A 57,671-nucleotide genomic window follows, 5' to 3' on the forward strand; every position below is an offset into this window, starting at 1 on the left:
GTAAGTTATTCATTCATTTAATTCCTCCTTTATCTTCCTTACATTTAATATAAGGACAAAAGATTTTCGTTTTGGGACAAGCATGGTAAAATATTCTTGTATAAATTTTATAAGGCGGCCTAACTATGCAGGAAATCTCTTTGGGTCGCTGCTGCCTCGGAGATATTCTCGATGATATTGAGTGGTCACAGCAACAGTTAGCGGACAACTCAGGCATTGATAAGTCGACAATCTCACGGTTTCTTTCGGAAGACCCGAAGATTAAGCGTAAGATATCTTTGCTGCACGGTATTATAATTACCGATGCCATTTACGCGAAAACGGGACGTTACTACCACCCGCGAGAACTTTACGAAGGAACTAAGAAGTCTCCTCTGGGGCACGGCGCGGACAAATCTTGATGGTTTGTTCGCTTCTAAAAGTTGACATGTGTCAACCGAATGAGCCTATTATACGACAAACAAATTAGGCTGTCACGCTAAATATTGGTAAATAGTCCTTAACTTGCGCAAATCTCCTATGCCGATGTGCCTAGCCTCGTTCACGTCCTTGTAACCACGAGGAACTAACGCAAGGCTCACGTCAATCTTGCCGCTAAATGCCTCGTAAACTTGGTTGCGCCATGCCCGGCCAGCCGCATCGCTATCCCTCACGATGATCAACTCTTCGATGGGCGACCGCAGTATCAAGTCGCGCTTCTTAGCATTGAACGCAGCCCCACCGGTTGCAATTGCCGGAATGCCTAGCGACCAAAGCGTTAAGGCATCAACTTCGGCCTCTACGATCGCCACTCGCTTGAGATTCCGTTGATATACGACATTTATCCCGTAAATAAGGTCGCGTATAGGATGCCCGCCCTTTGCGTACCAGAAGCGCTTGTCCCAAGTCGATCGATACTTTACGTTAAGCAATCGTTTTCCGTCCGATGACCACCACGGCAGGATGACCGCTTTGCTCCGCGGGTCGTTGCCTGTCCGGAACAGCGTTTGGACCTCCGCAGATATTCCGCGGCCCAGCAGATATTCGGAAACTTGCGGCTCGATCGTTATGTCTAATGGTTTGCGTACCCTAGCGTTGTTGTTCGTCGGTAGTTTAATCGTTATGTATTCGCCAGGACCAGCGCGGCTGCCTTCGTATAAGAGTTCCGCCGCTTCCTCCTCCGTTATGTTGCGCAGGAAGGCAATGAGCTTTTCGGGTGGGCCAGCGCGCCACCGTTTCTCTTTCGCGCCCCAATCGTTCCACCATCCGTACTTGTCCGATGAAGGGTCGAGGTTGATTGAGAATGACGGCGAATCGTCTCCCTCGCGAAACGGCGAGCTGGCTTCGAGCTTTAATGGGTGCCAGCGTGGATTGCACCACGGGTGGTTATTTACTACATCTATTAACTTCATGCCGTCATCGACCCTTTCACTGTGTGTACTTGTTCACCCTCTGATATTGTTCAGTCCTTCCGCGCACTTATTCAAAGTTATTAACGCACTTTCCAGTTCTGAAATTAACCTCACCTCTTTTGAACTTACCTGTTTGTGGCAGCTTAGAATATAATCAATGTCCGTTAGGATATGCATCTTTTCTATTTTAGTTTTTATCTCATTGATGTTAGGTATAACCACATCATACAGTTTCCCCCTTACCATCAGCCGTTCAATGTCATCGTAAACTTCTTCAAGCATAACTTCTTGCTCTTCGTCTGGTTCTTCGCCTTCTTCCGGGACATACCCCGCAGCTATTAATGTCTCGCCCACCGCCAAGCCCAAACCCTCTGCAAATTGAACGACAGTACTATATCTTGGTCTTGCTTCCCCTCGTTCAAATTTTGCGATCTGCGAAAAACTGATGCCGGTTAATGAAGAGATGTCTCGAAGAGATAAGCCTCGCGTTGTTCTAATTAGTCTAATATAGTCACCAAATCTAGTGTTGATCATTGTATGGTTGCGCTCCTTTCTAGTATAACTGGATAATACAACCATCTGTGTTTTTTGTCAACACATACATGAAATTGTGTGTTTTTTAGAGATGAGTATTAAAATCCACTTACGAACTGACCGCCGCCATCCCCTCTTGTAACCTCCCGCACGATCCCGAAATTCGGCAGGTAAACGATCTCCACGCGCGCATCCTCGCCACCATTCCGCCCTTTGCCCAGCTCGATAATCCCACGCCCTTCATGCGCAAGTGTATCGATACCAAACGTATTGGCAGCGTCTTCAAGGACCGCTTTCGTCTTCTTGATCTCCGCACGCTTCGGCGGTTTCATCTCGCGGACACCGTCGTCACCTTTTTCGCTCGGATTCTCGTCAGCCTGCGTGATTACATGTAGCACCGTTTTAGTCCGACCGGCCAACAAGCGTAGCTTCTTAGACGTAGCCGCTGCGTCTCCTCCCGTTGTTTTCGACGTGTTCGCCTCGTAGTCCATATAATAGATCGGATCGACTACGACCACATCCGCCTCATATTCCGCTATGTCCGCTTCAAGCTGCCGGATGGACCGATCGCTGAAGTTCTCGTCATCGACCGCACGAAGGATAATACGGCCGGCGATAGTTTCGTTGAGCGTGCGCAGGAACTCCGCTAAGCCTTGTTCGTACTCCTCGGGTAGGCGCCCCATGAGCATCGCCTTATTATCGAAGCCTGCTTCGTAATCAACACCGTCAATTTGCGCAGTGACTACGCCCGCCTTTGCGCTTAGGTACGAGTAAGCCCTCGCCATCCATTCGAACGTAGACATTTCGAGCGCCCATACGAGAACGGTTGCGCCCTGGATTGCGGCCTCAAGCGCTTCTACCATGACTACGACGGACTTGCCGCGGCCTGATCGTGCGTACCACGTGTACATATTCGATGAGAGATAGCCGCCGATCTGCTCGTTGATGTATCCGAAGGCCGAGCGCCAAATCTTGAACGACTGGCCGAACTTGCGCGCTCGATATTCGTCCATGAACTTATCGAAGTCTGTTTTAACGTCCGTTGCCTTTTGGCAATTGCGAACACTTGATCTCATCTTAATCCCACTAGCCAGATTTTTCAAGTACTCGGAGAACTCTTCCGCAGACATTTTTTGATACGCTTCAGCAAACTCCGACGGAATGTGCTTTCCGGATTCTTCGTCGATGTAACCGTTAACAACCTGCGCGGTCATACGCTTGGCCGCTGCATCTTTTAGCCCACGCGCCAGGTATTCGTATGAATCCGTTACGCCTGGCAGATACGTCAGATCCGGAAACTCCGCTGTTAAAGACGCATAGCTCGGCGCTCGGCCTCCGTTTTCCTGCGCATATCGAACGATAAAGTCGTATGCCTGCCGTTCGCTGGCCGTCGGGAAGTCGTCGCGTGTTATTCCGTATTTGAATATAGCGGAGATATTGCCGTCATCTACGATCTTTGAAATTACTTGTTCGCCATATATCGCCAATCTGTTTGCACCTCCAATAATAAGAATTCTAGTATTTTTAAGCAAAGGTCATAATTCGCGATAAAAATTTTTACACTCAATATACATTTGTATCCAAAATGACTACTTTTGGGGACATTTGAGACACTTTTGTACCCAAAAAGAATACTATTGTACCCATTTTCCTACTCTGCTGAATTGCTTACTCAGTTGCTCGATCTTTAATATACTTCCTCTTACTCGCATATTCTAATGATTTCATTTTCTTATCCCTCGCTTACTTCCGCCTTTGAACTCGACCACGCCACACATATCCCGCACGCGATCCGCCAGCCGCTTATCGAACACCTGCGCAAGCTCTCCGATCGCCACGTTCGAGGTATAAACCGTTGGCAGCCCGTTCGTCACGCGGTAGTTGATCACGCTATGCAGATCGCCCCGGAAGCCATCCGTTGCTGCCCGCACACCAATATCGTCAAGCACCGCGAAAGGCGCCAACCTTGCGTGCTGCATCTGACGATAATATTCGCGTGATGCCGGTCCCGCGATATCCTCCGGAACATGCGGTCGCGTAAACTCCGTATACAACTCCTGCCACGCGTTAACGTCGAGGAAGTAGCCCGGTCGGTCCAGCGCTTGCCTGTTACGTTGGACACTGCCGATAAAGTGGCGGACGATGTATTCATTTAAAATTGCGGCGGCCGATGTTGTTTTACCGGTGCCGGGCGACTCCGAATATAGATATAACGATTTGATGCGCTCGGATTCTTCACTAAATTGCCGCTGGAACGTATTAACGTACGCGTCGATGACTTTGTAAGCCGCCGCCTGATCTCCGCGTGCCGGCGAGTTCTGCAGCGTTGCCTTTTGGTAGTCTGCCGGAATGCTTGCGGCGGCTATCCGTCCTCCTGCGCCGTTATAACCGTGTACGGCGATATAGGACGAGCAGAGTGCGTTACACTTGTCCGAACCGGCAAGCGAGCAATGCTGCGCTAATATGCAGTTGTCAGCGTGTGACATTGCGTTCCTCCTTTGTTTCAATAATAATCTATTTCGCTCGCTAGCCCGCACTTCTCGAAATCCTTCGTATTTCCTCATTTTAGTGGAAATCTAAATTAATCTGTGATATACTACGCGCGCGAGGGACCTTTGATTTTCTTAGTTTTACTCGTTTTCTCTCCTTTTTATAAATTTCACAACCACCCGGCAACTTCATCCGCACTCATTCCGCCGTTAACCGGATTTTCCGCCGCCTCTTCCCTCCGTTTCTGCTCCGCCAACACCTGCGGCATTATCCGCGGCAGCATGTACGATATCAGAAAGCCTGCGGTCAATTGCGGATACTGCGGAGTCGGCCGATATTCCACGAACGCCCTCTCGATCGTCTCACGTAATGCCTCCGCCCCGTACTCGGTGAGCGCCCGTTTAATCGCGCCCTGTTCGAAGCCGTATCCGCGTAATGGTACGTATTTCTCGACGCCGAATTTCTCCGCGTTCAGATCGATGACCATTGCGTGAATAGTCGCGACGTTCCAGTATTCGAGCGGAAGGTTGCGCCAGTCTTTGCGCTGATCGGCGGTGATTTTAGGACGCGTCATTAGCGGGCACCTCCGAGGCTATATCGTCCATGATATTACTGATGATGTCGTATTCGTTTATGTCTTCGCCTTGTCCGCCAGTTGCGTTGGTATAGACAATCGCTCTAAGCCGCGTCCATTTCTCTTCCGCGATCATTGCCCGCCGAATTGCGTGCGGCCAACCTTCCCGGGCTTCAGCGATAAATACCGCGTTACTAATCTCGTTAGCGGTGGCGATTGTTTTACCGGTTCTGACACCATCACTTACAAACACTTCGGTCAACCCTGCATACCACGAACCTTCCGTCGCAACTTCACAGCGAGCTAAGTCTGCCGCCAAGTCACGTTTAGTTTCCGTTGTCATCCGTTTGACACCTCTTTCGTTTGCTTTTTGATTATATTCCGCGAGTTGCGGATTGGTAAAACGCCATATTCGGCGATTTCGAGTAAGGTTACGGCCAAGCTTCGCTTATACTGTGCGGTCCTGTCCGGTCCTACCCAGTACTTTCAAATACTTAACCGACCTACTAAGTCCTCGCTTGTATACGTACAAAAACGTTGTAAACCGCGCATGATTTATAGAGAAAGTTGTCCGATCTCGCTAATTCTCGTAATCTCTCAGTTTTTCGCATCTACGCGTTAACACCTGCGATTTTGATGCCGAGAGTGTCCAGTGTAAATACGATTCCGTCTTCGTATCCTTGCGCGTATTCGCCGTCAGCCGGCTCTTCGTAAACAGCGCGGATTTTATCTTCTGGTGTCTTCTCCCGTTCATACCCGTTAACCAACGCGGCCAGCAGCGTGTCAAACAGAATCGTGCGGAGTGTTATGGGATCGCTGTGGAGACCGCCACCGGTCCGTGATTCTAACGCCACTATACCGCTATTGTCGTACCCCTCGGCGCGTAACCGTTCGATAACGTCCGCAACCTCCGCCGGAATAACCGGTACCGTGGGCGTTAGCCCTTTCTTTACGTCACTCATTTTCGCTCACCCTTTCCGTAATATTCGATGATATCGTCGACTGATTCGAATGTGCTTGCGATGCTTGCGTTCAACTTGCGTCAATCCTTTCGTTACTGAATATACCTCATCCTGCCAAACTATGTTGTAGTAGAGAGGCCCCGTTTTCGGTACTTTTCGGGTCTCAGGTATTAAATATCCTTGGCTGCAAAGGCTTTAAGCGGTACCCGCCGGCGCCGAATTTGCCACCGCGATTTAAGCGCATAGAGCCTTCACCTCGCGCCCTTACGTTCACCCTCCCGCAAGCCCTACTCGCCTAATTTGCCGGTCAGATTCGGCGTCAGGCGCTCGTCAACCGTTGGGGTATCCTGCATATTTCGTTCGTAATGTGCACTAAAGCTTGATTAACTTGCCCCAGTGTTTTACGCGCTCCAGAGCTTTCACGTTATCAGGTCCGTATGCGATCAAGACTGAAGGTGCTCCGGCGTTTGCGCTTGCCCTGCTGCCGTCAACGTGATGAAAGTACAATCGTCCTTTGAAAAATAGCAGCGCGTCAGCCTTTGTCCAAACATGGTCAAAAAACATTTCTGTTTCGGTTCTCGCAAATATGAGTGCAATTCCGTTGCCGTGGATCCAGAGCCGTTGCAACCATTCTGACGCCTCTCTGCCATATGGTGGATTAAGCCATATGCGCCCCAACCATTCTTGTTCCAACCCGTTATCCAGAACCGAGTAATGCTGTTTTGCGGTATCCCACGGACGATTAACCGGAGAACATGGATCAAGATCAAACGGGCCAAGATCATGGACAATTTCGGGTGGCGTCAACCATTCGTCCTTAAGCATTCGCGCTGATTGATGCCCTCCCATACCGACCACTCTGGTACTCATGACTTCCTCCCAACTGTGCTTTTTATGTCTACTGCGCACATACTTTGGGCGTCAGGCACCCGTCAATCACCCGCGTCATCTCATCGACCGCCTCCGCATAAATCCGTAGTGCTTCCGCCAATGTCTCGGCGCGGTTAACGTCAGTATCACGCATGATCGCCGCCTTGGTTGCCGCAGTCAGCCCGACATCATTTAGCGGGTAGTAGCCGACGTCCTTCCACGTTTCGCGGATTGGCGGTGGCGCTGCGTGTTCCTCCGCTTTGTAGGCGGGTGATTTCGTAGGGTCGACGAGGTGGCGGCGCTGTAATACGAGCTGCTTGTTGGCCGGCGACCGGTCCGTTTCGTCCGTGGTCAGGCGGTAATTAGGCGTTATGGATACGTTTAACATTGCGATTCCTCCTTCGTAATTAGGCGGCCAATTCAGCCGCTTGATCTTGCGTGTACGCCGCGCGGATTTGACTGATACTCTTCGTTACCAGTTGTCGCGAGACTCCGAGGACTTCGGCAATCTGCGCTTGCGTACGCCCTTCCATTAGTAAGCGGACTATGCGAACATTACGCGGACTCAGGCTCGCAAGGAAAGACTCAACGTGGATTCCGGTAAAGTCCGAAGTTGACGAATAGCGAACGGAACTGCCCGGGTCTTCTTCCGCATCGATATATGACTCGTTCCTTAAACGCAGGCCTTCGAGCGCACTCGCGGCCATCTTTACGGTGATGCCGAGTTTAGCGGCGATTTCGCATGGCGGCGCATCTTCGAGTGAGTGGCGCTTAATCTTAGCGGCGTAACCGAGAATATGAACCGGTAGCCGCACGTTCTTATCCGTCCCCATCGATAGGAATCTGCGAATGACTCCGTGAATATACGAGGTCGCGAACGTTGAGAATGCGTACGCCGGGTCCGCATAATTGTCGTAGGCGCGAATGAGTCCGAGCGTACCCTCACTTATCACGTCTTCTTGCGAGATACGTAGCGCTGCAGCTCGGCGACGGTAGCGCCAGGCAATCGATTTGACGAGCGGCAAGTTTGCGATGATATGTTCATCGCGCGGTCCGAGAAGTGGATTATCGGGATGATTACGAGTCATGGCGTGAATACCTCCGTTTATTTGCGGGCGGCGCGGCGGCCGGTACCGTTATGGTTTTCTTCTTCGAATAACCCTTCGCGTATCTAATCTATTACTTATATATTTTTCTTCGCGTAAGGAACTTAATCATTGAAGGGTTTCGATATTAACCGTTTCGCAAGGAACGTTAGTTTCGAAGCGATATGTTTTCTTCTTCGTTTTAACTCGCGGTAATCTTTTATCTAGTTCTTAATGGCTCTTGTTAAAAGACTGGTTATAGTTAGTGTCTTCTTTAGCCGTGTCGGTGTTCACCATGTCGGTATTCGCGGACATGGATACGCTAACCTGTATCAAGAGCCTCGACCTCCGCATCAAATATCGCAAGCTGACTTATCGGCAGCACCGTATATCGCGTGTTCTGCCACATTCCCTTCGGCGATCGTTCACGAATAGTCCGAATTACCGGGCGCCCATTCCACCGATATTCCGTCAGTTTTTTAACGTAACGGTTCGCCGTCTGCCGGTTAACCCCGAGGTATCTCGCTATCTGATCCTGCGTAGGATAGCAGTTACCTTGCGCATCCATAAACGATGCGATCACGCAAAGTGTCGTCCAGTTCTGCGCCCCCATATCCGCAATGAGGCCGGCCTTGGCGGCATCAACGTACATCTTAACGAATATGCGCGTTTCGGTGGCTCCGGATGTGACGGAGTATTCCGTTTGCGATTCTACGCTAACGAGTTTCTGTTCGGACATTATGCGGCCTCCTTTCGATGAATATAAGGACAAAAATTCCGCAAGTTGGGACATCCGGGCAAAAAAAATAACGCCCAATCCCGAAGGAATGAGCGTTATTCTTATATTTTTGTATTTCTCTTCACTTTACTATTCAAAACCGTGTTTAATGGGCTTGCTTTCTGGTGCTCCATTTTTAAATCGTTGTTTACTAAAGCAATATATTTTCTGGTCATTTCCATTGTGCTGTGTCCCAGCGCTTTTTGGGCCGAGAAAGCATTAGCCCCATTTCTTAAAAACTCCAACGCGAAGACGTGTCGGAGATCATACGGACGTATGTGCCTTCCGATTTGGTTGGAGTATATCTCCATTCGATCGCCCCAGGTATGCCGGTTGAGTGGGCGCCCCTCATACGAGCAGAAAATCGGAGTTTCCTCCGACCAATCTTCCGATCGAACAGCGATTAACTTGCGAATAGACTTTACGGTAATATCCGAGAGTGGCAGCGTTCTTGCAACGCGCCCTTTCGCGACCTTCGATGGCACGTACATTTCTCGTGCAGAAGCATTAAAGTCCTGCGGTATTAGACGCGTTGCCTCTGACGGCCGGATGCCGGTATCCAACGTAAGAAGTATTAGCGTATAGTCACGCAACCCAACAAATGTTGACTGATCCGGCGCATTAAGCAGCGCACTCAACACATCAACTTCGATCGATACCGCGCGGTTTTCTGTCTTCCGCTTCTTCATGCCCGAAAGGGGATTGTTGCTTAAATACCCCGTTTCCACGCACCAGGAGATAAAAGCTCTTGTATAAACAAGACGGTTGTTGAACGTCGCCGGCGCAATTTCTTCGGACAAATGTGCGAACACGGATTCTTTCAGGTCATCATCCGAATCCCACGCGTTAGGAAACCGTTTCATCAGTAACGACACAGTCCGCTCATAATCCGAAATTGTTTGTCCGCTGATTCCGTCCTTTATGCGTTTGTGGTCGATAAATTCCGTAAGAACCTCTCGCCAATGGGGCCGCTCCCCTGCTCGCGTATTAATACTTCGTACCCTTGCCAAAACAAAAACGCCTCCCTCCGTATAAAACGAAGATGAGGCGCTCTGTGCGCGAGTCCTGTGTACCTGCGTGAGTTGGCGATTCAACTACGCAGGACCTCTCGTTATGTAGCGTACATTTAACGCTGATGTAACCGCGATTTTTCGTAGTATGCCGAGGACCGGGATCGAACCGGTACGGTAGTCACCTACCGCAGGATTTTAAGTCCTGTGCGTCTGCCAATTCCGCCACCCCGGCAAGGGGCTTGTAATTCAGTGCATTAGCTTTCGTTCGCACCGACGAATAAGAATATACCATGAAATTAATGATCCTGTCAACCAATTTTAGCTGGTAAAATGAAATCATTTTTCATCAGCTCCATCCATCTGTGCCTTCTACACGCCGTCCTGGTATGATGAATGTCATCTCACTGTTGACAACCGAACAGAAATAGCTTAGGTTATCACTATTCAATAAATCAATTGAATGGTTGAGGTGATGATGTAATGAACGAGAGAGAGTTTAGAGACGGGCTATTCACAGAATTCGCACGGATCGGCAAATGCTTATCCAGCCCAAAAAGATTAGAAATTTTAGACGTACTTACACAAGGTCCAAAATCTGTAGAGAGCATATCCAAGATGACTTCGATGTCAATCGCAAACGTCTCCCAACATTTGCAAACCCTGTATTACGCTAAACTTGTTGATTTTAAAAAACACGGGAATTACGTTTTCTACGAATTAGCCGATTCCGCTGTTTTTCATTTCCTGAACTCTTTGTATGGGCTCTCGGAGAAGCAGCTTATAGAGGTACAGCACATCAAGGAACAATTCATGGGTCAATTCACTGATGTAGAAGGCGTTACAATGGATGAATTATCAAAACGACTTGAATCCGGGGAAGTTACCCTTCTGGATGTTCGCCCTACAGATGAATTTGAAGCTGCCCATATTCCGGGAGCCATCTCGATCCCGATTGAAGAATTGGCTGAGCAGTTGTCGGCTTTGCCGCAAGATACGAAGATTGTTGCCTACTGTCGCGGTCCTTATTGTTTGATGGCGATACGGGCGATTGAAATGCTAAAGGCGCAGGGATATGATGCGGGCCACCTGGATAAAAGCGTTCATGATTGGAACGACTACGTAAAAAAAGCAGCGTTGGCTCCGTAAACATGGGGTAAGGAGGTTAAGGATGGAAATTGCACGGAATTCAACTAAACAACAGGAAATCATACGAAGCTACACGGAATCCTCGGTTAAACAGCAGGGATTGTATCGCCGAACCTTAGTTACCGTGATATTTTCTCAAATTTTCGGAGGAGCTGGACTTGCGGCCGGAGTCACGGTGGGTGCGTTACTGGCGCAGGATATGCTTGGCACAGATAACTTCACGGGGATACCCACGGCCTTGTTTACATTAGGTTCAGCCATTGCGGCGTTATTGGTGGGAAGATACTCTCAGAAGCGCGGGAGAAGAATCGGACTGGGTATGGGATTTATTACTGGCGGGATCGGAGCCATCGGGGTCATCATCGCTGCCGTTTTACATAGTATTTGGCTGCTTCTCCCCTCACTTCTTATTTACGGTGCAGGTACTGCGACAAATTTACAAGCCCGGTATGCCGGGACGGATCTCGCTTCATCGAAACAGCGGGCTACCGCAGCAAGCATGGCAATGGTATTTACAACCTTCGGAGCCGTGGCCGGTCCGAATTTAGTTAACGTCACAGGAGATTTTGCTCTTTCCATAGGTGTTCCCAGTTTAGGGGGGCCATTTATTTTGGCTGCGGCAGCCTATATTATAGCTGGAATTATACTTCTTATATTTCTCCGTCCGGATCCACTTTTGATCGCGAATGCTCTTGCTAACCGTTCGGTTGAGGCCACTTCTCAGCCACGGGAGCAGCAAGAATCCACGACAGAAAAAAGAGGCGTCATTCTTGGAGCCGCCGTCATGATTGCAACTCAAATTGTCATGGTTGCGATCATGACCATGACACCTGTACATATGAGGCACCACGGGCATGGGCTAAGCGATGTCGGATTGGTCATCGGCTTTCATATCGGTTCGATGTATCTTCCATCATTAATCACGGGTATTCTGGTGGATAAAATCGGACGCAAAAAAATGGCCATCGCTTCGGGACTAACCTTACTGATGGCCGGAATTGCAGCCGCGCTTGCCCCTGCCAACTCCATGATCATGTTAATCGTTGCACTTTCCCTTCTAGGGCTGGGATGGAATTTTGGCTTGATTAGCGGAACGGCTCTTATTGTTGACTCCACAACGGGTAATAACAGAGCCAAGATACAAGGCTCGGTAGACGTCCTAATCGCGCTCGCTGGCGCATCTGGAGGAGCGCTCTCCGGCATGGTTGTTGCCCACTCCAGTTATGCCGCGCTCTCTTATACCGGAAGCTTCCTGTCATTATTATTAATTCCGATCATGCTTTGGCCGAATAAAAAGAAAACATTATAAGTTAATTTTAAAAAGAGCTCGTTCACATTATGGCAGCCGGATTTTCATGTAAAAAAGAAGCGGCGATTCTAAGATGAACATGCATCTAGATTGCCGCTTTTTACTTTCGAATACTTCCGTCGCCCCTTCTCCTCACCCTCGTTCTAAGTATGCGCACTCAGGTCGCTCCAGAGAGATGAGGAACCAATTCTTTTGCAGGCGAGATGTTCGAGCACAATCAAAAATCCCTTGCTTTCGCAAGGGATTTCTCTGTAGTGGGCCCTGAGGGACTCGAACCCCCGACCAGTCGGTGTGCTGATAGGTAACTTTGGGCTTTTACCGCGGCCGCGGCAGTCAGCTTAATAGTTTTCCCCCAGTTATCACCGTACGTGCGACTTTCGACGCATACGGCGACCCATCAAGTGTGAAGCAGATGATCTAGTTACGTTAAGCATATCGGTTTAGAGTACACAGCCATTATTTTTGTACGATTTTAAATAATCTCAACTCATGAATGCCGTATGAGATTGCCCACTTTTTGACGGCATTGTCGCTGACACCAAACTTGAGTCCAATTTGAGTGTAGCTGGTGGTGGTAATGAGTTCTAATAGCTCGTCTTTTGGGGGCTTCTTCGAAGGCCTAGGTTCCTTGGCGACGGTTGGTCTGGCCGCACGCTTTGTGGCCCCTTTGGACTTCTTAGTAGCCTTTTTGGCTTCCCGACGTTTCCTATGTTCCTCGATGTGGCAGGATTTGCATAGGGTGACCAAGTTAGGAAGTTTGTTGACGAGACTAATGTCGAGAGTGGGATCGATATGGTGTATATCGGTGTCGCCTGCTCCGGTAAGCTCTGTACCACATTCCCTGCACTTCATCTTGTCTCTGTTGAATGCCATGGGCCTGTTTATAAAGTACTCTAAGTTATAAAATGTACCCTTATTCGAATTTCTAGCTAACAAATTCGAGATGTTCCCGATAGTGAGGTTAGGATTGCGGTTGATTGTGGTCCATGTATGGCCTGTGATTTCCTCGTATTTGGCCCTACCCTTGGCACTGTATGGTGTGATCCATTGTGCCTTGACGTTTGGATGTATGGTTTTACCAAGCCCGAGTTTTGCAAGTCCGACATAAACGCCGTCGATTTTAAAGGCGAGTGTGTTGGAATCTGGGTGAGTTATTGCTTCACTGTACAGATTGTTGCAATTCTTGAGCTTGACCCACTTACCGTTGTGCTTGTGTTTGGTAGCGACAAGCGCTTTGGCGAGTTTCCAGTCAAGGTGGGGGAGTACTACACTGTACAACGTTGTCATGCGGTAGAAGTTATTCAGGCCGCGGACAATGCTGTTGTATCTTTGGATGTTTTCTACAAGATCGTATTTATTGGGAGATCGCCTGATTTTCCTGAGAGCGTCATAGACGTCTTTTGTCTTCTCTTTGAGTCGGGCTTGTGACGGTTCACTACGTAGCGTGTAGTTGCCGTTGTTGCCGGGCTTTTTGAAGAAGGTTATGCCAAGAAAGTTCATTTTATCCTTACGGAGATCCGTAATGATGGTTTTCTCGTCTGATAATTCGATCTTGAGTTTTTCTCTAAGATACTTGGCGCATGCATATTTCCACTTTACTGCTGATTCTTCAGTGTCTGTGAGAATGATCCAGTCGTCGGCGTATCTAATTAGATAGCCTTCTTTGAGCCTGGAGTTCTTACGTAGGTTCTCGTGTTTTCTGAGTACCCTAGTATATTCTCTATCAGTCTTGAAGTCGAGCCATTGGTTACAAACCCAATGGTCGAAGTCGGTTAGGTAGACATTCGATAGTAACGTGCTTATCGTTCCTCCTTGGGGAGTGCCGATGTCGTTGACTTCTTTTTCTCCATCAATGCCACTCTTTAGGATTCTTTTGACTACCGTCAGTACACGTTTGTCCCTGATGCCATACTTATACAGTTTACGTATCAGTATGTTGTGATCGATGTTATCAAAGTAACCTTTGATATCACCTTCGAGGACGAAGTGCCTCTTGTTCATCGTGGTAAGTCTTTGCATGTAAGCCACTGCGTGAGAGATGTCTCTCATTGGGCGAAACCCGTATGAGTGTCTAAACATGGTCGCTTCCAAGATGGGTTCGAGGATGTTGTTGACGGCTGTCTGTATAATCCTGTCGACAATTGTCGGGATGCCGAGAGGTCTCTGCTTGCCGTTACTTTTGGGAATGAAGACCCTTCTGACTTTATCAGGCGAGTAATCTATGATGCAGTCTCTTAACTTGTCAAATGCTTCTTCCGCGTCGATTTGTAACCAAACTTGTCCGGTTATCTCGTCAACACCCGCTGTTTTGAATCCTGGGTTGCTTTTGACCTTACGTATAGCATGTATAAGGTTTTCGCGCATCAGGATCAATTCAAGCAGCCCGTGGAAGTCGCGTTTTCCATTGGAGGATTGCTCATAGAGATCATCCTTAACAATCTTTAGCTCTGCTTCGCTGAGTTCTGTTTCGTATGTCACGTCAGTAAGTATCACCTTTCGTGACTGTGTACGATTGATATTTGTGGAATAACGTCCGTTATCTCAGCATTTGCGTAACAAGGTGGTTCATGTTTCATCATCTGATCAACACTTGACTTACCCCCTTCGCTCCACAGGAGTTACCCTGCTTCAACACTACTACGGGGCTTCCGCCATCTCTCTTCATGTGTTTTTCTCTTGCATCTGTCCGACACATTAGTACCCTGATGTATCAGTTTGGGATGGTACTGAGAGACTTCTCACGTTCCTCTGTTTCTAGCTATACATATCTGCACTTAGGTGCCACCTATACGAAGAAGGATCATGGGGTTACAACAATATTAATCCCCTTGATTAACGTATATCCGTTAACCGCAGACTCCCTGCCCATAAAAGGTATCCGCAATCCTAGACCCTGCATGTTTCCATGCAGTCACCTTTCGTTTTCAACCAGTGGTTTGTCTGGTGTATTACCTTCTCACCGTATGCAGTTTTTAGCCCCCCGCCTACTAGTTACTGACCGCTTGGGCATTCACTTTGGGCGTCTTCACCGAGCTTCTTACATTGGGCTATACATCGCCTTCCTGCAAGTCGGAGTCTTAGGGTATTTCTCACCTTCTTGTTGGTGAAGGTGGGGAGTCTTACATCCCTTATCGAAACAGAAGTTGGCGCCCTAATGGGCGCCCTCCACTTTTGTTCAGCATTTCTGCTGAGATTGATGGAGAACGTGACGCACTATGAGCCGACCGCTCTAACCAACTGAGCTAAGGGCCCTGATCAAATATGTGAACGATCAAAAATATAATGGCTGTAAATTGGTTGCGGGGGCAGGATTTGAACCTGCGGCCTTCGGGTTATGAGCCCGACGAGCTACCGGACTGCTCCACCCCGCGTCATTAGCCTGTCGTAAATAGCGACAAGAATTAATATACAGCATAAACATGCTCTGCGTCAAGTATTTAATTCTGGAATTTTGCTCTACGGTATAAAGCGGACGCCGTATCTGCCTTTTCTCGATCGGAAAATTTCTACCAGATGCGGATCATCGTAGCCATAAATCCAACCGTTCTGCTCCAGCCTTTTGGCAAGGCATCCCGCCTGAAATTTCGTTTTATACAGCTTCCCAAAATAAACCCATTGCATGGTATTGTCCCCTTTCAGGAAAGATAAATGGTGTCGATGGCTATTGTTGCCTGAAGGGGTCTTCCTCATGCATTTGATCTTTATCTTTGAGATTATTCCCAAGTTATTTTATAATATTAACTAAGTTGTTTAAGATCAAACTTTTCTGGAAGCGAGGAATTTGAATGGCAAAAACACACAGGAAGCTGTCTCCCGTCGATTTACTGAAGAAATTTATTTTCATTACGGCCGGTGCGATCTTGATGGCGGTCGCGCTCGAGGTATTTCTCGTACCGAATGATATCATTGACGGAGGCATTACCGGTATCTCCATCGTCTTATCCAAAATAACAACCCTTCCGCTCGGGATTTTCCTCTTCGTTATCAACCTTCCCTTCTTATTTCTGGGTTACAAGCAGATCGGCAAAACCTTTGCCTTCTCTACGCTGTACGGCATTATCGTCATGTCCGTGACGACACAGCTGCTTCATCATGTCAGTCCGTTCACGAACGAAAAAATTCTGGCCGTGCTGTTCGGCGGATTGATTCTCGGCCTTGGCGTCGGCCTCGTGATCCGGTATGGCGGATCTTTGGACGGAACGGAAATCGTCGCTATTTTGCTATCGAAAAAGACCCGTGTTCCTGTCGGACAAATCATCATGATCATGAACGTGTTCATCTTCATTATTGCCGGGTTCGTGTTTGGATGGGATTCCGCCATGTACTCGATCTTTACTTATTACATGGCATCCAAGGTCATGGATATCGTGGTGGAGGGTCTCAACGAATCCAAATCCGTTACGATCATCTCCGGGGAATATGAAGAGATTTCCCAAACGATCCAGGATCGTCTCGGACGCACCACGACCTTCATTTATGCACGAGGCGGCTATTCCGGCGAGGATACGCAAATGATCTACTGCGTCGTAACGCGTCTGGAGCTGGCCAAGCTCAAATCGGTCGTGCATGAGATCGATCCAAGAGCTTTCATCGCGATCGAAAGTGTATCGGACGTCCTTGGCGGCAATTTCGAAAAGAGTGCCATCCACTAAAATATGCACACTTAACGGTATCAGAAAGCGTCAGTTCTACCCGATGCCCTTCTTGATACGATAAGAAAAACGTCTATCGACGTACTTTCAAAGGAGACAGACCGCGCTTAGAGGATGTTTTTCATGCGAGATAAGGATGTTTAACCTCGGCTGTTTATACTTTCTTATCTCTTAAAAAAGAGGCACAGGTTCTTGAACCTGTGCCTCTTTTTGATGTTCCGCCCGATGCGGCGTCGCCAGTCGAAGCGCCTCACCGGGGTAAATCCGGATTTCGTTTGTCTTATACACCGAATGAGGACGGATCGTCTCTCCACGCTTTCAGCGCTGCTACATCCTCTTCCTCGATCTTGCCCTGCTGCAATGCAACTTCCATCAAGGCTGTGTAGTTGGACAGTGTCTGAAGCGGAACACCCGCTTCTTGGAAGGCCTGAACGGCCTTGTCCAGCTGGTAGCTGAAGATCGCCAGAACCGCTTGCGGCTCCGCTCCCGCATCTTTGATTGCAAGCGCAGCCTTGATGGAGCTGCCGCCGGTAGAGATGAGGTCTTCGATCACGATTACCTTTTGCCCAGGCTTGATGCTGCCTTCGATTTGATTCTCTTTGCCGTGGCCTTTTGCCTTGTCGCGGATATAAGCCATCGGCAGGTTCAGCTTCTGCGCAACCCACGCCGCATGCGGAATACCGGCCGTCGCCGTTCCGGCAATCACCTCGGTATCCGGGTAATGCTCGCGAATGACCGCCGCGAACGATTCCGCGATATATTCGCGGATTTCCGGATACGACATCGTTAACCGGTTGTCGCAGTATATAGGGGACTTGATGCCGGAAGTCCAGGTAAAAGGCTGCTTCGGACGCAGCGCCACCGCTTCGATCTGCAGCAAATACGCTGCGATTTGTCCAGAGATTTCTGCCAGTTTCGTCATGCGTTAAGCATCTCCTTAATGATAGATTCTGCAGCGGCTCTCGGCTCCTCTGAGCCTGTAATCGGCCGTCCGACGACAATATAGGTGCTGCCGCCGCGGATGGCTTCACCCGGCGTCAAAACGCGCTTCTGATCGCCCTGATCGCTGCCCGCCGGCCGGATGCCCGGCGTGACGGTGACGAAATCCTTGCCGCACGCTTCAGCGATCATGCCGGACTCCTGCGCGGATGCGACCACGCCGTCCAGTCCTGCAGCCTGGGTAAGCTCCGCATAACGGATGACTGCATCCTGCACGGTACCCGGTATGCCGATCTCTTGGTTGAGCATGTCTTGTCCCGTACTGGTCAGCTGCGTTACGGCAATGACGAGAGGCTTGCGGAGCGAAGCGTCGGACTGAAGCGCCTTGTCAACGCCTTCCATCGCCGCCTTCATCATTTCGCTGCCGCCGGCTGCGTGAACGTTAAACATGTCCACACCAAGACGGGTGATGCTCTCTGCTCCACCCTTGACCGTGTTAGGAATATCATGCATTTTGAGATCCAGGAACACTTTGTAGCCGCGGGTTTTGAGCTCCCGTACAAAATCCGGGCCTGCAGCGTAATACAGCTGCATGCCCACTTTCATGTAACACGGAATGCCTTCAAGCTCTTGCAGCAAAGCCTTGGCTTGATGCGCATCCGGATAATCGAGGGCCACGATTAAGCGGCCCGCCATTTCCTTGTATGCTTCATTCATTATTTCATTCCTCCTAGCGGTCGGCGAAAGCCGGCATCGCGGAGGATGAGAAGTTGATGGTGTCAAGCATGTTCAGCAACGCTCTGACGGTATCGAGGGAGGTCATGCATACGACCCCGTTCTCAACCGCTTCGCGGCGGATCCGGAATCCGTCACGTTCCGGCGTTTTGCCTTTGGTCAGCGTGTTGAAGACGAACTGGGCTTCGCCGTTACGGATCAGGTCAAGAATGTTCGGCGTTCCGTCGCTAAGCTTTTGCACTGTTGTCACGAGGATTCCCGCGTTAGTAAGCGCATTGGCCGTGCCGCCGGTCGCATAGATTTTGTACCCGAGTCTTCTGAAGCCTTTCATCAGTTCAACCGCTTCATCTTTATCCTTGTCGGCTACGGTCACGATAATCGCGCCGGTGGAAGGAATCTTCATGCCTGCGCCGATCAGACCTTTGAACAGGGCCTTCGCGTATTGCAGATCGCGTCCCATGACTTCGCCCGTCGATTTCATTTCAGGTCCGAGGGTCGGTTCCACTCTGCGCAGTTTCGCGAAGGAGAACACCGGCACTTTAACCGATACGTATTCGCTTTCCGGCCACATGCCTTCCTCATAGCCCAAGTCCTTCAGCTTTTTGCCGAGGATCGCTTGCGTCGCAAGATTGGCCATCGGGATGGTCGTGACCTTGCTCAGGAACGGAACCGTCCGGGAAGAGCGCGGGTTCACCTCGATGACGTAGACTTCATCCTTGTAGATGACGAACTGGATGTTAACCAGACCGATCGTTTTCAATTCTTTGGCGATGCGTGTTGTGATGCTGACGATTTTATCCTTCAGATGCTGTTCCAGATGCTGAGGCGGATATACCGCGATCGAGTCGCCGGAGTGTACCCCTGCCCGTTCGATATGCTCCATAATGCCCGGGATAATAACCGTTTCGCCGTCGCAGATCGCGTCGACTTCGACTTCCTTCCCAAGCATGTAACGGTCAATCAGTACCGGATGATCCGGGTTGATCTTCACGGCTTCTTCCATGTAGCTCAGCAGCTCCGCGTCGGAGTATACGATTTCCATGGCCCGTCCGCCGAGGACGTACGAAGGTCTCACGAGCACCGGATAGCCGAGCGATTGCGCCGTACCGACCGCTTCATCCACCGAGGTCACGGTGCTGCCCTTCGGCTGGGCGATATCCAGACGGGACAGGAGCGCTTCGAACTTTTTGCGGTTCTCGGCTTCATCGATGCTTTCCAGGCTCGTTCCGAGAATCGGAACGCCTGCCGCGCTGAGCGGTCCCGCCAGGTTGATCGCGGTCTGTCCGCCGAACTGCACGATGACTCCGATCGGCTTCTCCTGCTCGATCACGTTCATGACATCCTCGAAGAACAGCGGCTCGAAGTAGAGTCTGTCCGAGGTGTTGAAGTCCGTGGATACCGTCTCCGGATTGTTATTGATGATGACCGCTTCGTAACCTGCGTTTTGGATGGCCCATACCGCATGTACGGTCGAGTAGTCGAACTCGATGCCTTGGCCGATCCGGATCGGTCCGGAACCCAGCACCACCACTTTTTCCTTGTTCGATTTGGTCACTTCGTTCTCGGTTTCATAGGTCGAGTAGTAGTATGGCGTCGAAGCTTCAAACTCGGCCGCGCAGGTATCTACCATTTTGTACACCGGACGCAGATCATGCTTAAGCCGATAGCCGCGAACCTCCGCTTCCGTCGTGTAACTGTCCGCCAATACCTGCGCGCGGATTTCGGCAATCGCACGGTCCGTAAAGCCCATGCGTTTCGCCTCGTAAAGGGTCTCGTATGTGAGCTCCTTCTGCTTGATTTGCGCTTCAAAGGCGATCATTCCTTGCAGCTTGTCGAGGAACCACCAGTCGATTTGGGTCAGATCCTGGATCGATTGAAGATCGAAACCGCGGCGGAAGGCTTCCGCAATCAGGAAGATACGCTCGTCGTCCACTTTGACCAGACGCTCTTTCAGCACCTCTTCGCTCAGCTCGTCGGTTCCCTTCAGATACAAGCGGTGCACACCGATTTCCAGGGAGCGGATCGCCTTGTGAATGGATTCTTCAAAGGTACGTCCGATCGCCATGACTTCGCCGGTTGCTTTCATTTGCGTACCCAGCTTGCGGTTGGCGTGAATGAATTTATCGAATGGCCAGCGCGGGATTTTGCTTACAATGTAATCCAGCGTCGGCTCAAAGCATGCGTAAGTTTGGCCCGTCACCGGGTTAGTCAGTTCATCCAGTGTGTATCCCAGAGCGATTTTGGCAGCCATTTTGGCGATCGGATAGCCGGTCGCTTTCGAAGCCAGGGCCGACGAGCGGCTTACCCGCGGGTTCACTTCGATGACATAGTATTGGTAGCTGTGCGGATCGAGCGCTAACTGCACGTTGCAGCCGCCTTCGATGTTCAAGGCACGGATGATTTTGAGGGATGCCGATCTCAGCATTTGATACTCGCGGTCAGACAGTGTCTGGCTCGGTGCCACAACGATACTGTCGCCAGTGTGTACGCCGACCGGATCGAAGTTCTCCATGTTGCAGACGACGATGCAGTTATCGTTCGCGTCGCGCATCACTTCGTATTCGACTTCCTTCATGCCCGCGATGCTCTTCTCGATCAGGCATTGTCCGATCGGGCTGTAGCGGATGCCGGAGGATACCGTCTCGCGCAGCTCTTCTTCGGTTGCACAGATGCCGCCGCCCGTACCTCCGAGCGTGTAAGCCGGACGGACGATGACCGGATATCCGACTTCTTCGGCGAACAGCAGCGATTCTTGAAGCGTAGTCACGATCGTGCTTTCCGGTACCGGCTGATCCAGCTCACGCATCAGTTCGCGGAACAGATCGCGGTCTTCAGCCTTCTCGATTGAAGTCAGCTGGGTTCCGAGCAGTTTGACGTTCTCCTGCTCCAGAATGCCTGCTTTCGCCAATTCCACCGCCATGTTCAGACCGGTTTGGCCGCCAAGCGTCGGCAGAAGTCCGTCCGGACGCTCCTGGCGGATGATTTGCGTTACGAAATCCAGCGTGATCGGCTCAATATAGACTTTGTCGGCCATATTGGTGTCCGTCATGATGGTAGCAGGGTTGCTGTTGATCAGAATAACCTCAACGCCTTCTTCCTTGAGTGCTTCGCAGGCCTGCGTGCCTGCGTAGTCAAATTCCGCTGCCTGACCGATGACGATCGGGCCCGAGCCGATAACGAGGATTTTCTTGAGCTGTTTATTAAGTGGCATATTAACGTTCTCCTTTCGCGGCTGCTGCAAGCTCAGCCTGGCGCGGGTTCACCGGATTTTGCTGTTTATGTTCGCGGATCATCTCCAGGAACTGATCGAACAGGTAGCTGTTGTCATAAGGTCCTGGGGCTGCTTCCGGATGGTATTGTACCGTAAAGGCCGGATATTTTTTATGCTTCAGGCCTTCGATCGTTTTGTCGTTATTGTTGATGTGCGTGACTTCAAGCTCCGTGCCTGCAACCGAATCCTCGTTTACCGTGTAGCCATGGTTTTGGGAGGTGATGTAGCAGCGGTTTGTTTTCAGATCCTTCACGGGGTGGTTTCCGCCGCGATGGCCGAATTTAAGCTTTTCCGTATCGGCTCCGCAAGCCAGCGCGAACAGCTGATGGCCGAGGCAGATGCCGAAGATCGGATATTCGCCGAGAAGTTCCTGGATGGTGCGGATGGCATGAGGCACGTCTTTCGGATCCCCAGGTCCGTTGGAAAGCTGGATGCCGTCCGGATTGAGACGGCGGATTTCATCGGCCGTCGTGTCTTGCGGCACGACTACCACGTCGCAGCCGCGGGCTGTCAGCTCGCGCAGGATGCCCGTCTTGGCACCGTAGTCTACCAGCACGATCCGCTCTCTGGAACCTGGGCTGCTGTATACATGCTTCGTCGATACAGTCTCAACCTGATTGGTCAGGATCGGGCTTGCTGCCAGGCGTTCTCTCAGCTCTTCGACCGACTGGGCAGATGTCGTCAGGATGCCCTTCATCGTTCCGTGCTGGCGGATCATGCGGGTCAGCATCCGGGTATCGATGCCGCTGATTCCCACAATGCCATATTCCTTGAGCAAGCTGTCGACGCTGTATTCCGCGCGCCAGTTGCTTGGCACCGTTTCGTGGCGGCGCACGACGAAGCCGTGCACGAATGGCGCCACGGATTCGAAGTCATCGCGCGTAATGCCGTAGTTTCCGATCAGCGGATAGGTCATCGTCACGATCTGTCCGCAGTAGGATGGATCCGACAGCACCTCCTGATATCCAGTAATTCCTGTGTTAAATACAACCTCACCCGTTTTTTCACCTTCGGCTCCGAATGCGCTGCCCGTAAACAGCGTTCCGTCTTCCAGAAGCAATCTTGCCTGCATTCCACTCACTCCTCTGTCAAATACGTATGTTTGAGAATGCCGCCAACCATTTCGTGGTGAGCAGCATTTGCTCTTGTCTATTTCATGGCGTTGCTTGGTGTTGCATCGTCCGGCTGCAGCCGGCTTTATTCGGACCAGACGATATTGCCGTTCATCCATGTTTTGACCGGCCAGCCTTTCAGCTTCCAGCCCATGAATGGCGTGTTGCGTCCTTTGGTCGCGAAAGTTTGCGGATCAACCTCTTTTTCCGTTTCCAGATCGATCATCGTCAGATCCGCAGGAGCGCCTTCTTCCAATCTCCCCGTATCCAGTCTGAACACCTTGGCAGGATCGGCGGTCATGCGGCGCACGAGCAGCGAAAGATCCCATTTCCCGGTGGCCACGAATTTCGTGTACAGCAGCGGGAAGGCTGTTTCGAATCCGACGATTCCAAAAGGCGCCATTTCCATGCCTTTGGCTTTTTCCTCTTCGCTATGTGGGGCATGGTCCGTGACGATGATGTCCAGCGTTCCGTCCAGCAGAGCCTCAATGCAAGCCTCTACGTCCCGCGGCGAGCGGAGCGGAGGATTCATTTTCCAGTTCGCGTCCAATCCCGGGATGTCTTCGTCGGACAGCAGCAGATGATGCGGACATACCTCTGCGGTAACGTTGATGCCGATCGATTTCGCTTGGCGGATCAGCCGGATGGATTGCTCTGTGCTGACATGGCATACGTGGTAATGTACGCCTGTCGCTTCTGCGAGCAGGATATCCCGGCCGACATGAATCGCTTCAGACTCGTTTGGAATCCCTACCAGGCCGTGCTGTTCCGCGAATTTGCCTTCCGTCACACAGCCTCTTTCCACCAGCGAGTTCTCTTCGCAGTGTGCGATAACCGGCATATCCAGCTCTGCAGCCATCTTCATCGCATTCTTCATCATCTGCGCGTTTTGCACACCTACGCCGTCATCGGTAAATCCGATCGCTCCAGCTGCCTTAAGTGCCGTGAAATCGGTCAGCTCGCGTCCCAACTCCCTTACGGTGATGGCCGCATAAGGAAGGACTTTGACGATTCCTGCCTTGCGCGCTTTCTCCAGCACGAATTGCACCGTCTCAGGGTTGTCTGTCACCGGCTTCGTGTTCGGCATGCAGGCGATCGTCGTAAACCCGCCCTTTGCGGCCGAACGGCTGCCGGTTTCAATCGTTTCTTTATGTTCAAAGCCAGGTTCGCGCAAATGGACATGCATATCGATCAGGCCAGGCGTAACCAGCTTACCCGCTGCGTCGGTGATTTCCGCGCCTTCCTGCGTAGACCAATCCGACTCGCCGTCAATCAGAGTCCGGATGACTCCGTCCTCCAGGATGATATGCTTTTTAACCAGTTCACCTTGTTCATTCAACACGCTGGCATTCGTAATAATGTGCACGCTGTTACCTCCGCTCGTTGATTGGCGCCGTGGCTTCCAATCTATTGTATAATATTAATTCATGTTTGTGTATATTTATTAGTATATTTCCGTATAAAAAGTTAAGCTCTTTTATTTCAAGGCTCTTTCCATGACCGCCATCCGCACCGGCACGCCGTTGCTCATCTGGGTAAATATCGCCGATTGTGAGCATTCCACCACCGCGTCGTCGATTTCCACATTCCGGTTCACCGGCGCCGGATGCATAATCAGCGTATGCTTCGACAATCTTGCGGCCCGCTCTTCCGTCAGACCGTACTGTGCCCGGTAATCCTCGGAGGATTTGAACAATCCCTTCTCGTGCCGCTCCAGCTGCACGCGCAGCATCATGACCACGTCCGCCTTCAAGGCTTCCTCCATCGTAACGTAAGGTGCATCCAGCTCCGATGCCTGCATATTTTGCGGAGCGCAGAATCTGACGTCGGCTCCGAATTTGCGAAGCGCCCACAGATCCGAGCGGGCTACGCGGCTGTGCGAGATGTCGCCGATGATCGAGACGATCAGCCCTTGCAGCGTTCCGAATTTCCTTTTCATTGTGAAGAGATCGAGGAGCGCCTGTGTTGGATGCTCGTTGTTACCGTCCCCGGCGTTGATCAGCGGGACTGAAATTTTGCCCGCCAGATCCTCCAGCACGCCGGAAGGCTTCAGCCGGATCACGCCCGCGTCGATTCCCATGGATTCCAGCGTTTTGACCGTATCATAGATCGACTCGCCTTTCTCCACGCTGGAGGCCGCAGCCGCGAAGTTCAGAACCTGAGCTCCGAGCCGCTTCTCCGCCATTTCGAAGGAAAAGCGCGTGCGCGTGCTGTTTTCGAAGAACATGTTCGCCACAAAGCTTGTGCTCAGCACCGGTACGACTTTTTCCTGCTGCGACGCCCAGTACGCCGCCCGGTCCAGAATCGATTCGATTTCGCCGCGGCTGAGATCCTTCAATCCGAGCAAGCTGCGTTCCTTAAGCTTCGTCATCGTCATCATGTTCATTTCTCCTCCCGGTTTTGGAAAATCGTGACCTCATCCTTGCCGTCCGTTTCCGTTAACGCCACTTCGATTTGCTCCTGCCGCGAAGTCGGTACGTTCTTGCCGATATAATCCGGCCGGATCGGCAGCTCGCGGTGTCCCCGATCCGCGAGTACGGCCAGCTGGATCATTTGCGGCCTGCCGCAATCCATCAGGGCATCCATCGCCGCCCGGATCGTCCGCCCGGTGTAGAGCACATCGTCGAAGAGTATGATTTTTTTATCTTCTATTTGAAGAGCCTTCAGCTCCTGGTTCACATTCATAGCTGCCTTGGTATCGATATCCTTCTGGTCATCCCGGTATGGCGTGACGTCAATGGCGCCCCAGGAAACCGGCGTACCCTCGATTTCGAGGATTTTGGCGGCAAGCCTTTGTGCGAGGAATTCTCCGCGCGTCTTGATGCCGATCAGAACGCAGTTTTCAATCCCTTTATTCCTCTCCAGTATTTCGTGTGCAATCCGTGTCAGTGCGCGGCGGATCGCCGTTTCATCCATTATGACATGCACTTCAGAACTCATGCTCCACACTCCTTTTTGTTATAGGGATTTTGACTACATTATCACCCGTGAGCATGCAAAAAACTCCTTGCCGCAGAAGGCAAGGAGTTAACGTCGTTAGACATATTGGGACGCAGAGGAACCTTTGCAGGTCCGCGCAAAAAAAGACATGCGCATGCCGCGAAAGTGAACCTCGGTTCACGTTACCTTGCCAGCCTCACGGGACTGAATTAAAGGTGCATATTCAACTGGAGATAATTATGACAGACGGGCTGCCGCATGTCAACAGGCACAGCCCTTTTTTATGACTGGAAACTTATTCCGGCAGATTGCGCTGTGGCAGCGGTTCAGGTTGAGCCTGGGCCGGCGGAGTTGTTTCCACAGCCTCCACATGCTTCCGGCTTGACGAAGGCGGCGGGGAATCCCCGAAAATCTCGTTCATTTCCTTCTTAACTTCGCGCAGCGTTCTCCCGGCGGCACGCCCTAATCCCGGAAGCTTATTGGGCCCAAACAGCAGCAAAGCCAGAACCGCTAAAAGAATAAAACCCGGTACACCGATATCACTTAGCATTTTGGATGAAAACCTCCTCTGGTCGATCGATCTGATACATGGTTCATTTGACGGCTTGTCCGCTCCCTAATGCTTAAACGGCTCCGTAATTCATGCGGTCATCGTATTTGGAATCCAGGCGCTGCTGCTTACGATAGACGACACGGGACATCAGCACGCTGACCTCATACAAAACGATAAACGGCACAGACACCGAAATATGCGAAAAGAACTCCGGGGGCGAAATCATGCATGCTATAAATACGAGCACCATATAAGCTACTTTCCTCATTTTCCCGAGCTTAACCGGGTTCAGAATACGCAGCCGCGTCAGAAACATGGAAATGACCGGCAGCTCGAACGCAAGGGATACCGGGACCACGATATTCGTTAGAAAAGAAAAATACTGGGCAATCCCGTAGGTCTCCACAAGACCTAAATTTTTGGTGGTATCCGTCGTAAAACGAAATGCCATCGGAAACACGACGAAGTAAGCAAATACGAACCCGACGATAATCAGCAGAAACGCCACGGGAACGTACTTGAGTGCCGCCAGGCGTTCGTCCTTCCGGAGTCCCCTTTTAACGAAGCTCCAGATTTGCAGCAGCGTGAACGGAACGGCAACGACCATGGACAATGCCGCGGAAAGATACATGTAAATTTTAATGCCGTCAAAAGGGCTGAACGCATTCCAGGTCACAAGCGAAGCCGGCGGCCGGCTTTTCAGAAAATGCAGGACATCTCCCGTAAAAAACATTGCGGTGATCATCGACACCAGAAAAACGGCGAGAATCCAGAACAGTCTTTTGCGCAGTTCGGTTAAATGCTCCACATATAGAGACCAGTTCAAGCGATTTAGCAGGTTGTTAAGCAGGTTGATCAGCTCCTGTATTCATAAGCATACATCGTTTTCATACCTACCACTTTACCATTTTTGCCGCATAAAATGAACTAAAGTTTAATCTGACTCCCCCCGGTATCCCTCCGCATTTCCGTCAGACGCTCCAAAACGATGCGCACCGCGATGGCATCATCAATATAACCGAAAGGAAAAGTGAAATCAGGAATGATATCAGCGGAGAGTACGAAATAGAGAAGCGCGCTGCCGATGACAGGCTTCTCCTCCTCCGGCAGGTGCCCCGAGGCATATTCATTGTATAAATCCATTAATTGATCAATATAATAACCGGCGCTCTGCAATTGATCCAGTTTAGGCAAAAAGGAAGCCTCGATCATCTTCCTGCCTTCATCCGTCCTTGCATAAGCCTCATATTTATACAGCTCCTGACGGATTTGACCGACGATGCCCTCCAGTTGGATCCCGATGCCGCGCAAAGCCTCTTTGAGCTCGTCAATTCCGTCATTAGGTTCCGGGGATTCCAGTCCCGCCGCAGAAAGAAGCTCCATAAGCGGAATGTCCAGATGCTGCGCAAACAAGCTAAGATGCTCCAGCTTCGGCCGCTGCTTTCCGCTCACGATCCGCGATATCGTCGCGGTATCCAGATCAATGATCCCGCTCAGCTTACGCATGGACATCGACTTGCTTGCAAGCGCCGACTTGATCAAATGCCCCAGCTTTGATTGTCCGGAGCCCCGCTCACCTTCTGAAGCCATTGAACCTCACCGCCTCGCTTTAATTTCCATGAATTGTTGAAAATTTCTCAACAGAAGATGCATCCATGCGTCACTTTTTTGAAGCCTCCTCAATAAGATATATGAGGATTTTGCAAATTCCTGAATTTATTTTCGCAATAACAACAAGGAGTGTGCTCAGCAAATGATTTCTCCGTGGCTATCTTCCATCTCCATTGCCCTCGCATCCAATCTGGATAACGCAGGTGTCGGCGCCGCATACGGCATGAGAAAGATCAAGATTCCTTTTCTGGCAAGCACCGTGATTGCATTTATGGGTTTTCTGCTTACGCTCGTCGGCGGTTTGTTCGGAAAAGCCATAGCCCTTTGGATGCCTCCTCTGGTATGTAACATTATCGGTATGATTATTCTGGTGGCCATTGGCCTCTGGGTAATGCTTCAGCCTTTCTTGCAGCAAAAAAAAGAAGCGGCCCGCGAAAAGCCGCAAGGGTTAATTAAAGATATCCTGAAAAATCCGGAGGCTGCCGATTTCAACAAATCCCAAACCGTTGATTTCAAGGAATCCATTATTCTCGGCATCGCGCTCTCCATCAATAATCTTGCCGGTGGCTTCGACGCGGGCATCACCCATATTAACATATGGGAAACCTCCATTTTTTCGGGTGTGTTCAGCTATTTGTGCATCGGCATTTGTTCGCTGCTCGGCCGTAAGATCGCCGGGGAACGCCTTGGCAAAGGCGCAAGCTGGGTCGCCGGCATCATCCTGATTGCCATCGGTCTTCATCAAGTGATCTGATGCTCGGATGCTTGCAAAAGAAGGCTGCCCTTGAGGGGCAGCCTTCTTCCATAGATAGCGTTATTTGCGAACGTAGTGAATGAACTTCTCCAATGCTTCCGTATCGGTAATCAGCTGATTGCAGGCATGATTGTCGATGCAGACGTATTGGCCGACGGAAGAGTAATTATCCGGTAATGCATTCTTTGTCTTGACCGAAAAGAAGGCAAGTTCCTGGTGCCTATTGCAGAACAGGCAATACCCCTTTTTGTTGGTCGGCGTGATTCTTCCTTCGATGCCGACGAATTGTCCGTCGGACGGATAAATGATGAACAGCCGGTTCGTGGCAACATCTACCCAGCCCAGATACGTCACGAACCGGAAATCGATGGTTTGCAGATCAGGTATTTTCAGTTTTTTATTTTTAGGAAACAACTTCTGAATCTGCTTCAGCGTAATCGGCGGAAACGGCACCACATAGGCTTCTAATTCGCTGAGATATCTCTGGAAGTCGTAAGCCGTCTCAAAGGCTGTGATCCGTTCCAGCATGTGACGCTGATCTCCTGTAAGGAAATCGAATGCTTCGGTAATCGTCGCCGCCGCACGAAACCTTACGGTCTCCAAGACTCTGCGGTCCGAGACGGTTCGCAGTGTTTTCAGAAGGAACTCCGTTTGCTTTTTAATGACGTTATACTGATGGTTTCTAATAAATAATGTGCTCATAGCTCTTCAGCCCCTTATTTTTAATAAAAAATTAGATAAGGTGCAAAGCCGTTATAGACAACGATAAAGCTTTAGTTTGGGCGATCGAATCCATTGTATCGCACCCTCACGCCAAAGTATCGCCCCTGTTCAGGCTTTGCATGAGGATTTCCTAGCAAATGAGCAATTGAGCATTGCCACCCTACACAACCTCCATTCCTAAATCAATGGAAAAAGTATAGCAAAGCTGCACGGAGCACGAAATTGAGAGATCGATTATAATCAAAAAATACCTAAAAAGGCAGCCTTTCGGCTGCCCCACAAACGCTTTAGCTTATTCGCTATTAAAATTCAAACTCCACGTCGCTCAGACGACGTTTAATTTCAGAAATTACGCGCTTCTCGTCTTCTTCTCCACTGGCAATAAACGTGACGGAGAAGCGAACGAAATGGCCTGCATCATCCCAAGGCACGCTCGAGATGAGCTTTTCGCGGATCAGGAACTGGGAGAAATCCTCGCCGGACTGAAAACGCGCACCGCCTTTGATTCCTTTCGGCGCTTCCACGTACAGGAAGAAAGAGCCTTTCGGCTTCTCGGCCTGAAAGCCCAGCTCGTTCAGAGCGGCAACCAGCATTTCGTGGCGGCGGGAATATTTGGCCGCGATCTTTTCCGTAATCTGCGGATTGTAAAGCCCATATGCAGCCGCCTTTTGAATCGCGATGAACTGACCGGAATCGTTGTTATCCTTCACATCGCCAAAGGCTTTGACTACAAGCGGGTTCCCTGCGATGAAGCCGATCCGCCATCCGGTCATGTTGTAGGATTTGGACAACGAATGAAGCTCCACGCCTACGTCTTTGGCACCCGGAACAGAAAGGAAGCTCAGCGGCTTCAATCCGTCATAGGTCAGCGCCGCGTATGGTGCGTCATGCACAATCACAACATCATGCTTTTTAGCCCAGGCTACGACTTCGGTAAAAAATTCAACCGTCGCGCTTGCCCCCGTCGGGTTATTCGGATAGTTAAGATAAAAAAGCTTGGCGCGCTTGGCAATGTCTTCAGGGATCGAGTTCAAGTCAGGCAGGAAGTTGTTCTCTTTTTTGAGCTCTACGTTGTATACTTCCCCGCCCAGATATTTGGTGTGCGTTCCCATGACCGGGTATCCCGGAACCGTCATGATGGTGACATCGCCGGGATTGATAAAGCAGGAAGGCAGCATGGCCAGGGCCGGCTTCGATCCGATGGAATGAAGCACTTCGGTTTCCGGATCGATTCCTTCCACGCTAAAAACTTCGTTCAAATAGTGCGCAGCCGCTTGTTTGAACTCGGCGATGCCGTTATCGGCATAACCCCGGTTTTCAGGCTTGGCCGCTTCCTCGGCAAGCTTCGCGACGATTCCCGCATCCGCCATTTCATCCGGCTCGCCGACACCCAGGTCGATCAGCTCTACATCGGGGAAATCCTTTTTCGCTTGCGCCTTCGCGCGTTTGATTTTCTCGAATTTGTAGATTGCCGTATCTTTACCGTAATTGGAGCCGCCAATGCGGTCCGCAAAATTGTTTTGAATAAACGTATTTTGATATTGTTCGATCGTCATTATCTTGTTCATCTCCCATTTAGGCTGCAAAAAATATATCCTAAATATGAAGGAATCCATGGCTGAATGCCATGGACTAATTATCGTATCATTTGTACTTTCATCGACTGCGCAGGTTTGCAAGCAGTTCTACCATATCGGCAGGAAGTTCTGCCGTAAATTCCATATATTCTCCGCTCGACGGATGAATAAAACCAAGCACTTTAGCATGCAGCGCCTGCCCGTCCATCTTGATGCCTTTGTTGCGTCCGTACAGCGGATCCCCTACGAGCGGATGCCCGATAAATTTCATATGAACGCGGATTTGATGGGTTCTTCCCGTCTCAAGCTGCAGTTCCAGCAGGGTATAATCCCCGAAGCGCTCCAAAACGGCAAAATGCGTGACGGCATGCTTGCTGTTTTTTTCGATCACCGTAAACATCTTGCGGTCCTGAGGATCGCGGCCGATCGGTGCGTCAACCGTCCCCTGGTCATGGCTAACGTTGCCGTGGACCAGAGCGACATACCGGCGGGTCACGCTGTGATCCTTAAGCTGCGCGGCAAGCGAGGCATGCGCCTTATCATTCTTCGCCGCCATCAGGAGCCCCGAGGTATCCTTATCGATCCGATGCACGATCCCTGGGCGAAGCTCCCCGTTAATGCCAGAGAGGTCCTTGCAGTGGTACATCAGCGCATTGACGAGTGTTCCCGAGCCGTGTCCAGGAGCCGGATGCACGACCATGCCTCTCGGTTTGTTGACGACAATGACATCGCGGTCCTCATAAGCGACATCAAGCGGGATATCCTCCGGCACAATTTCCACCGCGGCCGGTTCCGGAACCGACACTTCCAGACGATCCCCTTCCGCAAGCTTGTAGTTGGCTTTCACAGGATTTCCGTTGACCTTGACTTGCCCGGAAGCAATCCACAGCTGAACCTGGGATCTCGATACTTCATCTTCCCAGGATTCGGTGATATATTTATCGATCCGATCCCTGGCATAAGCCCGGTCAATCACCCACTCCCTGATCTCGGTTTCACTCACACGATTTCATTCCCTTCTTCGGTCTTGCTCTCCGGTGTCGTTTTGTTCAAATCAATCAAAGAATCCAAAATAATGAGCGCTACCCCGACGACAATGCAGGAATCGGCGATGTTGAAGATCGGAAACGTGTAGCTGCCAAAATTAAACATCAAAAAGTCTACCACTTCCCCGTTCAGCGCACGGTCGAGAAAATTACCGATCGCTCCGCCAAGAACAAGACTGAGTGCAATCGGCAGCAGCTTGCGTGATGATGATTTTCTCACCCGCTGCATGTACCAAATAATAGCGATGACCACAACCACGGTGATAACGATGAAAAACCATCTCTGGTTCGGAAGAATACCGAACGCAGCGCCCCGGTTACGACTGGAGGTAATCACGAAAAAGTTGCCGATGACCGGGATTTCTTCGCCGATCTCCAATTGTTTGGCAATCACAAATTTTGTCCCTTGATCCACTAGAAAAGCAATTAAAGCGAGTATGTAGTACCACACAGCACCAAGTCACTCCGTTCTTATCAATTAGGCCGCCGGAAATATGACGGCAACATGTCATGTAAAGACCTGTATATTGTAGCACAGCACCTCAGAAATCGTCCATTAACGTCCATCCCCGATAAGATTTTCCTTCTCTAAAACCTCTTCGTTCGGCACATTCTAGAATGGAAGGCTTATGGCGGGGCACTCCCGCTCTCGCAAAAGGAAAGGGGCCCTAATTATGCAGCATCTTACCGATTCTCAGCTCAAGCATCTGCGCTCCCTGCTGGAGGAACGTCAGCAATCGATACAGCAAAAAGATCAGGATAACGACCATTACGGACTGGATGAGTCCATGCGTGATCAGACCGGTGAGCTGTCCCATTTCGACAACCATCCGGCTGACGTGGCTACGGAATTATACGACCGTGAAGTGGACCTCTCCCTGCAGGATCATGACGATCACCAGTTAGATTCCATTAGCGATGCCTTGGCACGAATGGACCAAGGAACCTATGGCGTATGCCCTGTATGTGGGAAGCCGATTCCGTATGAGCGCTTGGAAGCCGTTCCTACGACGGCATATTGCGTGGATGACACACCCAAGCAGCATGTTTCCAATTATCGTCCGATCGAAGAAGAATTCCTGCTGCCTCCCTTTGGCCGCACGAGCCTGGACGAACGCGACGATCAAAACGGCTTCGATGGCGAGGACGCCTGGCAGGCCCTTGAAAACTTCGGTACCTCCAACTCGCCGGCTATGGCCGAAGGCAATGAGATCCACAGCTATAACGAAATGGAAATCGAAGCCTCCGAGGAGCTTGAAGGCTGTGTCGAGCCGCTGGAGGCCTTCGTCGCAACGGATATATACGGCAATTTGATCGATATCGTCCGCAATCAGGAATATCGCAGATACATGGACAAAGGCGAAGGCATCGACATGGCGCAGCTGGCTGAAGAAGAGGAAGATGAGGAAGAATTCTTCTAATCCTCAATACGTATTCAGTTCAAGCTGACGCTGGACGATACGGACGATGTCCGCAATATAATCTCCGATAATCGGCAGATTAAGCGCGCCAAGGACCTGCAGGACGTATATAATGGTGGCCGCAAAAAAAGTGAACCCGATCGCGATGCCGACGCCACGCGCCGTCCCCGACAGCAAATTCAGCCAGATGAGCCGCCAAGGCTTATGAAGAAGCTGGGTATAGTCGGCGATACGGGACTTCTCCAATTGTTCGGCGATACTGGCGGTGAGCGAGTATAACCGGCTGAGCTTCTCTTCCTCCGTAGCTGCCGGTTTGCCATTATGCTGTTCTTGCACCATACCTTGTCGTCCCCTTTTTCGGATTCATAACGCAGTTCTAAGGAAAAACAAACGAGCCCAAGGCCGCAGAGGAAATCTGCGCTTGAAGGCTCGTTTATTCTTTTGACTGCTATTATTCGCCCAAAATGCGGCACTCATTCAAACTAAGGAAGACAAGAGTCTCTGGGGCAGAGATGCCTATGTTATTCGGCGATCCGGATACCAAGGTTTTTCCCTGCCAGATCCACGTTCTCCATCTGTTCCTCTTTACCGAAAATGACTTCTTTCACCAGCACGTTTTCACGAAGCACATGGTCAAAGGCCTGGATCGCTTGAGACAGCTCCTCATCAGCGTCCAGAACAAGCGTTACGCGTTTCTCGATCGGAAGATCCAGCTTTTTCCGGTAATCCTGAACGGCACGGACTACCTCACGGACCCATCCCTCCTGTTCAAGCTCAGGCGTGATTTCCGTATTCAACGCAACCGTGATGCCATAACCGGAGGCAGAAGCAAATCCGCTCTTCGCATGCTTCTCGACAAGCAGCTCTTCTGCTGTAATCTGCAGCTCCTCACCTTCAGGAGAAGTAACATTGATGCTTCCCGACTGCACGGCGGCTCTGGTTTCTTCCGGAGTCATTCCTTTCAGGAATCCCTGCAGGAATCCGATGTTCTTGCCGTATTTCTTACCGGCTACCTTCAGATTCATTTTCAATGTAAAGTCTACAAATCCGCTGTCGCTGGTTTCCAACACGAGATCCTTGACATTGATCTCTTCCTTGACGATATCTTGGTAGCCTTCAACATCAAAGGAACGGTCCATCGAGATGATCAGCTCAGACAATGGTTGACGGGTTTTGATCCCCGTTTCGTTGCGCACGTTCCGTGCGAGTTCAACGATTTGACGGGCTGCCTCCATATCCGCTTCAAGCGCCTTATCGATTAGCGCCGTGTCTGCTTGAGGGAAATCGGCCAGATGGACGCTTTCGCCTCCGCCGAGATTCGTGTAGATGTCTTCGGACAGGAACGGCGTGTATGGAGCCATCAGCTTCGCAAGGACAAGCAGCACATGCGTCAGTGTGCCGTATGCCGCCAATTTGTCTTCCGTCAGCCCGCTGCCCCAGAAACGATCACGGGAACGGCGGATGTACCAGTTGCTCAGCTCATCGATAAAGCCTTCGATCGCTTTGGCCGAGTTCAGGAAATCATTGACCGCAAGTCCTTTGTCAACCAACTGGATCAGACTGTTCAGGCGGGACAGGATCCAGCGGTCCAGTTTATATTCAGATGGCTTAAACGGATGTGCCGCTGGATCATACCCATCGATATTCGCATACAGCGTCAGGAACGAATGGGTGTTCACGAGCGTATCCACGACTTTCGATTTCGCTTCGGCCACGATGCCTTTGGAGAAGCGTTTGCTGTTCCAAGGCGCGCTGTCTGCCAGGAGGGCCCAGCGGAACGCGTCCGTACCGAATTCATTGATGATTTCCCACGGGTCGATGACGTTGCCCTTGGATTTGGACATTTTCTGTCCGTTCTCATCGAGGATATGCCCTGTCGCGATAACCGCCTTGTAAGGCGCAACGCCTTTGAAGAGCGTAGAAACCGCCAGCAAGCTGTAGAACCAGCCGCGCGTTTGGTCGATGCCTTCGCAGATCATGTCCGCCGGGAACTGTTCCTCGAACGTCTCCACGTTTTCGAACGGATAATGATGCTGCGCAAACGGCATGGAGCCGCTGTCGAACCACACGTCGATCACTTCAGAGGTGCGTTCCATGACGCCGCCTTCGCAATGTGGGCAATGCACTTTCACGCCGTCCACGTACGGCTTATGCAGCTCAAAATCGTCCGGAAGCTCTGTTGTTGCACACGATCTCAGATCCGCAAAGCTGTGCGGAGCATATTCTTTTTTGCATGATTCGCATACCCAGACGTTCAGCGGCGTGCCCCAATAACGGTTGCGGCTGATATTCCAGTCCACCAAATCCTCGAGGAATTTGCCGAAGCGGCCTTCGCGGATATGGCCCGGGAACCATTCAACGCCGTTGTTGTTGGCGATCAGCTGATCCTTCACAGCCGTTGTTTCAATAAACCAGCTCTCCATCGCGTAATAGAGGAGGGGGGATTTACAGCGCCAGCAGAAAGGATAGCTGTGCTCGTATTTCTCCTTGCTGTACAGCAGTCCTTTTTCCGACAGCATCTTCACGATGTCCAGATCACAATCCTTCACGAAGCGTCCCGCCAGGTCCGTGATTTCGTCGGTATAACGTCCTTGCGTGTTCACGACGCTGATAAAGCTGATGCCGTTCTCGCGGCAGGTCTTGTAGTCATCCTCGCCGTGCGCAGGTGCCATGTGTACGATACCGGTACCGCTGGAATCCGTAACGAAGGACGCGCCTACGATCAGGTTTCCTTTTTGTGGCTTGGTGTACGTGAACGGAGGCGTGTAGGTTTTTCCGATGAATTCGGAGCCTTTGTGTGTAGACAAGACCTGATGCTCGCCTTTCATGACGTCCTCGACCAGGTTTTTGGCCACGATATATACTTCGCCGTCCTGCTGTACGCGCACATAGTCCATGTCCGGATTCATTGCCAATGCGACGTGAGCAGGAAGCGTCCACGGTGTTGTCGTCCAGGCAAGCACATAATCTCCGCTGTCATGCAGCTTGAACTTGGCCGTTGCGCTAAGATCTTTGACATCTTCGTAGCCCTGAGCCACTTCATGCGAGCTTAGCGTCGTCTGGCAGCAAGGACAGTATGGGCTTACGCGGTGACCGCGATAGAGCAGCCCTTTGTCATGGATGCTTGCCAGGATGTTCCATACGCTTTCGATGTAGTTGTTTTCCAGCGTGATGTACGGATGATCCAGGTCGGTCCAGTAGCCGATCGCTTCGGTCAGCTCTCTCCACTGCTTTTCGTACTCAAATACGCTGGCTTTACATTTTTTGATGAACTCTTCCACGCCGTATTTCTCGATTTCCTGTTTGCCGGAAATGCCGAGCTGCTTCTCCACGCCGAGTTCCACCGGAAGACCGTGCGTATCCCAGCCTGCTTTGCGGACAACGCGGAAGCCTTTCATCGTCTGATAGCGGCCGATAAAGTCTTTGATAACGCGGCCCAGAACGTGCCCGATATGCGGCGCGCCGTTTGCTGTCGGCGGTCCTTCATAAAATACGTAGTTCGGCTTGCCTTCGCGGTTTTCCATGGATTTGCGGAAGGTGTCTTCCGTGTTCCATTTCGTCAGCACCCGCAGGTCGCGCGTGCGTGCTTTTTCTTTGATATCGACTTTTTGCATCATTTTTTCAAACCTCCAAAAGATTTTCCATCTCCCTAAATCCCTCTTCGTAAGAGGGACCCCAAGGGCTCCGCCCTCTGGACTCCCGAAATAGGTCGGATGCGACACAGAGAACGTACTTAGATACTTCTTATGTTTAACCCGCTTTTCGCCCCTATTCTTTGCCTTTGCAAAGATAGGGGCACGCTTCACGGGGGCGCACACCCTGTTACTTCAAGATCAAAACTTCATACTCGCATGGAAGGTTCCCGATGGCGTACCCGTAGGGAAGCCAAGGAAGAACCGGGCAGTTCCACCAATCGTAGCTCACCCGCCGCACATGCTCGCATGGAAGGTTCCCGATGGCGCTCCCGCAGGGAAGCCGAGGAAGAACCGGGCACTCCACCATTCGCAGCTCGCCCGCCGCACCATGCACGCATGGAAGGTTCCCGATGGCGTACCCGTAGGGCAGCCGAGGAAGAACCGGGCCATTCCACCAAATGTAACTCGCCCCGCCGCACATGCTCGCATGGAAGGTTCCCGATGGCGCTCCCGCAGGGAAGCCGAGGAAGAACCGGGCACTACGCCACCCGTCACATTCGAACCCCGCACCCCCTCACCCCGCCAACCTTTCGGGTGTCCAGAGGGCGGCGCCCTCTGGGGTCCCCCTTTGGAAAGGGGGATTTAGGGGGAATCGAAAAAACACAAAAAAGCCTCATCCCCTAAGGGACGAGACTTCTGCTCGCGTGACCACCCTAATTCCGCCCATGGAGAAAAAAACATCTCCTGAGCGACTCCTCAAGTCCTCGCCTTTAAAGCTTAACGTAATGAACAAGCTTCGTTTCAGCAAGGAGCCGATGTAACGTTCGGCAATCCGGTTCGGCTTACGCACGTTAGCAGCTAACGTTTCAGCCTCACTTCTCCGGGAGGATCTTCAGCTTCGGTCTGAACATTGGCTTTCAGCGAATCGCCAACTCTCTGGGGAACATATCCCAAGCTTACTTATCCCATCATTGAATTCCTATGCACCCGCTGCTGCACATGACGCACACAACAGATATGACTATAGTTATAGCCTTTTTTCACCCAAAAGTCAACCAAGCAGAAGCCTAGTATACTTCATTGGCTTCACGGATGTCCCGTGAATCGCTGGAGGATTCAAGCTGCTCCCAGCCATCTTGGCTTAAAAGCTCCAGTTGGGCTTCGACCAAAGTCCGGAATCGCGTGCGGTAAATGGAAGCCTGTTTCTTCAGCTCCTCCACTTCCATGGCGATTTTACGCGATTTGGACAAGGATTCATTGATGATGCGATCCGCATTTTTCTCCGATTCCTTGATAATCAGCTGCGCTTCCTTCTTGGCGTTGTTCTTCACTTCATCCGCCGCTTCCTGAGCCACGATGATGGTCTTGGATAGCGTCTCTTCAATGTTGAGGAAATGGTCCAGTCTTTCCTGCAAGGACAGCATCTGATTATGAATTTCCTTGTTTTCCCGGATGATGCTTTCATAATCCTTGATGACTTGATCGAGGAATTCATTCACTTCATCTTCATCATAACCCCGGAGCCGGCGGGAAAATTCCTTGTTATGTATATCCAGTGGCGTTAATGGCATGGATGTGCACCTCCTAAGAATGTTCAGGTCTCCCTGTTATCGAACGGATCTGTAGATACAGCCCACTTGGAATGTATCGGCCGAAGAAATACATTTGTTTAGTTCGTACGTGTTGTAGATATTTCATTTCGACAGAAAAAACCTATTTCCTGCTCAGAGTCTACACAAATTTACCTATTTTAACGCGGAAACGCCCACGTTTTGTAAGATCACCGGCCTCCAGCACTTTAAAGCGCCCAAAGCCCTGCATCGATACCATGTCCCCTTCTTTCAGCGGAGAGGAAGGATCCTCCACCGTTTTCCAGTTCACGCGGCAGCGCCCGGCCCGGATCGGAATCAACACCTTGCTCCGGCTGAGGCGGAAAACATCCGATACAATGCCGTCAAGACGCAAAGAAGCGACCGTAATATCGAGCGTTTCCAAAGCGACCTTGCTCGTGCGCAGCTGCTCGATCGGCAAAATTTCGCTTTGAACGTGAATACGGTGCACCTGGTTCAAATTCATATCCAGAAAAGAACTGATCTCTTCGCATACGACCGTATGACAGCCGCGCTCCAGAACGTGGATATCCCCGATCTTGGATCGTTTGATCCCAAGTCCAAGAATAGAGCCCATATAGTCCCCATGCTCAAGGGATAAAAATTTCTGGTCATCGGCATCGATGCTAAGCACCTTCAGCTTCATGTCCTCATGATTTAAATCACGGTAGTCTGGTGCGATCAGCGCCCTGCATCGCTCCGCTTCTTCATGTCCCCCGTCCAGGCGAATGTGCACGTCCGGATGGCGGTTGGCCAGCGAATTCAAAATCACGATTTGCCGGGGATCCAAAAAATCCGTCAGCTTCGTTTCATGATATTGGCCGGCGTTAACGACCCATTCCCACGCCCGATCGACAAACTCGCGTTCATCCGGATGAAAGTGCTCGTAAAGTTCCAGCTTCATATTCGTTATAAGAGCCGGAAGAGGATTGTAAGAAGTCCCTGCTCAGCCAATTGCAGCACGAACAACGCGACAATCGGCGAAATATCGAGCATACCGAAAATCGGAGGAATGAACCGCCGGAAGGGAGACAAATAAGGCTCCACCAGCTTGGCAAGCAATTCGCCGATAAAATTCTCGCGCAGGTTGGGCAACCAGGACATGAGCACATAAACAATAATCATATAGAAGTAGATTTGAAACAGGTACTGCACAATCGTAATCACTTCGGCCAAAATTGGCTCACCTCATTCTGTTGTAATCATGTTCTTCAGCCAATATTTCTGAAATGGTGCCTGAAATTTCAACCGTATCCGGTGTGCACAAAAAGATATTGCCGCCAATCTTGGAAATACCGCCGCCCAGGGCATAAACCGTACCGCTTAGAAAATCGATGATCCGCAGCGCCTGATCCGTGCGCACCCGCTGTAAATTTACGACAACCGTCCGGTGGGAGCGTAAATGATCGGCGATTTCCTGAGCTTCATCATACGAACGCGGTTCATGCAGAATGACCTTAACATTTTTTTGCGAGTGAATGCTGACCACATTATTTCCCCTTGGGTTTTTACGTGTCTCCACCGGCGGAGTTTCAAATTCTTCTTCTTCAACGGGGAACTGCTCCCGTTCAACAATTTCCTCCTGCTCCTGCAATCCCAAAAAAGACATGAATTTGTTCATCACGCTTATCACTCCTCCTCCTCTTTACCAACCAAAACGCTGCCTAACCGGATCCAAGTTGCTCCTTCCTCAATCGCCACTTCAAAATCGTTAGACATTCCCATGGAAAGCTCCGTTAACGGTTCCCGCGTAATTCCTTGGTGGTTTAATGCATCCTTCAACTCGCGGAGCCCTCTAAAAACCCTCCGGGTATCCTCCGCCTCGTCTTCAAAAGGAGCCATCGTCATGAGGCCGATTACCTTAATATGGGAAAGTCCCTGTATATCTCGTAAAAAGGATGCCGCTTCCTCCGGTGCCAAACCATACTTGGTATCTTCTCCAGAAATATTGACCTGTAAGAAGGTTTTAATTACCAAATCCTTTGCCGCTGCAGCCTTTTCAAGCTCCTTGGCCAGAGACAGCCTGTCCAACGAATGAACGTACTCGAATTTGCCGATGACGTCCTTCACCTTGTTGGTCTGTAGATGACCGATAAAATGCCATATTCCGCGGTTGCCCAGCGCATTCCACTTGTCCTCTGCATTTTGCCATCGGTTCTCTCCGAGATGCTTCAGGCCGCTGTCCAATACCTTGGCGGTCATGGATTGGGAAACATATTTGGTCACCGCCACAATGTTCACGTCAGCAGCGGATCTGCCGCTGCGCCGACAAGCCTCTTCGATTCGTTGATTAACTTCCTGTATTCGCTCTTCCAGTGTCATGGAAGGCTCACCTCTCTTTTAACCCGATCCAACTAGCCATTCGTCCTGTCGTTCCCCCATCCTTGCGGTATGAGAAAAACAAATCGTTACGACAGCTCGTACACCATGATGTACATTCGATATGAGTCGGCAATATTCCTGCTTTAATCATAATGTGTCGATTCATTTCTTTCAAGTTAAGCATGCTTTTTCCACCGTCTTTTGCTATGTACCAGTCTGAAGGGGAATACTGCTCATTACCCAGGAAATGTTTCTCTAAATCGTGGACATGAGTCATAACCTTTTCATCCACTTCATAACAGCATGATCCAATGGATGGACCGATCGCTGCCACGATGTCTTCACTGCGGCTTCCGAAGGTCTCAAGCATCCGTTCCACCATGCTGCCCGCGATCCCCGCCACGGTCCCTTTCCATCCCGCATGAGCGAGACCCACGGCCTGATGCACCGGATCATAGAAAAAAAGAGGTACGCAATCCGCATAAAAGGAAGTCAGCATGACGCCCGGCACATCCGTTAGCAGCCCGTCGGTGTCCTGTATACCCGATTCCCGGTCAAGGCTGCCCGATCCGCGCTGATGTTCACCGATGACAGCAATATTCGCGCTGTGCACCTGTTCCCCGCATGTCCAGTCGGCAAGCGTAAAACCAAGCTCGGAAGCCACACGCTCGCGGTTTGCAATCACGTCCTCAGGCCGGTCGCCAACATGAAATGCACAATTCAGTGTATGATAAGGCGCTTTGCCTACGCCTCCGTTTCTCCCTGTAAAACCTGCGCTTAAACCATGATACCGATTCATCCAAGGCTCCAGCATAAAAAGTGCGGGCTTTTCTTCCGCCTCGTTTCGAACAAACGGCTCCATTTTCTCACCTCAACATCCAGTGTACCATATACGATAGTTATAATTATAGCTTTCGAAGTCAGCATTTTACATGAAAAGAGATTTTTCTATATATTTACAAATCCCTAAAATTCCGGCGGTCCCGTTCTTGTCGTTCCGCATAGGCCAATGCGTCCTTTTCGTCCTGCAGCGCTTTGATTTCTTCCATTTTGACCAGAACGACATCCGAGCCGATCTTTACGATGTTGCGCCATGGAATGATCAAATCAGCTCCTCCGCCAAACAAGCCCAAAAACTTGCTGTTGCTCGGCACGACAATCGCGTCAATTCTCCCCTGACGAAGGTCCAGCTCCAGATCGCTAATCTGGCCAAGCCTTCTGCCATCCACGATATTAATGACATCCTTGGTTTGAAAATCGGATATTTTCATATTCTTCTCCACCGCCTGCTGATCTGGACTCAAAGGCCGCAGCTCCTTTTCCGTTATGATAACCCCTGTCCGGCAACCCCCATATAGAATAAGTATATGTCGGCACTGGGCAAAATGCCCTTCTTTTTATGAAAAGAAATCAAAATAACCCCACGACGTGAGGCATGGCTCCGAAGTCTATTCAGTTACATTCCAGGGGCCCGATAATTGATAATCCCAAAACATATCTAAAAAAGCGACCCTGAAACGGATCGCTTTCTTTCAAAAGATTCGCGAGTGCAGCTAACCCCCCGCTCTATCCTCAATATTCAATTGTTGTGGGATTACGACTTTACATGTTTCTGCATCTGCTGGATAGCCGATTTTTCCAGACGGGACACCTGAGCCTGGGAAATACCGATTTCGTCGGCAACCTCCATTTGGGTCTTCCCTTCAAAAAAGCGCATGGAAAGAATCATTTTCTCCCGTTGGCCGAGCCTTTGCATCGCCTCGCGCAGAGCAATTTCCTCGATCCAAAGCACATCCTTATTCTTGTCGTCGCTGATCTGGTCCATCACGTAGATGGGATCACCGCCGTCGTGGTAAATCGGTTCAAACAGCGAGACCGGATCTTGAATGGCATCTAGGGCAAACACCACGTCTTCTTTGGGGACATTCAACACTTCGGAAATTTCGAAAATCGTTGGCTCCCGGGAATTCTGATTCGTCAGGGAATCCCTTACCTGAAGTGCCTTGTAGGCAATATCCCGCAGGGATCTGGAGACGCGGATCGGGTTGTTATCCCTTAGGTACCGGCGGATTTCCCCGATAATCATCGGGACCGCATAGGTCGAGAATTTCACATTTTGCGACAAGTCAAAATTATCGATGGCCTTCATGAGTCCGATACAGCCTACCTGAAACAAATCGTCGACAAACTCTCCTCGATTGTTAAAGCGCTGGATCACGCTGAGCACCAGTCTCAGATTACCGTTTACCAGCTTTTCTCTGGCTGACCGTTCGTTGTTTTGCTGTAAGGCATGGAACAATTCGCGCATTTCCACATTCGTTAACACAGGCAGTTTTGCGGTATCCACGCCACAAATTTCGACTTTGTTTCGGGTCATGATGATATACCTCCCAAGGAGAAACATTAATGTACATTATCTCCCTGGGGGCTCATTTTATTCCTTCGAAAAAAATTGCTACACCATCTTGTTGAACTCCTTGCGCAGTCTCTTAATAATCCTTTTTTCCAACCTGGATATGTAAGATTGGGAGATGCCGAGCATGTCGGCGACATCCTTTTGCGTTTTTTCCTCGCCGTCCTGGAGCCCAAAACGTAGCTCCATGATCGTGCGTTCTCGGTCCGTCAGCTTCTCCAGCGCCTTATGAAGCAGTTTACGGTCTACCTGTTCTTCGATATTGCGGTAGATGGTATCATTTTCCGTTCCTAGGACATCCGAAAGCAGAAGCTCATTGCCGTCCCAGTCGATGTTCAGGGGTTCATCAAAAGAAACCTCGCTGCGGATTTTGCTGTTGCGGCGCAAATACATCAGAATCTCGTTTTCAATGCAGCGAGAGGCATAGGTGGCGAGCTTGATTTTTTTCTCCGGATCAAACGTGTTGACCGCTTTAATCAAACCGATCGCTCCGATGGAAACGAGATCCTCGATATTGATGCCGGTATTCTCAAATTTGCGGGCAATGTAGACGACCAGGCGCAGATTGCGTTCGATCAGCATGGACCTGATGGCCGCATCCCCTGTGGAGAGACGTTGCAGCAGGTACTCCTCTTCCTCGCGAGTCAACGGTGGAGGAAGCGCCTCGCTGCCACCGATATAGTAAATTTCTTCGCTCTTCAGCCCCAACAGAAAAAGGAAACGGTAATATTGCAGCTGCGCTATCAATCGCCATTTAACAAGCATTTGTCGTCCTCCTAAAAATTTCCCGAAGGGAAATTTATCTTCGTAAGCATGTGCTTAAATTTCCTGAAAGGAAATTTATCTTCGTAAGCATAAACTTGAAATTTCCCGAAGCACTACATCCACCCACGCTCTGCCATCAAGCTGCTACAAGGTTAATGTCGGGGAATTGGCGGGCGGTTTTGCATCCTGTGCAGAGCTTTCCCCTCCCTCCCGCACCAGGTCTGGATGGATAATCGCCTGATAGGACCTGTCTCCTGATAGCTGTCCCCCGTCAAGTCCGATCAACACCTTGCGGCAACGGCTTGTCTGATCGCCTATTCTTATCTCCACCGCATCCGGTTTGATGGCCAGCATGAATGCCGAACCTCGATTGACACCGCGGTAGGGGACCAGGCGCAGACGGTCACGCCACTCGAATTCCTCATCATCCAGCTCCAGCACAAGTTTGTCCGGTTCACCTTCGGACAGCCTCTCCATCCAAGCTGGCGGGAGCTTTTCTTTCCAGAGTGAAGCCTCCATCACCATCACAGGCGTACGGGTAAGCGGATCCGTCAGCTGATTCCCCGTATCCAGGAGACCGGTGCAATGAATTTGACAGTCTCCCACGAAGGCGATAACCTCGCCCATGTACTCCTGCCTGTTTTCCAGCTTCCGCCGCGAGGCATAGACGAGCTTAAACCACAGCAGTACGGCAAAACACATGATGAACGCAAACCAGAATCCGATCTTCAGCTCAAACGAGAGTCCCCCCGAAGCCGTATACCATATGCCGTTAAAAATTTCTCCCGAATTTTGAAGTAAATAATGAATCCCGATAATTCCGCCAGCAGCAGCGAAGTTGATGATATAGAAAGCCCCCATGTTCCGGATGTAGTTTTGCAAACTGCCAAAACCGAAAACAATCCAGAGCATCAACAGGGATAATGCAAATTTAATGACAAAGGTATACATAAAAGACAGCTGGGGCACGAACATCATAACGACATAAAGCGCTCCTACCGCTGCCGAAACCGTAAGCCGCCACCACCTGAATCTTAGTTTTCTCATCCAGGCGGTCAGCCATAGTAGAGCTCCGTCTATGAGCAGATTGGTGATGAAAATCAAATCAATATACACTACCAGCTTCATCACCTGCCTGCCACGTCATGGAATTCTTCCGAATATTGCTATAATAATCATGCGGTTTCGAGAATGGACCTTCTACACTTGGGAGATGTTTTTAGTATAAGAAGAACCGTATCCAAAGTCTGTCTAAAATTGGGGGCTGTACTTCAACTTTTTTTGTCGAGTTCCGTAAGGTTTTAGAAGGCGAATGTGCAAAAAAAAGACCCGCAGGTTCCGGATGGAATGCGGGTCTTGTTCAATATGGCCGTTATGTGATTAGTCCTTGTTCTGACGCGAACGATTCCGCAGGAATGTCGGAATGTCCAACTGGTCGCCGCTGGATTGGTTCCCAAACGGGCGAAGATTGTTCGCATTGCTGCGGTTCTCCGCGGTTTCGGCAGGTGCCGTTCCCGGCTTGCGCGAAGGCGCCGGAGGAGCATTACGGTGCTCAAAGCCGGTAGCAATCACGGTGACTTTGATTTCATCCTTCATGCTCTCTTCAATGATGGCACCGAAGATCATGTTCACTTCCGGATCGGATGCCTCTGTAATGATCTCTGCCGCCTCGTTGACTTCATAGAGGGACAGATTCGTTCCGCCGGTTATGTTCATGATTATGCCTCGTGCACCCTCAATGGAAGTTTCCAGCAGCGGGCTCATGATTGCTTTGCGCGCAGCTTCTGCCGCACGGTTCTCGCCTGTAGCCATACCGATACCCATCAGGGCCGAACCACGTTCAGTCATAATGGTTTTTACGTCCGCAAAGTCAAGGTTGATAAGACCCGGTACCTTGATCAAATCGGAAATGCCTTGCACCGCTTGACGAAGCACGTTGTCAACTTCGCGGAACGCTTCAAGCATCGGTGTTTTTTTGTCAACGATTTCTAATAGCCGGTCATTCGGAATAACAATAAGTGTATCGACTTTTTCTTTAAGGCTTTCGATCCCCAGCTCGGCCTGAGTGGAACGCTTGCGTCCTTCAAAGGTAAACGGGCGAGTAACGACGCCCACGGTCAAAGCTCCGCATTCTTTGGCGATTTCCGCGATGACCGCAGCGGCTCCCGTACCGGTTCCGCCGCCCATCCCTGCGGTAACAAACACCATATCAGCACCTTTGAGGGTATTCATGATCAGATCGCGCGACTCTTCAGCCGCTTTTTTGCCCACTTCAGGGTTGGCTCCGGCACCGAGACCACGGGTCAATTTATCCCCGATTTGCAGTTTATGTTCCGATTTGGCCATATGCAAAGCTTGGGCGTCTGTATTCACGGTAATGAATTCCACACCTTGAACGCCATTTTCAATCATACGGTTGACAGCATTGCTTCCGCCGCCGCCTACACCTATTACTTTAATTTGCGCCAAGCTATCCATTTCAAAATCAAATTCCAACATATTTTCCCATCTCCCCCTCATTGTGCATGGATGGCCCGTCCACTGATTCTATGGAACCTGCTTATATGAAATCACTGAATATATTTTTCAATCGTTCAATAAAGCCTGGTTTCTGGGCAGCCTCCGGATTCGAAGCAGGACTCGCTTTAGGGCGGTTCACTGTTTTCTTATTGCCCGCACTGCTCACGTTTCCGCTGCTGCTGCTGCGTACACGGATGTTGCGGATGACGTTATGCAGAATGCCAACGCCGCTGGTATAACCAGGGTCTCGCACGCCGATGTAATCCGGTACGGCAATTCTGACGGATGCAGCGAGTTCAACCTGCGCAACCTGCAAAACTCCCGGCATGGATACAGTACCACCAGTAAGTATATAACCTCCTGGGAGCTCAGCGTAACCAAGACGCTTCACTTCTTCGCGAATCAAGTGGAAAATTTCCTGTACCCGCGGCTCGACAATGGCTGCGAGATCCTCCTGGGTAAATTCCTTCTCCACATTGCTGCCGATCCGGACCACTTTGAACGTAACGTCAGGAGCGGCGTCCGCCTGCAAGGCGCAGCCGTATTTCAGCTTCACCTTTTCTGCCTGATCCGTAAGTGTCCGCAGACCATAAGCGATATCATTAGTTACAAACTCCCCGCCAATAGGCAGCGTGGAGGTAGAAACCAGGGTACCCGCTTCAAAGATAGCAATCGTTGTAGAGCCGGCACCGATATCGACAAGCACTGAACCCATGGTTTTTTCGTCTTTGGAAAGGGCGAGCTGCCCTGCTCCCAGAGACATAAGAACCAGATCCTTGATTTTAAGACCTGATTTTTCAACACAGCGCAAAAGATTATGTATAGCGGTCTTAGCGCCGGTAATGATGATGGCTTCCACTTCGAGGCGGACGCCTATCATGCCGCGCGGATCCTGAATTCCCTCCAGCCCATCAACTACGTATTGTTTTGCAACTACATCAATGATCTCCCGGTCAGGCGGAAGAGCTACGACCTCGGCGGCTTTAAGCACGCGTTCGATGTCTTCCTCTCCGATTTCCCGATCCTCGTTCGATACTGCCACGACGCCGTGGCTCGATTGAAGTCCGATGTGATTCCCGGAAATGCCGACATAAACCTCCGATATTTGAATACCGACCATACGCTCCGCATGATCAACGGCACTGCGGATGGATTGTACAGTCTGGTCAATATCTACAATTGCACCTTTGCGAATTCCTTCCGAGTCGGCAGATCCAACTCCAATAATATTAAAGGTTCCATTATTCACTTCCCCAATAATAGCACGAACTTTGGATGTACCGATGTCCAAACTAACAATGATGTCATTGTTGCTCAACCGTGGCACCTCCTGTTTTATAAAATAATTTTCCCATGAATAAAACACTCAATTCTACTTATTCAACATCAAGTATTCTTTCCCTCTTTTTTCTACAAATTTTTCGCTGCCAACATTTAGTAGAGACAGCATAAAAAATCAGAAGAAAAAAGAGGGATTCCCAAAGATCCGATGAACTTTCGTTTTCCCTATCCGATAACGTTTATCGGTATTGTAAAAAACAAATTTTAGTTCATTTGTTACAGATAACCCATAAAATCAATTGTAGCATTTTTTATTTGCCGTGAGTAGTAGCATTTTGATCGGCATCATTGCCGTCCGGAGCCTGAAATGGCGTATACGTATCCGCCTCGAGCATCGTAATCGTTCCCGGTTCGGCCGTTTCGATGACCTGGTTGAGATACTCCACTTTATCGCTCAAAAGCGAGATCGCGGTGATCACGACGAAGCGGGATCGCGTATATAGCTTGATCCGGTCAGGAAAGGACGCCGTCGGGGAAGGCATGATCTCCGAAATGTCCGAGGTCAGCTCGTTCGGAATGCTGCCCAGCACCTTGCACAGTTCCGCTTTATTCGGATCCGACGCGCTCCACTTTGTAAGAATCGGCTTTTCAACGGCAATGCCGCTGTTGTTCACGGACACCTTCGAACCGTTGGCGAGAATGGCATCAAGGATGCCTCCTGTCCCGAGCTCATAGGCTACTGTCGGATACTCTTGAACGGTAACGTTGACTTTTCCGGGAAAATGCTTGTCCACCACTGCTTTTTGTATCGATTTGATTTGTAACAGCTGACTTTCGACCTTTGACGGCGATACGCCAAAATACTGGCTCCCCGTCTTCAGGCCGCTGGCCTGCAAAAGCTGCTCCCTAGAGGAAAAAGTGCTGCCTGTAAACTGGATCTCCGTCACCTGGCTTACCGGTGAGCGAAAGAAGAGTACGACCAGGATCGCAACGAATAAAAGCAGCAGAATGGCAATGATTCTCCGGCTTGCTCTTCTCTTGGGCTTGTTTTCTTTTAAAACGGGAATGTGAGCTTTTGGCATAGGAATCTTCTCCACAAAATACCTCTTATCCCCTCTAAACAGAGGGGATAAGCCTGGCGTTAATTGGCTAAATCTAGTGATTTGGGTACCGGCGACAACCGGTATATCTCAGCTCCTAGCTTTTGAAAGAGCTGCTCAATATGTTCATAGCCTCTGTCAATGTGATGCACTTGTTCAACAATGGTCTTTCCTTGGGCCGCCAGCCCGGCAATCACCAGTGCGGCTCCAGCACGGAGATCAGTCGCTTCTACAGTGGCGCCGTACAGACGCTGCACGCCGCGGATAAATGCGCAGCTAAGATCAATGGAAATGTCTGCGCCCATTCTCGTCAGCTCATCCACATGCTTAAATCTTCCTTCAAAGACCGTTTCTTTCATTACGCTGAAGCCGTCCGCCAGAGATAAAAGCACCATGACCTGGGACTGCAAATCGGTAGGAAAGGACGGATAAGGCGAAGTAACGATACGCTCGACAGCCTTGGGCCGGCTCATGCAGCTTACGTTTATTATATCATTGCAGATGCTGATTTGAACACCAGCCCGCTTGAGGACGTGGATAAGTGACGATAAATGGGCGGGATTGCAGTGAGTAAGCGTCACATTTCCGCGTGTGGCGGCAGCAGCGATCATGACGGTTCCCGCCACAATCCGGTCCGGAATGATGGAGTACGAACACGGTGAAAGCTCGCTTACGCCTTGAATGGTGATCGTATCCGTTCCTGCTCCGATGATGCTTGCCCCCATGGCATTCAGAAAGTTTTGCAAATCCTGAATTTCCGGCTCCCTAGCCGCATTGGTAATAATCGTCGTCCCTTCTGCCGTCGCGGCTGCCATCATAATGTTCTCCGTTGCGCCCACGCTCGGGAAATCCAGATGGATGTCGGTCCCTTTCAACTTGGCTGCCCTGCATACGATTTGCTGATCAAGCTCTTCGATTTCAGCGCCAAGCGCTTTGAGCCCCCGGAGATGAAGATCGATTTTCCGCTCGCCGATGGCACAGCCTCCCGGCTGATACACAGCGACCTCTCCGAATCTCGCAAGCAGCGGTCCCATCAGAAAAATAGAGGAACGCATCTGCTTCATTAAATCTTCCGGTACATGAAACGAATTGGCGGACGACGTATCCACAACAACCGTCTCCTGATCATGCAAAGTCGTGCAGCCGATCCGATCCAGGATGTCCAGCATCACTTCAATATCCAGAAGACGAGGGACATTGCTCAGCTGAACCTTGCCTGCGGCCAGCAAGCTCGCTGCCAGAATAGGCAATGCTGCATTTTTTGCTCCATGGATACGTATGGTTCCTGATAGGGATTTGCCACCCTCAATCACCAATTTGTCCAATGTATCACCTCCGAGTTTACCCCTCAAGTCGCGCCATTCTAGGCATCAGCCGTGATGCCCGCCTCAAAGCCTGGAGAGCCTTGCAGCGGAATGCTTTGATCTTGAGAACGTCCTCTGCTGTCGCTTGACCGGCGTAAATCCAGTTCAATCTCAGCGGACTTGTTATTGCGTGACACATCAGACCATTGGTCTCCGGCATTCATGGATATAGTTTTCCGAGGCAAGCGGCTCAGTCGTATTACCCGGTATCGTCTTCCCTTTAACCGTAAGGACATCCGCTGATGCAACTCCCCAGCTTCAGATGGGCTCAACCGATCATTTGAGTCAATCCAAGGGGCCGGCATTCCATGGTGATTGTCACGATTATAGAGTATCTTATGTCATGCATACCCGGTGTGTGACAATCGCCCAGCCCGATTCAGCGGCGGGCTGTCAGACGGCGCATTTCGTCGACGATTACGTTGGCGGAATCAGGCTTACCAAGTTTGCGGGACTGCTCGGACATTCCCTGCTGCACCCGGATATCACCCATGATTTCCTCAATCGATTCATAGAGACGTTTCCCTGACAGATCCTTCTCCAATATGACTTTGGCTGCGCCAGCCTTCTCTAGCTGTCTCGCATTCGCCTCCTGATGATTGTTGGTGACATTCGGGGACGGAATCAGAATCGACGGTATCCCCAGGGAAGTAATTTCAGCCAGGAAGGATGCTCCCGCCCGGTTGACGATCAAGGATGTGGCTGCCAGCACTTCCGGCATATTATGCACATACGGAAGCACATGCAGATGATTCGGCATGCTACCCAGCTTGCTACGGATATCTTCCCGCGTCTTCGCGAAATAATTTTCCCCCGTGACGTATACAAAATGAATATGCTTCAGACGCTCAAGCTGCGGTGCCATACCGATCATGGCGTCATTGATGGCCTTGGCTCCGCGGCTGCCTCCCACCACAAGCACGACCGAGCTGTTCATCGGAATACCCAGTGAAGCAAAGCCGCGCTCCTTATTGGCGGTTTGTACCGTTGTCGCCCGGGGATTTCCTGTATAAATGACTCGTTTGGCCTTCGGGAACGAGCGCTCCGAGCCTTCGAAGCTGACGGCAACGGTGCTGACATACCGGCTCAGGAACTTATTGGTCAAGCCCGGAATGGCATTCTGTTCATGGATGATGCAGGGTATGCCAAGCTTGGCTGCTGCGTACACAACCGGACCGCAGACGTAACCGCCGGTACCGATCACCACATCCGGTTTAAACTCGGCAAGCATCTGTTTGGAGGTTTTCACACCCTTCAGGAAACGCATGACGGTTTTAATATTTTCTGCGGACAGCTTGCGGCGAAAGCCGGTGATGTCAATGGATTGAAATGGAATGTTCTCCTGGGGTACCAGCTTGCTTTCCAAGCCTCTTGTACCGCCGATATATAAAAAAGTAGAATCAGGATCTTCTGTTTCACACTGCCTCGCAACGGCAACAGCCGGATAAATATGCCCCCCGGTGCCACCGCCTGTTAGAACGACGCGCATGCTGATCACCTCGCATAACGTGATAGATTAAGTAAAATGCCAAGAGCCGTCAGCATCAGCGTAAGCGATGAGCCGCCATAGCTGATCAGCGGCAGCGTAATGCCCGTAACCGGCATAAGCCCGATCACGACGCCAATGTTGATAATCACCTGGACCGCAACCATGCCGACGATCCCAACCGCAAGCAGGCTGCCGAAACGGTCGGGAATCGTCATCGCTACACGCATGCCCCGCCATACCAGAATCAAAAATAGCAACAGCACAATCAACCCGCCAATGAAGCCCAGCTCTTCGGCCAAAATAGAAAATATGAAATCCGTCTGAGGTTCCGGAACATAGCTGTACTTCTGACGGCTCATTCCGAGACCCAGACCGCCAAGCCCTCCCGGGCCGATGGCATAAAGAGATTGAATGATTTGATAGCCTGCCCCCAAAGGATCAGACCAAGGATCCAGAAAAGCGGTAATCCGCTTCAAACGGTAAGGCGCCGCTAAAATAAGTCCGACAAACCCGGCTGCCCCGGCAAGCCCCAGCATCCCCAAATGTCTCAGACGAGCGCCGGCCGTAAATACGATCATCATCGCAGCCCCCATCATGACCGTTCCGGTTCCGAGATCGGGCTGCAGCATGATGAGGCCGAATGCCAGTCCCATCAGACCCAGCGGCGGCATGAGGCCTTTGCCGAAGGACGTAATGTCCCACTCCTCGCTGCTCAGCCATTTGGAGAGGAACAGAATCATCCCGAGCTTCATAAACTCGGAGGGCTGAATGCCAAAGGAGCTGATGCCAAGCCAGCTTCGCGCACCTCCGCGTACAACCCCGACTACCGGAATCAATACGATAACCAGCAGGGCGAAGCAGACGATCAAGGCGATGTTCGCATATTTTTTCCATACGCGAAAATCGATGCTTGCCGTAAAAAACATGGCAACGAGTCCCAGGACGGCAAACAGCAGCTGACGTTTTACGAAATAAAAAGAATCACCATAATCGTGAAAGGCCAGCACCGAGCCGGCGCTGTACACCATGACCATGCCGATTGTGAGCAAACCCATAATGCAGAGAAAAAGCCACAAATCCGGCGCCGGGCGTGTCTTGTTCATGAAGAGGCCACCTTTTGCAAAAAAGTAGGGGCTTATCCACCCCCCTACTTAAAGATTATGCACCGCCTCTTTAAAAATGCGTCCACGCTCCTCATAAGAGGCAAACATATCCCAGCTGGCGCAAGCGGGAGAAAGAAGCACGATATCCCCTGGCTCTGCGGCGGCTGCGGCTTCCTTTACGGCAGCGCGAAGCGTGTCGGCGGCGTCCTCTTCATTATCGACGACGACAATGTGCTTTAATCCGGCCATTTCCGACACCTTGGCAATTTTTTGCGCCGTTTGGCCCAAAGCCACGACAGCCTTGACCCGTTCGGACAGCACCGGCAGCAGCTCCATATAATCCGAACCGCGGTCGAGGCCGCCGGCAATCAATACGATTGGCTGATGGAAGGAAGTCAAAGCCATGGTGGTTGCTTTGGAATTGGTCGCTTTGGAATTGTTGTAAAAAGCGACGCCGTGAAGATCCATTACATATTCCAAACGATGCTCCACACCGTGGAAGGAGGACAATGGACCGCTCAAGCGATCGACAGACGCGCCGGCAGCAATGGAAATGGCGCAGGCGGCCGCCGCGTTTGCGATGTTAAAGCGACCTGGAATACCGACTTCCTCCACAGGGATGATATCTGTAACCCGCCCTTGCTCGTCACGATATACGATTTTTCGAGGAAGGTTATCCTCTGTATCCGCAACATAAGGGGGGGTGACATAAACGCCTTCTACCAGTTCTTCGTTTGTCGAAAAAGGCAGCAGCTTGGCCTTGATATAAGGTACCAGCTCGCGGCAGGTCGAATCATCCCAATTGAGGACTGCGGTATCTCCTTCTCCCATATTGGCAAACATTTTGGCTTTGGAAGCCACATAGTCTTCCATGCCTCCATGATAATCCAGATGCGTTTCCGCCACATTCAGCAAACAACCGATCCGGGGTCTGAATTCCTCAGTCCCTTTCAGCTGGAAGCTGCTCAGCTCCGTAACCATCCAATTGCCGGCATCGGCATTTTGGGCAGCTTCGCAAAGCGGAGTCCCGATATTCCCGGCCACGATGGGACGCATCCCGGCTTCTTCCAGTATGTTCCCTACCCATGTCGTCGTTGTCGTCTTGCCGTTGGAACCTGTAATCCCAATAATGGGGGCGCTGCAGATATGATAGGCGACCTCCACCTCGGTCACGACTTCGATTCCCAGCTCCAGCGCCTTTTGCACAGGCTGAACCTTGTATGGGATACCCGGATTTTTAACAAGCAGAGAAATACCGGGATGAACCAGATGATCCGGGTGTCCGCCGCAAATGACGGTGATTCCCAGCGACTCCAGTTCCCCGGCTTCGGGACATTGATCTCTGTCTTTCTGATCGTTAACCGTTACAATCGCACCATAGCTGTGCAGCACTTTGGCGACTTGTACACCGCTCTTGGCCAAACCCAGCACGATGACTTCGTGATCCCTGTAAGACTCTGGATGCTTCATCTTCTACAACCCCTTGTTCAAGTAAAGTCCAATACCCGCCAGGACGATGCCCACGGCCCAAAACGTAATGACGACGCGCCATTCGGTCCAACCGGACAGCTCAAAGTGATGGTGGATCGGACTCATTTTAAATATCCGCTTGCCTCTTGTTTTAAAAGAAGCGACCTGAAGGACGACAGACAGCATTTCGATAACGAATACGCCGCCGATGACGAGGAACAGCAGCTCGCTTTTCGTTACGATCGCGATCGCCCCGATAGCGCCGCCGATGCCGAGCGATCCCGTATCGCCCATGAATACTTTGGCCGGATGCGCATTGAATACCAGAAAACCAAGCACCGCTCCGATCATGGCAGCAGCACATACCGCTGCGGACAGCGAAGTCGCCTGCATGGCCACGAGCGCGAACGCTGCAAACGCGATGGCACTGACACCCGAGAGCAGTCCGTCCAAACCGTCCGTGAAATTCACTGCGTTGCTGATCGCAAGCATCATGACCACGATAAACGGATAATAGAACCAGCCGCCCCAGTCAAAGGACCAGGAAGTGCCGGGGACGTGAATCGCCGTGCTGTGACCGTTCTGAATAAGCAGCACGCACATGATGGCGGAAAAGAGCAGCTGGCCGATCAGCTTCTGACGCGCGGTCAGTCCAAGCGAGCGCTTGAATACGATTTTGATATAATCATCGAGGAATCCGATGAGACCAAAGCCGAGTGTTGCGACAAGCAAAACATAAAAATCCGTATTTATGACTGAAAATTTCAAGAAAGATAACGTAAACGCCAAAATAATCACAACGCCGCCCATCGTGGGCGTACCGGCCTTTTTCAAGTGGCTCTGCGGTCCGTCATCACGTACCTGCTGTCCAAATTTCATGCGCCTCAAAAGCGGAATAAGCAGCGGAGCCGCAATGACAGCCAGAATAAAAGAAACCCCTATAGTAAGCAGCAATAATTGATAGTCCATGGATTCACCCCCTCCGTATGTTTAGTTATGCAAGTCTTCTTTGACAAGAGCATCCACGATTTCTTCCATTTTCATACCGCGCGACGCTTTAATCAGAACGATATCCTTGGGATTCACCTGACCGGCGAGATGGGAAGCCAATTCCTTTTTATCTGAAAAATGATACACGGGCAGCTCCGGACGTTTGATCCGTGCAGCCTTCGCCGCCTCTTCCGATAGCGTTCCATACGTATAGAGCATATCCACTTTGCCGTCAGCCGCGTATTCGCCGACTTCCGCATGGAATTCGCGTTCCTTCGGTCCGAGCTCCAGCATGTCCCCGAGCACGGCGATTTTATGGCGATGGCCTTTCAGGCTGTCCAGCACATCGATCGCCGCTTTCATGGATAATGGACTGGCATTATAGGCGTCGTTCAACAGCGTCAAGCCGCTCGGAGCCGTGATTTGCTCGATGCGCATGCCCGTCAGCTGCAAGCTTGAGAGCCCCTCGGTGATTTTGTCCTCGCTGATGCCAAAATAGCTTGCTACGCCAAGCGCGGCCAGGCAGTTGATCACGTTATGCTGACCCAACAGAGGCAGCTCGAGACCTTTATCCGGATGTAGATGCGAAGTGAAAATAATGCCTTTACTGTGGAACATCATGCCCGTCGGATAGTCGTTGTTTATGTTCTGATCCATTCCGAAGGTAAACGTCTTAAGCCCTTCAGGCTTCACGGTATCCGGCTCGCCGAGCACAAGTGGAATCAGCGGCTCGTCACCGTGGTAAATCAGCAAACCGCCAGGCTGCATCCCGCTGATGATTTCCAGCTTGGCGCGGGCAATTTCATGCCTCGATCCGAGCTGCAGCAGGTGGGCTTCGCCGATATTGGTGATCACGGCCACCTCCGGACCCGCGATGGCTGACAAGGTCTCGATCTCATGGCGTCCGCTCATGCCCATCTCCAGCACGGCAATTTCCGTATCCGCCGGCATGTCGAGAATCGTCAGCGGGAGTCCGATATGATTGTTGAAGTTCCCTCCGGTCTTATGAACCTTAAAGGTGGTTCCAAGCAATGCGTACACCATATCCTTCGTCGTCGTCTTGCCGTTGCTGCCCGTAATTCCGACGACGCGGCAGCCGACTTCAGCCAGATAGGCTTTAGCCAATGCCTGCAGCGCAATAAGCGTGGCCTCGACGACAATTACAGGACCTTCAGGCGGTACACCGCGATCCCGCTGCCAAAGAACGCCGCAAGCACCGCCTTCAAGCGCGGCAGCAGCATAAGCGTGGCCGTCGAATTTCTCTCCTACGAGCGGAACGAACAATCTGCCGCTGACCAGCTTGCGGGAGTCCGTAAAGACGCCGTTCATCCGTATATCATAATCATGGTCATGTAGCAGGCTTCCCCCGCACATGACCGCTACTTCGCCGAGCTTTTTCGTAATCACTTGTTCATACCCCTTATCGCTTCTTTAGCCACGATCCGGTCATCAAAATCATGTTTCGTATGGCCGAGGATTTGATATGTTTCATGACCTTTCCCCGCAATCAATACTACATCGTCCGGGCTTGCCATTTCAATAGCCTTTTGTATGGCTGCCCGCCGGTCCACGATCAGCTGATATTTGTCTTCCGGAACGGAATCCTCCAAGAGACCTGCCTCGATGTCCTTCAGAATCAGATCCGGATCCTCGGTGCGCGGGTTATCAGATGTCACCATGACCAAATCACTGTATTTGGCCGCTATTTTGCCCATGATTGGACGTTTGGTGCGGTCGCGGTCGCCTCCGCAGCCGAAAACGGTGATCACCCGGCCCTTGGCAAACTCATTCACGGTCTTCAGCACATTTTCAAGACCATCAGGCGTATGGGCGTAGTCCACGATAACCGCAAACGGCTGGCCCTCATCGACGGATTCGACCCGGCCGTCGACGCCAGGCACCGATTCAAGGCTTTGCTTGATGCTGTCCAGCTCCAGTCCCTCGAGCAGTCCCGCCGTAATTGCAGCCAGAGCATTGTATACATTGAATTTGCCGACCATTCTAAGCTGGATGTCCGCACTGCCTTTGAACGTGTCCACATGGAAATGCGTTCCCTGCGCGGTGATGGAGATTTCCGATGCGCGGACATCGGCCTTTTCGTCCAAACCGTATGTAATGACTTC

At 50.8% G+C, this 57,671-nt stretch carries 59 protein-coding genes, 2 tRNA genes and 1 other annotated feature (2 of these 62 only partly in view); of the genes, 6 read left to right on the forward strand and 55 right to left on the reverse strand.

The genetic code is table 11. The features are described 5' to 3' along the window. On the reverse strand, positions 1 to 13 hold the 5' end (the start) of the coding sequence (locus PCH05_RS06825) for a hypothetical protein (RefSeq protein ID WP_127601623.1). 587 nt of this gene lie to the left of the window's left edge; the window shows 13 of its 600 coding nt (coding positions 1-13); the start codon lies at positions 11 to 13; its stop codon lies beyond the left edge, outside the window. A gap of 112 nt (positions 14 to 125) precedes the next feature. Here PCH05_RS06825 and PCH05_RS06830 point away from each other — a divergent pair, with 112 nt between their 5' ends. After that, on the forward strand, positions 126 to 401 hold the full coding sequence (locus tag PCH05_RS06830; RefSeq protein WP_127601624.1) for a helix-turn-helix domain-containing protein: 276 nt from the start codon (positions 126 to 128) through the stop codon (positions 399 to 401). 72 nt (positions 402 to 473) lie between these two features. Here the strand turns inward: PCH05_RS06830 and PCH05_RS06835 are convergent, their stop codons facing one another. The 13 genes from PCH05_RS06835 to PCH05_RS06895 form a co-directional block, all read right to left on the reverse strand. Then, positions 474 to 1,391 (reverse strand): toprim domain-containing protein, encoded by a 918-nt coding sequence (locus PCH05_RS06835; protein ID WP_127601625.1) that lies wholly within the window; start codon positions 1,389 to 1,391, stop codon positions 474 to 476. A 33-nt stretch (positions 1,392 to 1,424) separates the two neighbouring features. Continuing rightward, positions 1,425 to 1,925 (reverse strand): helix-turn-helix domain-containing protein, encoded by a 501-nt coding sequence (locus PCH05_RS06840; RefSeq protein ID WP_164766571.1) that lies wholly within the window; start codon positions 1,923 to 1,925, stop codon positions 1,425 to 1,427. Between the two features lie 98 nt (positions 1,926 to 2,023). Further along, positions 2,024 to 2,938 carry a DnaB-like helicase C-terminal domain-containing protein gene (locus PCH05_RS06845; RefSeq protein ID WP_246049393.1) on the reverse strand — a complete coding sequence of 305 codons (915 nt, stop codon included), beginning with the start codon at positions 2,936 to 2,938 and terminating at the stop codon, positions 2,024 to 2,026. A 711-nt stretch (positions 2,939 to 3,649) separates the two neighbouring features. Next, positions 3,650 to 4,411, reverse strand: a complete 762-nt coding sequence (locus PCH05_RS06850; protein ID WP_127601628.1) for a P-loop NTPase family protein — start codon at positions 4,409 to 4,411, stop codon at positions 3,650 to 3,652. A 173-nt stretch (positions 4,412 to 4,584) separates the two neighbouring features. Further along, positions 4,585 to 4,989, reverse strand: coding sequence for a hypothetical protein (locus tag PCH05_RS06855; protein ID WP_127601629.1), 405 nt, complete (start codon positions 4,987 to 4,989; stop codon positions 4,585 to 4,587). Then, complete coding sequence (locus PCH05_RS06860; protein ID WP_127601630.1) at positions 4,976 to 5,332, reverse strand: hypothetical protein; 357 nt, start codon at positions 5,330 to 5,332, stop codon at positions 4,976 to 4,978. Before PCH05_RS06860 ends, PCH05_RS06855 begins: the two co-directional genes overlap by 14 nt. A gap of 268 nt (positions 5,333 to 5,600) precedes the next feature. Continuing rightward, positions 5,601 to 5,951, reverse strand: coding sequence for a hypothetical protein (locus PCH05_RS06865; protein WP_127601631.1), 351 nt, complete (start codon positions 5,949 to 5,951; stop codon positions 5,601 to 5,603). A 372-nt stretch (positions 5,952 to 6,323) separates the two neighbouring features. Further along, entirely contained in the window at positions 6,324 to 6,821 is a 498-nt protein-coding gene (locus PCH05_RS06870) for a DNA N-6-adenine-methyltransferase (protein WP_127601632.1), read from the reverse strand. A 28-nt stretch (positions 6,822 to 6,849) separates the two neighbouring features. After that, positions 6,850 to 7,209 (reverse strand): hypothetical protein, encoded by a 360-nt coding sequence (locus PCH05_RS06875; protein ID WP_127601633.1) that lies wholly within the window; start codon positions 7,207 to 7,209, stop codon positions 6,850 to 6,852. 19 nt (positions 7,210 to 7,228) lie between these two features. Further along, a complete protein-coding gene (locus PCH05_RS06880) occupies positions 7,229 to 7,909 on the reverse strand; it encodes a sigma-70 family RNA polymerase sigma factor (protein ID WP_127601634.1) in 681 nt (226 codons plus the stop codon). Positions 7,910 to 8,228: 319 nt separating this feature from the next. Then, entirely contained in the window at positions 8,229 to 8,645 is a 417-nt protein-coding gene (locus tag PCH05_RS06885; RefSeq protein WP_127601635.1) for a helix-turn-helix domain-containing protein, read from the reverse strand. A gap of 101 nt (positions 8,646 to 8,746) precedes the next feature. Then, positions 8,747 to 9,694, reverse strand: a complete 948-nt coding sequence (locus tag PCH05_RS06890; RefSeq protein WP_127601636.1) for a tyrosine-type recombinase/integrase — start codon at positions 9,692 to 9,694, stop codon at positions 8,747 to 8,749. 149 nt (positions 9,695 to 9,843) lie between these two features. After that, positions 9,844 to 9,929: transfer RNA gene (locus PCH05_RS06895), tRNA-Leu, on the reverse strand. Positions 9,930 to 10,177: 248 nt separating this feature from the next. Between PCH05_RS06895 and PCH05_RS06900 the strand changes: the two genes are divergently transcribed. Then, complete coding sequence (locus PCH05_RS06900; RefSeq protein WP_127601637.1) at positions 10,178 to 10,843, forward strand: ArsR/SmtB family transcription factor; 666 nt, start codon at positions 10,178 to 10,180, stop codon at positions 10,841 to 10,843. Between the two features lie 22 nt (positions 10,844 to 10,865). Then, complete coding sequence (locus PCH05_RS06905; protein WP_127601638.1) at positions 10,866 to 12,152, forward strand: MFS transporter; 1,287 nt, start codon at positions 10,866 to 10,868, stop codon at positions 12,150 to 12,152. Positions 12,153 to 12,608: 456 nt separating this feature from the next. Here the strand turns inward: PCH05_RS06905 and ltrA are convergent, their stop codons facing one another. The 3 genes from ltrA to PCH05_RS27220 form a co-directional block, all read right to left on the reverse strand. Beyond that, on the reverse strand, positions 12,609 to 14,630 hold the full coding sequence (gene ltrA / locus PCH05_RS06910) for a group II intron reverse transcriptase/maturase (protein WP_127601639.1): 2,022 nt from the start codon (positions 14,628 to 14,630) through the stop codon (positions 12,609 to 12,611). An 816-nt stretch (positions 14,631 to 15,446) separates the two neighbouring features. Beyond that, positions 15,447 to 15,523 (reverse strand) — tRNA-Met (locus PCH05_RS06915). An 85-nt stretch (positions 15,524 to 15,608) separates the two neighbouring features. Next, positions 15,609 to 15,773 carry a hypothetical protein gene (locus PCH05_RS27220; protein ID WP_164766572.1) on the reverse strand — a complete coding sequence of 55 codons (165 nt, stop codon included), beginning with the start codon at positions 15,771 to 15,773 and terminating at the stop codon, positions 15,609 to 15,611. Positions 15,774 to 15,937: 164 nt separating this feature from the next. Here PCH05_RS27220 and PCH05_RS06920 point away from each other — a divergent pair, with 164 nt between their 5' ends. Then, positions 15,938 to 16,804 (forward strand): YitT family protein, encoded by an 867-nt coding sequence (locus PCH05_RS06920; RefSeq protein WP_127601640.1) that lies wholly within the window; start codon positions 15,938 to 15,940, stop codon positions 16,802 to 16,804. 280 nt (positions 16,805 to 17,084) lie between these two features. On the opposite strand, the gene pyrE is transcribed toward PCH05_RS06920, so the two are convergent. From pyrE to PCH05_RS06970, 10 genes are all read right to left on the reverse strand, one after another. Then, on the reverse strand, positions 17,085 to 17,726 hold the full coding sequence (gene pyrE, locus PCH05_RS06925) for an orotate phosphoribosyltransferase (protein WP_127601641.1): 642 nt from the start codon (positions 17,724 to 17,726) through the stop codon (positions 17,085 to 17,087). After that, the gene (gene pyrF, locus PCH05_RS06930) at positions 17,723 to 18,460 is read right to left on the reverse strand and encodes an orotidine-5'-phosphate decarboxylase (protein WP_127601642.1); all 738 of its coding nucleotides are present in this window, start codon (positions 18,458 to 18,460) and stop codon (positions 17,723 to 17,725) included. The genes pyrE and pyrF overlap by 4 nt, the downstream gene beginning before the upstream one ends. A 13-nt stretch (positions 18,461 to 18,473) precedes the next feature. Then, entirely contained in the window at positions 18,474 to 21,689 is a 3,216-nt protein-coding gene (gene carB / locus PCH05_RS06935; RefSeq protein WP_127601643.1) for a carbamoyl-phosphate synthase large subunit, read from the reverse strand. Position 21,690: 1 nt separating this feature from the next. Next, on the reverse strand, positions 21,691 to 22,821 hold the full coding sequence (locus tag PCH05_RS06940; protein ID WP_127601644.1) for a carbamoyl phosphate synthase small subunit: 1,131 nt from the start codon (positions 22,819 to 22,821) through the stop codon (positions 21,691 to 21,693). Between the two features lie 125 nt (positions 22,822 to 22,946). Next, positions 22,947 to 24,227 (reverse strand): dihydroorotase, encoded by a 1,281-nt coding sequence (pyrC, locus tag PCH05_RS06945; protein ID WP_127601645.1) that lies wholly within the window; start codon positions 24,225 to 24,227, stop codon positions 22,947 to 22,949. 111 nt (positions 24,228 to 24,338) lie between these two features. Continuing rightward, positions 24,339 to 25,241 (reverse strand): aspartate carbamoyltransferase catalytic subunit, encoded by a 903-nt coding sequence (locus PCH05_RS06950; RefSeq protein WP_127601646.1) that lies wholly within the window; start codon positions 25,239 to 25,241, stop codon positions 24,339 to 24,341. A 2-nt stretch (positions 25,242 to 25,243) separates the two neighbouring features. Further along, positions 25,244 to 25,801: a bifunctional pyr operon transcriptional regulator/uracil phosphoribosyltransferase PyrR gene (gene pyrR / locus PCH05_RS06955; protein WP_127601647.1), complete on the reverse strand. Its 558-nt coding sequence runs from the start codon at positions 25,799 to 25,801 to the stop codon at positions 25,244 to 25,246. A 295-nt stretch (positions 25,802 to 26,096) separates the two neighbouring features. Further along, positions 26,097 to 26,351 (reverse strand): twin-arginine translocase TatA/TatE family subunit, encoded by a 255-nt coding sequence (locus PCH05_RS06960; RefSeq protein WP_127601648.1) that lies wholly within the window; start codon positions 26,349 to 26,351, stop codon positions 26,097 to 26,099. A 73-nt stretch (positions 26,352 to 26,424) separates the two neighbouring features. After that, positions 26,425 to 27,162 (reverse strand): twin-arginine translocase subunit TatC, encoded by a 738-nt coding sequence (gene tatC, locus PCH05_RS06965; protein WP_246049394.1) that lies wholly within the window; start codon positions 27,160 to 27,162, stop codon positions 26,425 to 26,427. Positions 27,163 to 27,281: 119 nt separating this feature from the next. Further along, positions 27,282 to 27,944: a DUF1232 domain-containing protein gene (locus PCH05_RS06970; RefSeq protein ID WP_127601650.1), complete on the reverse strand. Its 663-nt coding sequence runs from the start codon at positions 27,942 to 27,944 to the stop codon at positions 27,282 to 27,284. 124 nt (positions 27,945 to 28,068) lie between these two features. Here PCH05_RS06970 and ytaF point away from each other — a divergent pair, with 124 nt between their 5' ends. Beyond that, complete coding sequence (gene ytaF, locus PCH05_RS06975) at positions 28,069 to 28,719, forward strand: sporulation membrane protein YtaF (protein ID WP_281278750.1); 651 nt, start codon at positions 28,069 to 28,071, stop codon at positions 28,717 to 28,719. 60 nt (positions 28,720 to 28,779) lie between these two features. Here ytaF and PCH05_RS06980 read toward each other — a convergent pair whose 3' ends face one another. The 4 genes from PCH05_RS06980 to lspA form a co-directional block, all read right to left on the reverse strand. Beyond that, positions 28,780 to 29,421 (reverse strand): FusB/FusC family EF-G-binding protein, encoded by a 642-nt coding sequence (locus PCH05_RS06980; protein ID WP_127601652.1) that lies wholly within the window; start codon positions 29,419 to 29,421, stop codon positions 28,780 to 28,782. Positions 29,422 to 29,744: 323 nt separating this feature from the next. Next, positions 29,745 to 30,998: an LL-diaminopimelate aminotransferase gene (locus tag PCH05_RS06985; protein WP_127601653.1), complete on the reverse strand. Its 1,254-nt coding sequence runs from the start codon at positions 30,996 to 30,998 to the stop codon at positions 29,745 to 29,747. Positions 30,999 to 31,098: 100 nt separating this feature from the next. Continuing rightward, positions 31,099 to 32,022, reverse strand: coding sequence for an RluA family pseudouridine synthase (locus PCH05_RS06990; protein WP_127601654.1), 924 nt, complete (start codon positions 32,020 to 32,022; stop codon positions 31,099 to 31,101). Continuing rightward, the gene (gene lspA, locus PCH05_RS06995) at positions 32,019 to 32,516 is read right to left on the reverse strand and encodes a signal peptidase II (protein WP_127601655.1); all 498 of its coding nucleotides are present in this window, start codon (positions 32,514 to 32,516) and stop codon (positions 32,019 to 32,021) included. Before lspA ends, PCH05_RS06990 begins: the two co-directional genes overlap by 4 nt. A gap of 223 nt (positions 32,517 to 32,739) precedes the next feature. Here lspA and PCH05_RS07000 point away from each other — a divergent pair, with 223 nt between their 5' ends. Further along, positions 32,740 to 33,486, forward strand: coding sequence for a TraR/DksA C4-type zinc finger protein (locus PCH05_RS07000; RefSeq protein ID WP_127601656.1), 747 nt, complete (start codon positions 32,740 to 32,742; stop codon positions 33,484 to 33,486). Between the two features lie 3 nt (positions 33,487 to 33,489). On the opposite strand, the gene PCH05_RS07005 is transcribed toward PCH05_RS07000, so the two are convergent. From PCH05_RS07005 to PCH05_RS07120, 24 genes are all read right to left on the reverse strand, one after another. Then, positions 33,490 to 33,825 carry a DUF5665 domain-containing protein gene (locus tag PCH05_RS07005; protein ID WP_127601657.1) on the reverse strand — a complete coding sequence of 112 codons (336 nt, stop codon included), beginning with the start codon at positions 33,823 to 33,825 and terminating at the stop codon, positions 33,490 to 33,492. A gap of 182 nt (positions 33,826 to 34,007) precedes the next feature. After that, positions 34,008 to 37,100, reverse strand: a complete 3,093-nt coding sequence (gene ileS, locus PCH05_RS07010; protein WP_127601927.1) for an isoleucine--tRNA ligase — start codon at positions 37,098 to 37,100, stop codon at positions 34,008 to 34,010. 306 nt (positions 37,101 to 37,406) lie between these two features. Next, on the reverse strand, positions 37,407 to 37,676 hold the full coding sequence (locus PCH05_RS07015) for a hypothetical protein (protein WP_164766573.1): 270 nt from the start codon (positions 37,674 to 37,676) through the stop codon (positions 37,407 to 37,409). Positions 37,677 to 37,801: 125 nt separating this feature from the next. After that, positions 37,802 to 38,102 (reverse strand) — a binding site (T-box leader). 86 nt (positions 38,103 to 38,188) lie between these two features. Further along, the gene (locus tag PCH05_RS07020; protein ID WP_127601659.1) at positions 38,189 to 38,692 is read right to left on the reverse strand and encodes a DivIVA domain-containing protein; all 504 of its coding nucleotides are present in this window, start codon (positions 38,690 to 38,692) and stop codon (positions 38,189 to 38,191) included. 160 nt (positions 38,693 to 38,852) lie between these two features. Continuing rightward, the gene (locus PCH05_RS07025; RefSeq protein ID WP_127601660.1) at positions 38,853 to 39,635 is read right to left on the reverse strand and encodes a YlmH family RNA-binding protein; all 783 of its coding nucleotides are present in this window, start codon (positions 39,633 to 39,635) and stop codon (positions 38,853 to 38,855) included. 5 nt (positions 39,636 to 39,640) lie between these two features. Continuing rightward, entirely contained in the window at positions 39,641 to 39,910 is a 270-nt protein-coding gene (locus PCH05_RS07030; protein WP_127601661.1) for a YggT family protein, read from the reverse strand. Positions 39,911 to 39,914: 4 nt separating this feature from the next. Continuing rightward, the gene (locus PCH05_RS07035) at positions 39,915 to 40,361 is read right to left on the reverse strand and encodes a cell division protein SepF (RefSeq protein ID WP_127601928.1); all 447 of its coding nucleotides are present in this window, start codon (positions 40,359 to 40,361) and stop codon (positions 39,915 to 39,917) included. Then, on the reverse strand, positions 40,361 to 41,053 hold the full coding sequence (locus PCH05_RS07040) for a YggS family pyridoxal phosphate-dependent enzyme (RefSeq protein ID WP_127601662.1): 693 nt from the start codon (positions 41,051 to 41,053) through the stop codon (positions 40,361 to 40,363). The genes PCH05_RS07035 and PCH05_RS07040 overlap by 1 nt, the downstream gene beginning before the upstream one ends. Before the next feature lie 7 nt (positions 41,054 to 41,060). Then, positions 41,061 to 41,915: a peptidoglycan editing factor PgeF gene (pgeF, locus tag PCH05_RS07045; RefSeq protein WP_127601663.1), complete on the reverse strand. Its 855-nt coding sequence runs from the start codon at positions 41,913 to 41,915 to the stop codon at positions 41,061 to 41,063. A 94-nt stretch (positions 41,916 to 42,009) separates the two neighbouring features. Continuing rightward, complete coding sequence (locus PCH05_RS07050; RefSeq protein ID WP_174806242.1) at positions 42,010 to 42,324, reverse strand: YlmC/YmxH family sporulation protein; 315 nt, start codon at positions 42,322 to 42,324, stop codon at positions 42,010 to 42,012. Between the two features lie 323 nt (positions 42,325 to 42,647). After that, positions 42,648 to 43,430: an RNA polymerase sporulation sigma factor SigG gene (sigG, locus tag PCH05_RS07055; RefSeq protein WP_127601665.1), complete on the reverse strand. Its 783-nt coding sequence runs from the start codon at positions 43,428 to 43,430 to the stop codon at positions 42,648 to 42,650. A 78-nt stretch (positions 43,431 to 43,508) separates the two neighbouring features. Next, complete coding sequence (gene sigE, locus PCH05_RS07060; RefSeq protein ID WP_127601666.1) at positions 43,509 to 44,231, reverse strand: RNA polymerase sporulation sigma factor SigE; 723 nt, start codon at positions 44,229 to 44,231, stop codon at positions 43,509 to 43,511. A 144-nt stretch (positions 44,232 to 44,375) separates the two neighbouring features. Then, entirely contained in the window at positions 44,376 to 45,353 is a 978-nt protein-coding gene (gene spoIIGA / locus PCH05_RS07065; RefSeq protein ID WP_127601929.1) for a sigma-E processing peptidase SpoIIGA, read from the reverse strand. A 258-nt stretch (positions 45,354 to 45,611) separates the two neighbouring features. Next, positions 45,612 to 46,730: a cell division protein FtsZ gene (ftsZ, locus tag PCH05_RS07070; RefSeq protein ID WP_127601667.1), complete on the reverse strand. Its 1,119-nt coding sequence runs from the start codon at positions 46,728 to 46,730 to the stop codon at positions 45,612 to 45,614. A gap of 61 nt (positions 46,731 to 46,791) precedes the next feature. After that, complete coding sequence (ftsA, locus tag PCH05_RS07075; protein ID WP_127601668.1) at positions 46,792 to 48,069, reverse strand: cell division protein FtsA; 1,278 nt, start codon at positions 48,067 to 48,069, stop codon at positions 46,792 to 46,794. A 274-nt stretch (positions 48,070 to 48,343) separates the two neighbouring features. Continuing rightward, positions 48,344 to 49,114 (reverse strand): cell division protein FtsQ/DivIB, encoded by a 771-nt coding sequence (locus PCH05_RS07080; protein ID WP_127601669.1) that lies wholly within the window; start codon positions 49,112 to 49,114, stop codon positions 48,344 to 48,346. A gap of 59 nt (positions 49,115 to 49,173) precedes the next feature. Then, on the reverse strand, positions 49,174 to 50,457 hold the full coding sequence (gene murA, locus PCH05_RS07085; RefSeq protein WP_127601670.1) for a UDP-N-acetylglucosamine 1-carboxyvinyltransferase: 1,284 nt from the start codon (positions 50,455 to 50,457) through the stop codon (positions 49,174 to 49,176). A gap of 38 nt (positions 50,458 to 50,495) precedes the next feature. Beyond that, positions 50,496 to 50,660: a hypothetical protein gene (locus tag PCH05_RS07090; protein WP_164766574.1), complete on the reverse strand. Its 165-nt coding sequence runs from the start codon at positions 50,658 to 50,660 to the stop codon at positions 50,496 to 50,498. Between the two features lie 215 nt (positions 50,661 to 50,875). Beyond that, entirely contained in the window at positions 50,876 to 51,985 is a 1,110-nt protein-coding gene (gene murG / locus PCH05_RS07095; protein ID WP_127601672.1) for an undecaprenyldiphospho-muramoylpentapeptide beta-N-acetylglucosaminyltransferase, read from the reverse strand. Positions 51,986 to 51,990: 5 nt separating this feature from the next. Continuing rightward, positions 51,991 to 53,088 carry a stage V sporulation protein E gene (spoVE, locus tag PCH05_RS07100; RefSeq protein ID WP_127601673.1) on the reverse strand — a complete coding sequence of 366 codons (1,098 nt, stop codon included), beginning with the start codon at positions 53,086 to 53,088 and terminating at the stop codon, positions 51,991 to 51,993. 48 nt (positions 53,089 to 53,136) lie between these two features. Beyond that, on the reverse strand, positions 53,137 to 54,558 hold the full coding sequence (murD, locus tag PCH05_RS07105; RefSeq protein WP_127601674.1) for a UDP-N-acetylmuramoyl-L-alanine--D-glutamate ligase: 1,422 nt from the start codon (positions 54,556 to 54,558) through the stop codon (positions 53,137 to 53,139). A 3-nt stretch (positions 54,559 to 54,561) separates the two neighbouring features. Further along, entirely contained in the window at positions 54,562 to 55,527 is a 966-nt protein-coding gene (gene mraY, locus PCH05_RS07110) for a phospho-N-acetylmuramoyl-pentapeptide-transferase (RefSeq protein ID WP_127601675.1), read from the reverse strand. 21 nt (positions 55,528 to 55,548) lie between these two features. After that, the gene (locus tag PCH05_RS07115) at positions 55,549 to 56,955 is read right to left on the reverse strand and encodes a UDP-N-acetylmuramoyl-tripeptide--D-alanyl-D-alanine ligase (protein WP_127601676.1); all 1,407 of its coding nucleotides are present in this window, start codon (positions 56,953 to 56,955) and stop codon (positions 55,549 to 55,551) included. Continuing rightward, positions 56,952 to 57,671 carry the 3' end of a UDP-N-acetylmuramoyl-L-alanyl-D-glutamate--2,6-diaminopimelate ligase gene (locus tag PCH05_RS07120; protein WP_127601677.1) on the reverse strand. The gene runs 768 nt beyond the window's last position, so the window shows 720 of its 1,488 coding nt (coding positions 769-1,488); its start codon lies beyond the right edge, outside the window; it ends in the stop codon at positions 56,952 to 56,954. The genes PCH05_RS07115 and PCH05_RS07120 overlap by 4 nt, the downstream gene beginning before the upstream one ends.

This window comes from Paenibacillus chibensis (assembly GCF_004001045.1).
GTDB lineage: Bacteria > Bacillota > Bacilli > Paenibacillales > Paenibacillaceae > Paenibacillus_AQ > Paenibacillus_AQ chibensis.

Coding starts and splice junctions, on each gene's coding strand:
- PCH05_RS06830 (WP_127601624.1), top strand. CDS start 126: ATGCAGGAAATCTCTTTGGGTCGCTGCTGCCTCGGAGATATTCTCGAT.
- PCH05_RS06835 (WP_127601625.1), bottom strand. CDS start 1,391: ATGAAGTTAATAGATGTAGTAAATAACCACCCGTGGTGCAATCCACGC.
- PCH05_RS06840 (WP_164766571.1), bottom strand. CDS start 1,925: ATGATCAACACTAGATTTGGTGACTATATTAGACTAATTAGAACAACG.
- PCH05_RS06845 (WP_246049393.1), bottom strand. CDS start 2,938: ATGGACGAATATCGAGCGCGCAAGTTCGGCCAGTCGTTCAAGATTTGG.
- PCH05_RS06850 (WP_127601628.1), bottom strand. CDS start 4,411: ATGTCACACGCTGACAACTGCATATTAGCGCAGCATTGCTCGCTTGCC.
- PCH05_RS06855 (WP_127601629.1), bottom strand. CDS start 4,989: ATGACGCGTCCTAAAATCACCGCCGATCAGCGCAAAGACTGGCGCAAC.
- PCH05_RS06860 (WP_127601630.1), bottom strand. CDS start 5,332: ATGACAACGGAAACTAAACGTGACTTGGCGGCAGACTTAGCTCGCTGT.
- PCH05_RS06865 (WP_127601631.1), bottom strand. CDS start 5,951: ATGAGTGACGTAAAGAAAGGGCTAACGCCCACGGTACCGGTTATTCCG.
- PCH05_RS06870 (WP_127601632.1), bottom strand. CDS start 6,821: ATGAGTACCAGAGTGGTCGGTATGGGAGGGCATCAATCAGCGCGAATG.
- PCH05_RS06875 (WP_127601633.1), bottom strand. CDS start 7,209: ATGTTAAACGTATCCATAACGCCTAATTACCGCCTGACCACGGACGAA.
- PCH05_RS06880 (WP_127601634.1), bottom strand. CDS start 7,909: ATGACTCGTAATCATCCCGATAATCCACTTCTCGGACCGCGCGATGAA.
- PCH05_RS06885 (WP_127601635.1), bottom strand. CDS start 8,645: ATGTCCGAACAGAAACTCGTTAGCGTAGAATCGCAAACGGAATACTCC.
- PCH05_RS06900 (WP_127601637.1), top strand. CDS start 10,178: ATGAACGAGAGAGAGTTTAGAGACGGGCTATTCACAGAATTCGCACGG.
- PCH05_RS06905 (WP_127601638.1), top strand. CDS start 10,866: ATGGAAATTGCACGGAATTCAACTAAACAACAGGAAATCATACGAAGC.
- PCH05_RS27220 (WP_164766572.1), bottom strand. CDS start 15,773: ATGCAATGGGTTTATTTTGGGAAGCTGTATAAAACGAAATTTCAGGCG.
- PCH05_RS06920 (WP_127601640.1), top strand. CDS start 15,938: ATGGCAAAAACACACAGGAAGCTGTCTCCCGTCGATTTACTGAAGAAA.
- pyrE (WP_127601641.1), bottom strand. CDS start 17,726: ATGACGAAACTGGCAGAAATCTCTGGACAAATCGCAGCGTATTTGCTG.
- pyrF (WP_127601642.1), bottom strand. CDS start 18,460: ATGAATGAAGCATACAAGGAAATGGCGGGCCGCTTAATCGTGGCCCTC.
- carB (WP_127601643.1), bottom strand. CDS start 21,689: ATGCCACTTAATAAACAGCTCAAGAAAATCCTCGTTATCGGCTCGGGC.
- PCH05_RS06940 (WP_127601644.1), bottom strand. CDS start 22,821: ATGCAGGCAAGATTGCTTCTGGAAGACGGAACGCTGTTTACGGGCAGC.
- PCH05_RS06950 (WP_127601646.1), bottom strand. CDS start 25,241: ATGATGACGATGACGAAGCTTAAGGAACGCAGCTTGCTCGGATTGAAG.
- pyrR (WP_127601647.1), bottom strand. CDS start 25,801: ATGAGTTCTGAAGTGCATGTCATAATGGATGAAACGGCGATCCGCCGC.
- PCH05_RS06960 (WP_127601648.1), bottom strand. CDS start 26,351: ATGCTAAGTGATATCGGTGTACCGGGTTTTATTCTTTTAGCGGTTCTG.
- PCH05_RS06970 (WP_127601650.1), bottom strand. CDS start 27,944: ATGGCTTCAGAAGGTGAGCGGGGCTCCGGACAATCAAAGCTGGGGCAT.
- PCH05_RS06980 (WP_127601652.1), bottom strand. CDS start 29,421: ATGAGCACATTATTTATTAGAAACCATCAGTATAACGTCATTAAAAAG.
- PCH05_RS06985 (WP_127601653.1), bottom strand. CDS start 30,998: ATGACGATCGAACAATATCAAAATACGTTTATTCAAAACAATTTTGCG.
- PCH05_RS07000 (WP_127601656.1), top strand. CDS start 32,740: ATGCAGCATCTTACCGATTCTCAGCTCAAGCATCTGCGCTCCCTGCTG.
- PCH05_RS07005 (WP_127601657.1), bottom strand. CDS start 33,825: ATGGTGCAAGAACAGCATAATGGCAAACCGGCAGCTACGGAGGAAGAG.
- ileS (WP_127601927.1), bottom strand. CDS start 37,100: ATGCAAAAAGTCGATATCAAAGAAAAAGCACGCACGCGCGACCTGCGG.
- PCH05_RS07020 (WP_127601659.1), bottom strand. CDS start 38,692: ATGCCATTAACGCCACTGGATATACATAACAAGGAATTTTCCCGCCGG.
- PCH05_RS07025 (WP_127601660.1), bottom strand. CDS start 39,635: ATGAAGCTGGAACTTTACGAGCACTTTCATCCGGATGAACGCGAGTTT.
- PCH05_RS07040 (WP_127601662.1), bottom strand. CDS start 41,053: ATGACACTGGAAGAGCGAATACAGGAAGTTAATCAACGAATCGAAGAG.
- pgeF (WP_127601663.1), bottom strand. CDS start 41,915: ATGGAGCCGTTTGTTCGAAACGAGGCGGAAGAAAAGCCCGCACTTTTT.
- PCH05_RS07050 (WP_174806242.1), bottom strand. CDS start 42,324: ATGAAAATATCCGATTTTCAAACCAAGGATGTCATTAATATCGTGGAT.
- sigG (WP_127601665.1), bottom strand. CDS start 43,430: ATGACCCGAAACAAAGTCGAAATTTGTGGCGTGGATACCGCAAAACTG.
- sigE (WP_127601666.1), bottom strand. CDS start 44,231: ATGCTTGTTAAATGGCGATTGATAGCGCAGCTGCAATATTACCGTTTC.
- ftsZ (WP_127601667.1), bottom strand. CDS start 46,730: ATGTTGGAATTTGATTTTGAAATGGATAGCTTGGCGCAAATTAAAGTA.
- PCH05_RS07080 (WP_127601669.1), bottom strand. CDS start 49,114: ATGCCAAAAGCTCACATTCCCGTTTTAAAAGAAAACAAGCCCAAGAGA.
- PCH05_RS07090 (WP_164766574.1), bottom strand. CDS start 50,660: ATGAATGCCGGAGACCAATGGTCTGATGTGTCACGCAATAACAAGTCC.
- murG (WP_127601672.1), bottom strand. CDS start 51,985: ATGCGCGTCGTTCTAACAGGCGGTGGCACCGGGGGGCATATTTATCCG.
- spoVE (WP_127601673.1), bottom strand. CDS start 53,088: ATGAACAAGACACGCCCGGCGCCGGATTTGTGGCTTTTTCTCTGCATT.
- murD (WP_127601674.1), bottom strand. CDS start 54,558: ATGAAGCATCCAGAGTCTTACAGGGATCACGAAGTCATCGTGCTGGGT.
- mraY (WP_127601675.1), bottom strand. CDS start 55,527: ATGGACTATCAATTATTGCTGCTTACTATAGGGGTTTCTTTTATTCTG.